Source organism: Variovorax sp. AC194, assembly GCF_979257995.1.
Genome location: NZ_OZ409823.1, coordinates 3,032,419 through 3,086,605 on the forward strand (window position 1 = coordinate 3,032,419; position 54,187 = coordinate 3,086,605).

57 protein-coding genes and 2 pseudogenes (2 of these 59 running past the window's edge) are annotated in these 54,187 nt (G+C 68.2%); 36 read left to right on the top strand and 23 right to left on the bottom strand.

Going from position 1 to position 54,187, the window contains the following annotated elements; genetic code table 11:
- The 14 genes from ACZYRS_RS14560 to ACZYRS_RS14625 form a co-directional block, all read left to right on the top strand.
- On the top strand, positions 1-789 hold the 3' portion of the coding sequence (locus ACZYRS_RS14560; protein ID WP_463419832.1) for a helix-turn-helix domain-containing protein. The gene continues 177 nt to the left of window position 1, outside the view; 789 of the gene's 966 nt are visible here — the last part of the coding sequence; its start codon lies beyond the left edge, outside the window; its stop codon occupies positions 787-789.
- Positions 790-794: 5 nt separating this feature from the next.
- Positions 795-2,096 carry a flavodoxin-dependent (E)-4-hydroxy-3-methylbut-2-enyl-diphosphate synthase gene (gene ispG, locus ACZYRS_RS14565; RefSeq protein WP_198788658.1) on the top strand — a complete coding sequence of 434 codons (1,302 nt, stop codon included), beginning with the start codon at positions 795-797 and terminating at the stop codon, positions 2,094-2,096.
- Positions 2,097-2,112: 16 nt separating this feature from the next.
- On the top strand, positions 2,113-3,423 hold the full coding sequence (gene hisS / locus ACZYRS_RS14570) for a histidine--tRNA ligase (protein ID WP_463419833.1): 1,311 nt from the start codon (positions 2,113-2,115) through the stop codon (positions 3,421-3,423).
- 6 nt (positions 3,424-3,429) lie between these two features.
- The gene (locus ACZYRS_RS14575) at positions 3,430-4,122 is read left to right on the top strand and encodes a YfgM family protein (RefSeq protein ID WP_198788580.1); all 693 of its coding nucleotides are present in this window, start codon (positions 3,430-3,432) and stop codon (positions 4,120-4,122) included.
- Positions 4,123-4,129: 7 nt separating this feature from the next.
- Positions 4,130-5,272, top strand: a complete 1,143-nt coding sequence (bamB, locus tag ACZYRS_RS14580; protein ID WP_198788581.1) for an outer membrane protein assembly factor BamB — start codon at positions 4,130-4,132, stop codon at positions 5,270-5,272.
- 60 nt (positions 5,273-5,332) lie between these two features.
- Positions 5,333-6,676 (top strand): ribosome biogenesis GTPase Der, encoded by a 1,344-nt coding sequence (gene der / locus ACZYRS_RS14585; protein WP_013542109.1) that lies wholly within the window; start codon positions 5,333-5,335, stop codon positions 6,674-6,676.
- 165 nt (positions 6,677-6,841) lie between these two features.
- Positions 6,842-7,087 carry an RNA chaperone Hfq gene (gene hfq / locus ACZYRS_RS14590; RefSeq protein ID WP_012747311.1) on the top strand — a complete coding sequence of 82 codons (246 nt, stop codon included), beginning with the start codon at positions 6,842-6,844 and terminating at the stop codon, positions 7,085-7,087.
- Between the two features lie 56 nt (positions 7,088-7,143).
- Entirely contained in the window at positions 7,144-8,313 is a 1,170-nt protein-coding gene (hflX, locus tag ACZYRS_RS14595) for a GTPase HflX (RefSeq protein ID WP_463419834.1), read from the top strand.
- A 74-nt stretch (positions 8,314-8,387) separates the two neighbouring features.
- On the top strand, positions 8,388-9,773 hold the full coding sequence (hflK, locus tag ACZYRS_RS14600; protein ID WP_463419835.1) for an FtsH protease activity modulator HflK: 1,386 nt from the start codon (positions 8,388-8,390) through the stop codon (positions 9,771-9,773).
- A 17-nt stretch (positions 9,774-9,790) separates the two neighbouring features.
- Positions 9,791-10,690 carry a protease modulator HflC gene (gene hflC / locus ACZYRS_RS14605; RefSeq protein WP_042580877.1) on the top strand — a complete coding sequence of 300 codons (900 nt, stop codon included), beginning with the start codon at positions 9,791-9,793 and terminating at the stop codon, positions 10,688-10,690.
- Positions 10,691-10,706: 16 nt separating this feature from the next.
- Positions 10,707-10,895, top strand: coding sequence for a DUF2065 domain-containing protein (locus ACZYRS_RS14610; protein WP_013542105.1), 189 nt, complete (start codon positions 10,707-10,709; stop codon positions 10,893-10,895).
- Between the two features lie 311 nt (positions 10,896-11,206).
- A complete protein-coding gene (locus tag ACZYRS_RS14615; RefSeq protein WP_463419836.1) occupies positions 11,207-12,367 on the top strand; it encodes an ATP phosphoribosyltransferase regulatory subunit in 1,161 nt (386 codons plus the stop codon).
- Positions 12,368-12,389: 22 nt separating this feature from the next.
- Entirely contained in the window at positions 12,390-13,721 is a 1,332-nt protein-coding gene (locus ACZYRS_RS14620) for an adenylosuccinate synthase (protein WP_198788585.1), read from the top strand.
- Positions 13,722-13,850: 129 nt separating this feature from the next.
- Positions 13,851-14,375: a phosphoribosyltransferase gene (locus ACZYRS_RS14625; RefSeq protein ID WP_013542102.1), complete on the top strand. Its 525-nt coding sequence runs from the start codon at positions 13,851-13,853 to the stop codon at positions 14,373-14,375.
- Between the two features lie 11 nt (positions 14,376-14,386).
- On the opposite strand, the gene ACZYRS_RS14630 is transcribed toward ACZYRS_RS14625, so the two are convergent.
- Together ACZYRS_RS14630 and ACZYRS_RS14635 are read right to left on the bottom strand one after the other, a co-directional pair.
- A complete protein-coding gene (locus ACZYRS_RS14630; RefSeq protein WP_463419837.1) occupies positions 14,387-14,851 on the bottom strand; it encodes a VOC family protein in 465 nt (154 codons plus the stop codon).
- Between the two features lie 214 nt (positions 14,852-15,065).
- Positions 15,066-15,899 (bottom strand): annotated as a pseudogene (locus ACZYRS_RS14635) (DUF6597 domain-containing transcriptional factor); the annotation flags it as partial.
- Here ACZYRS_RS14635 and ACZYRS_RS14640 point away from each other — a divergent pair.
- From ACZYRS_RS14640 to ACZYRS_RS14650, 3 genes are all read left to right on the top strand, one after another.
- The gene (locus ACZYRS_RS14640; RefSeq protein WP_198788588.1) at positions 15,887-17,080 is read left to right on the top strand and encodes a PLP-dependent transferase; all 1,194 of its coding nucleotides are present in this window, start codon (positions 15,887-15,889) and stop codon (positions 17,078-17,080) included. The pseudogene ACZYRS_RS14635 and the gene ACZYRS_RS14640 overlap by 13 nt on opposite strands.
- 15 nt (positions 17,081-17,095) lie before the next feature.
- On the top strand, positions 17,096-18,052 hold the full coding sequence (locus tag ACZYRS_RS14645) for a hypothetical protein (RefSeq protein ID WP_463419838.1): 957 nt from the start codon (positions 17,096-17,098) through the stop codon (positions 18,050-18,052).
- Between the two features lie 69 nt (positions 18,053-18,121).
- Positions 18,122-18,325 (top strand): hypothetical protein, encoded by a 204-nt coding sequence (locus ACZYRS_RS14650; protein ID WP_042580885.1) that lies wholly within the window; start codon positions 18,122-18,124, stop codon positions 18,323-18,325.
- A gap of 76 nt (positions 18,326-18,401) precedes the next feature.
- On the opposite strand, the gene ACZYRS_RS14655 is transcribed toward ACZYRS_RS14650, so the two are convergent.
- Positions 18,402-19,037: an arylesterase gene (locus ACZYRS_RS14655; RefSeq protein ID WP_463419839.1), complete on the bottom strand. Its 636-nt coding sequence runs from the start codon at positions 19,035-19,037 to the stop codon at positions 18,402-18,404.
- Positions 19,038-19,073: 36 nt separating this feature from the next.
- Between ACZYRS_RS14655 and ACZYRS_RS14660 the strand changes: the two genes are divergently transcribed.
- The 4 genes from ACZYRS_RS14660 to rlmB are packed head-to-tail and all read left to right on the top strand — an operon-like array spanning position 19,074 to position 22,114.
- Complete coding sequence (locus ACZYRS_RS14660) at positions 19,074-19,796, top strand: ABC transporter ATP-binding protein (protein ID WP_042580887.1); 723 nt, start codon at positions 19,074-19,076, stop codon at positions 19,794-19,796.
- Positions 19,797-19,835: 39 nt separating this feature from the next.
- Positions 19,836-20,339, top strand: coding sequence for a ribosomal protein L7/L12 (locus ACZYRS_RS14665; protein ID WP_198788591.1), 504 nt, complete (start codon positions 19,836-19,838; stop codon positions 20,337-20,339).
- A gap of 4 nt (positions 20,340-20,343) precedes the next feature.
- Positions 20,344-21,324 carry a hypothetical protein gene (locus ACZYRS_RS14670; protein ID WP_198788592.1) on the top strand — a complete coding sequence of 327 codons (981 nt, stop codon included), beginning with the start codon at positions 20,344-20,346 and terminating at the stop codon, positions 21,322-21,324.
- Between the two features lie 43 nt (positions 21,325-21,367).
- Entirely contained in the window at positions 21,368-22,114 is a 747-nt protein-coding gene (rlmB, locus tag ACZYRS_RS14675; RefSeq protein ID WP_198788593.1) for a 23S rRNA (guanosine(2251)-2'-O)-methyltransferase RlmB, read from the top strand.
- A gap of 7 nt (positions 22,115-22,121) precedes the next feature.
- Here the strand turns inward: rlmB and ACZYRS_RS14680 are convergent, their stop codons facing one another.
- The 3 genes from ACZYRS_RS14680 to ACZYRS_RS14690 all read right to left on the bottom strand — a co-directional run bounded on the left by ACZYRS_RS14680 (position 22,122) and on the right by ACZYRS_RS14690 (position 24,309).
- Complete coding sequence (locus ACZYRS_RS14680) at positions 22,122-23,324, bottom strand: NAD(P)/FAD-dependent oxidoreductase (protein ID WP_463419840.1); 1,203 nt, start codon at positions 23,322-23,324, stop codon at positions 22,122-22,124.
- Between the two features lie 109 nt (positions 23,325-23,433).
- Positions 23,434-23,604, bottom strand: a complete 171-nt coding sequence (locus tag ACZYRS_RS14685) for a hypothetical protein (protein ID WP_198788595.1) — start codon at positions 23,602-23,604, stop codon at positions 23,434-23,436.
- Between the two features lie 102 nt (positions 23,605-23,706).
- On the bottom strand, positions 23,707-24,309 hold the full coding sequence (locus ACZYRS_RS14690) for a helix-turn-helix domain-containing protein (RefSeq protein WP_463419841.1): 603 nt from the start codon (positions 24,307-24,309) through the stop codon (positions 23,707-23,709).
- A gap of 42 nt (positions 24,310-24,351) precedes the next feature.
- Between ACZYRS_RS14690 and ACZYRS_RS14695 the strand changes: the two genes are divergently transcribed.
- Complete coding sequence (locus ACZYRS_RS14695; RefSeq protein WP_463419842.1) at positions 24,352-24,873, top strand: N-acetyltransferase family protein; 522 nt, start codon at positions 24,352-24,354, stop codon at positions 24,871-24,873.
- A gap of 3 nt (positions 24,874-24,876) precedes the next feature.
- On the opposite strand, the gene ACZYRS_RS14700 is transcribed toward ACZYRS_RS14695, so the two are convergent.
- The 4 genes from ACZYRS_RS14700 to ACZYRS_RS14715 are packed head-to-tail and all read right to left on the bottom strand — an operon-like array spanning position 24,877 to position 27,572.
- A complete protein-coding gene (locus tag ACZYRS_RS14700; protein WP_463419843.1) occupies positions 24,877-25,359 on the bottom strand; it encodes a DUF3237 domain-containing protein in 483 nt (160 codons plus the stop codon).
- A gap of 13 nt (positions 25,360-25,372) precedes the next feature.
- Positions 25,373-26,341: an aldo/keto reductase gene (locus ACZYRS_RS14705; protein ID WP_463419844.1), complete on the bottom strand. Its 969-nt coding sequence runs from the start codon at positions 26,339-26,341 to the stop codon at positions 25,373-25,375.
- 38 nt (positions 26,342-26,379) lie between these two features.
- Complete coding sequence (locus ACZYRS_RS14710; protein ID WP_463419845.1) at positions 26,380-26,979, bottom strand: chromate transporter; 600 nt, start codon at positions 26,977-26,979, stop codon at positions 26,380-26,382.
- Positions 26,976-27,572, bottom strand: coding sequence for a chromate transporter (locus ACZYRS_RS14715; protein ID WP_463422489.1), 597 nt, complete (start codon positions 27,570-27,572; stop codon positions 26,976-26,978). Before ACZYRS_RS14715 ends, ACZYRS_RS14710 begins: the two co-directional genes overlap by 4 nt.
- A gap of 81 nt (positions 27,573-27,653) precedes the next feature.
- Here ACZYRS_RS14715 and ACZYRS_RS14720 point away from each other — a divergent pair, with 81 nt between their 5' ends.
- A complete protein-coding gene (locus ACZYRS_RS14720) occupies positions 27,654-28,577 on the top strand; it encodes a YihY/virulence factor BrkB family protein (protein WP_463419846.1) in 924 nt (307 codons plus the stop codon).
- Between the two features lie 99 nt (positions 28,578-28,676).
- Here the strand turns inward: ACZYRS_RS14720 and ACZYRS_RS14725 are convergent.
- Positions 28,677-29,141: pseudogene (locus ACZYRS_RS14725) on the bottom strand (DUF924 family protein); the annotation flags it as partial.
- Between the two features lie 116 nt (positions 29,142-29,257).
- Here ACZYRS_RS14725 and ACZYRS_RS14730 point away from each other — a divergent pair.
- The 4 genes from ACZYRS_RS14730 (at position 29,258) to ACZYRS_RS14745 (ending at position 32,670) form a co-directional block, all read left to right on the top strand.
- The gene (locus ACZYRS_RS14730) at positions 29,258-29,707 is read left to right on the top strand and encodes a CHRD domain-containing protein (RefSeq protein ID WP_093431920.1); all 450 of its coding nucleotides are present in this window, start codon (positions 29,258-29,260) and stop codon (positions 29,705-29,707) included.
- A gap of 76 nt (positions 29,708-29,783) precedes the next feature.
- Entirely contained in the window at positions 29,784-31,001 is a 1,218-nt protein-coding gene (locus ACZYRS_RS14735) for a patatin-like phospholipase family protein (RefSeq protein ID WP_463419847.1), read from the top strand.
- A 78-nt stretch (positions 31,002-31,079) separates the two neighbouring features.
- A complete protein-coding gene (locus ACZYRS_RS14740; RefSeq protein ID WP_463419848.1) occupies positions 31,080-31,829 on the top strand; it encodes an acetoacetate decarboxylase in 750 nt (249 codons plus the stop codon).
- Positions 31,830-31,887: 58 nt separating this feature from the next.
- A complete protein-coding gene (locus ACZYRS_RS14745; protein WP_198788606.1) occupies positions 31,888-32,670 on the top strand; it encodes a 3-hydroxybutyrate dehydrogenase in 783 nt (260 codons plus the stop codon).
- Positions 32,671-32,673: 3 nt separating this feature from the next.
- Here the strand turns inward: ACZYRS_RS14745 and ACZYRS_RS14750 are convergent, their stop codons facing one another.
- On the bottom strand, positions 32,674-33,615 hold the full coding sequence (locus ACZYRS_RS14750; RefSeq protein ID WP_463419849.1) for a bifunctional helix-turn-helix transcriptional regulator/GNAT family N-acetyltransferase: 942 nt from the start codon (positions 33,613-33,615) through the stop codon (positions 32,674-32,676).
- Positions 33,616-33,770: 155 nt separating this feature from the next.
- Between ACZYRS_RS14750 and ACZYRS_RS14755 the strand changes: the two genes are divergently transcribed.
- On the top strand, positions 33,771-36,188 hold the full coding sequence (locus tag ACZYRS_RS14755; protein WP_463419850.1) for a YgiQ family radical SAM protein: 2,418 nt from the start codon (positions 33,771-33,773) through the stop codon (positions 36,186-36,188).
- 21 nt (positions 36,189-36,209) lie between these two features.
- On the opposite strand, the gene ACZYRS_RS14760 is transcribed toward ACZYRS_RS14755, so the two are convergent.
- Together ACZYRS_RS14760 and ACZYRS_RS14765 are read right to left on the bottom strand one after the other, a co-directional pair.
- Complete coding sequence (locus ACZYRS_RS14760; protein WP_463419851.1) at positions 36,210-36,590, bottom strand: tautomerase family protein; 381 nt, start codon at positions 36,588-36,590, stop codon at positions 36,210-36,212.
- Between the two features lie 57 nt (positions 36,591-36,647).
- A complete protein-coding gene (locus tag ACZYRS_RS14765; protein WP_463419852.1) occupies positions 36,648-37,457 on the bottom strand; it encodes a DUF1294 domain-containing protein in 810 nt (269 codons plus the stop codon).
- 175 nt (positions 37,458-37,632) lie between these two features.
- On the opposite strand from ACZYRS_RS14765, the gene ACZYRS_RS14770 reads away from it, so the two are divergent.
- Both ACZYRS_RS14770 and ACZYRS_RS14775 read left to right on the top strand, forming a co-directional pair.
- Positions 37,633-38,559 (top strand): DMT family transporter, encoded by a 927-nt coding sequence (locus ACZYRS_RS14770; protein WP_233102049.1) that lies wholly within the window; start codon positions 37,633-37,635, stop codon positions 38,557-38,559.
- A gap of 37 nt (positions 38,560-38,596) precedes the next feature.
- Positions 38,597-39,502, top strand: coding sequence for a hypothetical protein (locus ACZYRS_RS14775; protein WP_463419853.1), 906 nt, complete (start codon positions 38,597-38,599; stop codon positions 39,500-39,502).
- A gap of 12 nt (positions 39,503-39,514) precedes the next feature.
- Here ACZYRS_RS14775 and ACZYRS_RS14780 read toward each other — a convergent pair whose 3' ends face one another.
- Positions 39,515-40,390, bottom strand: a complete 876-nt coding sequence (locus ACZYRS_RS14780) for a CoA transferase (protein ID WP_463419854.1) — start codon at positions 40,388-40,390, stop codon at positions 39,515-39,517.
- Positions 40,391-40,542: 152 nt separating this feature from the next.
- On the opposite strand from ACZYRS_RS14780, the gene ACZYRS_RS14785 reads away from it, so the two are divergent.
- Complete coding sequence (locus tag ACZYRS_RS14785) at positions 40,543-41,445, top strand: SDR family oxidoreductase (RefSeq protein WP_198788613.1); 903 nt, start codon at positions 40,543-40,545, stop codon at positions 41,443-41,445.
- Between the two features lie 13 nt (positions 41,446-41,458).
- Here the strand turns inward: ACZYRS_RS14785 and ACZYRS_RS14790 are convergent, their stop codons facing one another.
- Complete coding sequence (locus ACZYRS_RS14790; protein WP_463419855.1) at positions 41,459-41,917, bottom strand: Lrp/AsnC family transcriptional regulator; 459 nt, start codon at positions 41,915-41,917, stop codon at positions 41,459-41,461.
- Positions 41,918-42,030: 113 nt separating this feature from the next.
- On the opposite strand from ACZYRS_RS14790, the gene ACZYRS_RS14795 reads away from it, so the two are divergent.
- Positions 42,031-42,639: a glutathione S-transferase gene (locus tag ACZYRS_RS14795; RefSeq protein ID WP_463419856.1), complete on the top strand. Its 609-nt coding sequence runs from the start codon at positions 42,031-42,033 to the stop codon at positions 42,637-42,639.
- 1 nt (position 42,640) lies between these two features.
- Here ACZYRS_RS14795 and ACZYRS_RS14800 read toward each other — a convergent pair whose 3' ends face one another.
- Both ACZYRS_RS14800 and ACZYRS_RS14805 read right to left on the bottom strand, forming a co-directional pair.
- Entirely contained in the window at positions 42,641-43,039 is a 399-nt protein-coding gene (locus ACZYRS_RS14800) for a DUF488 domain-containing protein (protein WP_463419857.1), read from the bottom strand.
- An 18-nt stretch (positions 43,040-43,057) separates the two neighbouring features.
- Positions 43,058-44,932: a PhoX family protein gene (locus tag ACZYRS_RS14805; protein ID WP_463419858.1), complete on the bottom strand. Its 1,875-nt coding sequence runs from the start codon at positions 44,930-44,932 to the stop codon at positions 43,058-43,060.
- An 87-nt stretch (positions 44,933-45,019) separates the two neighbouring features.
- Between ACZYRS_RS14805 and ACZYRS_RS14810 the strand changes: the two genes are divergently transcribed.
- Both ACZYRS_RS14810 and ACZYRS_RS14815 read left to right on the top strand, forming a co-directional pair.
- A complete protein-coding gene (locus tag ACZYRS_RS14810; RefSeq protein WP_463419859.1) occupies positions 45,020-45,847 on the top strand; it encodes a crotonase/enoyl-CoA hydratase family protein in 828 nt (275 codons plus the stop codon).
- 286 nt (positions 45,848-46,133) lie between these two features.
- Positions 46,134-46,448 carry a hypothetical protein gene (locus tag ACZYRS_RS14815; protein WP_042580912.1) on the top strand — a complete coding sequence of 105 codons (315 nt, stop codon included), beginning with the start codon at positions 46,134-46,136 and terminating at the stop codon, positions 46,446-46,448.
- A 45-nt stretch (positions 46,449-46,493) separates the two neighbouring features.
- Here ACZYRS_RS14815 and ACZYRS_RS14820 read toward each other — a convergent pair whose 3' ends face one another.
- From ACZYRS_RS14820 to ACZYRS_RS14830, 3 genes are all read right to left on the bottom strand, one after another.
- On the bottom strand, positions 46,494-47,762 hold the full coding sequence (locus ACZYRS_RS14820; RefSeq protein WP_463419860.1) for an acyl-CoA dehydrogenase family protein: 1,269 nt from the start codon (positions 47,760-47,762) through the stop codon (positions 46,494-46,496).
- A gap of 86 nt (positions 47,763-47,848) precedes the next feature.
- Positions 47,849-48,991: a DSD1 family PLP-dependent enzyme gene (locus tag ACZYRS_RS14825; protein ID WP_463419861.1), complete on the bottom strand. Its 1,143-nt coding sequence runs from the start codon at positions 48,989-48,991 to the stop codon at positions 47,849-47,851.
- A 154-nt stretch (positions 48,992-49,145) separates the two neighbouring features.
- The gene (locus ACZYRS_RS14830) at positions 49,146-49,454 is read right to left on the bottom strand and encodes a hypothetical protein (protein ID WP_233102050.1); all 309 of its coding nucleotides are present in this window, start codon (positions 49,452-49,454) and stop codon (positions 49,146-49,148) included.
- A 204-nt stretch (positions 49,455-49,658) separates the two neighbouring features.
- Between ACZYRS_RS14830 and ACZYRS_RS14835 the strand changes: the two genes are divergently transcribed.
- Both ACZYRS_RS14835 and ACZYRS_RS14840 read left to right on the top strand, forming a co-directional pair.
- On the top strand, positions 49,659-49,937 hold the full coding sequence (locus ACZYRS_RS14835; RefSeq protein ID WP_198788622.1) for a hypothetical protein: 279 nt from the start codon (positions 49,659-49,661) through the stop codon (positions 49,935-49,937).
- A gap of 136 nt (positions 49,938-50,073) precedes the next feature.
- The gene (locus ACZYRS_RS14840) at positions 50,074-51,426 is read left to right on the top strand and encodes an LLM class flavin-dependent oxidoreductase (RefSeq protein WP_463419862.1); all 1,353 of its coding nucleotides are present in this window, start codon (positions 50,074-50,076) and stop codon (positions 51,424-51,426) included.
- Positions 51,427-51,468: 42 nt separating this feature from the next.
- Here the strand turns inward: ACZYRS_RS14840 and ACZYRS_RS14845 are convergent, their stop codons facing one another.
- Together ACZYRS_RS14845 and ACZYRS_RS14850 are read right to left on the bottom strand one after the other, a co-directional pair.
- Positions 51,469-52,638, bottom strand: a complete 1,170-nt coding sequence (locus ACZYRS_RS14845) for an ABC transporter substrate-binding protein (protein ID WP_463419863.1) — start codon at positions 52,636-52,638, stop codon at positions 51,469-51,471.
- A protein-coding gene (locus ACZYRS_RS14850; RefSeq protein ID WP_463419864.1) for a tannase/feruloyl esterase family alpha/beta hydrolase crosses the window boundary here: on the bottom strand, positions 52,635-54,187 show its 3' portion. It continues 151 nt past the right edge of the window; only the last 1,553 of its 1,704 coding nucleotides appear in the window; the start codon falls outside the window, past its right edge; the stop codon is at positions 52,635-52,637. The genes ACZYRS_RS14845 and ACZYRS_RS14850 overlap by 4 nt, the downstream gene beginning before the upstream one ends.

The following is a 54,187-nucleotide window of genomic DNA, read 5'->3' on the forward strand; positions in this document are numbered from 1 at the left end:
GCGGACGACATCGCTTCGCTGCCCGACCCGGTCTTTGCGCGCGCGCTGGCCAGCAGCGTCTGCCGCGCCTTGCGCATCGATCCGGCGCCCGTGCTCGCCAAGTTGCCGAACACCACGCACACGGCGCTGGCCGTGGCCGACCGCACCCTCAAGACCAACATCGTCTCCGGCACACCGCGCTGGAACGGCGGCCGCGCCAGCGTGCTGCCATCGCGGGCGCTGTTGACGGTGGTCGTGCTGCTGTTGATCGGCGCGGGCGCGCTCTTCTGGCTGCCGCAGTCGGTCTTCGACCAGATCGGCGCCTCGGTGTCGCGCCTCACGGCGCGCAGCGAAACCGATGCGGGGGCGGGTGCGGCGGGCGATGCGCCCGGCTCGGCTTCGGGCACGCCGGGCGTTGTTGCCGAGAGCGTTCCCGTGCAGGCCGTCGCGCCGACGGGCCCTGCGGGCGATGCATCCGCCACGGCCGCCACTGCAAATCCGGCAAACGCGGCTGGCCCTGCAACCGTCGCGCCTGGCGCGGCGTCTCCCGTTGCCGCCGCCAACAGCAGCCAGCAACTGGTTTTCGTGGCACGCGAAGAGTGCTGGATCACCGTGACCGAAGCCGGCGGCAAGCAGTTGCTGCGCCGCAGCCTGCAGGCCGGCGAAACCGTCGGGCTGTCGGGCACGCTGCCGCTCTCGGTGGTGGTGGGGCGCGCTTCGGCCGTGGACGTGCAGGTGCGCGGAAAAGCCTACGATCTGAAGCCTGTCACGCGCGGCGGCGGCGTGGCGCGTTTCGAGGTGACATCGTGACCGACTTGACTGACTGCACTCCCCAACCCATCGGATCGGCCGTCGAATCGGCCATCGAATCGGCGGCGCCCAAGGCGCGCCGCTCGCGCCAGGCGAGCGTGGCCTGGGGCCCGCGCATCGTCACGGTGGGCGGCGATGCGCCGGTGCGTGTGCAGTCGATGACCAACACCGACACGGTCGATGCCATCGGCACCGCGATCCAGGTCAAGGAACTGGCCATCGCGGGCTCCGAGATGGTCCGCATCACGGTCAACACGCCCGAGGCGGCAGCCCAGGTGCCCTACATCCGCGAGCAGCTCGACCGCATGGGCATCGACGTGCCGCTGATCGGCGACTTCCACTACAACGGCCACCGCCTGCTCACCGACTATCCGGCCTGCGCCGAGGCGCTGAGCAAGTACCGCATCAACCCCGGCAACGTGGGCAAGGGCGACAAGAAGGACAAGCAGTTCGGCCAGATGATCGACGCCGCCATGCGCTGGAACAAGCCGGTGCGCATCGGCGTGAACTGGGGCAGCCTCGACCAGGAACTGCTCGCCAGCCTGATGGACACCAACAGCCAGCGCGCCCAGCCCTGGGACGCCAAGCAGGTGATGTACGAGGCGCTGATCACCTCGGCCATCGAATCGGCAAAGCTCGCCGAATCGATGGGCATGGCCGGCAACCAGGTCATCCTGTCGTGCAAGGTGAGCGGCGTGCAGGACCTGATCTCGGTGTACCGCGAGCTCGCCAGGCGCTGCGACTATCCGCTGCACCTGGGCCTCACCGAAGCCGGCATGGGCACCAAGGGCACGGTGGCGTCGGCCACGGCGCTGTCGATTCTTCTGCAAGAGGGCATCGGCGACACGATTCGCGTGTCGCTCACGCCGCAGCCGGGCGAGTCGCGCACGCAGGAAGTGCTGATCGCCAACGAAATTCTCCAGGCCCTGGGCCTGCGCGTGTTCGTGCCGAGCGTCACGGCCTGCCCGGGCTGCGGGCGCACCACGAGCACCACCTTCCAGGAACTGGCCAAGCAGATCGACGACTACCTGCGCCTGCAGATGCCGGTCTGGCGCAAGAAATACCCGGGCGTGGAGACGCTGAAGGTGGCGGTCATGGGCTGCATCGTCAACGGCCCCGGCGAGAGCAAGCACGCCGACATCGGCATCAGCCTCCCTGGCACCGGCGAGGCGCCCGCCGCGCCGGTCTTCATCGACGGCGAAAAGGCCCTCACGCTGCGCGGCGACAATATCGCCAACGAGTTCCACCAGCTCGTCGAAACCTACATCGAAAAGCGCTTCGGCGGCGAGCACGCCGTCGCTGCCTGACACCTCCGCGAGACTCATGGCTGAAAAATTGAATGCCGTCAAAGGCATGAACGACATATTGCCGCCCGAATCGGCGCGCTGGGAGTGGCTCGAGGCCACCGTGCGCGACCTGATGGGGCGCTATGCGTACCGCAATGTGCGCACGCCGATCCTGGAGCACACCGCGCTCTTCGTGCGCGGCATCGGCGAGGTCACGGACATCGTCGAAAAAGAGATGTATGCCTTCGAGGACCGTTCCGACAAGCACGGCCAGGCCGAGCACCTCGCGATGCGTCCCGAGAACACCGCCGGTCTCGTGCGTGCCGTGATCGAGCACAACATGCTCTACGACGGCCCCCGGCGCCTCTGGTACACGGGCCCGATGTTCCGCCGCGAGAAGCCGCAGCGCGGGCGCTATCGCCAGTTCCACCAGATCGGTGCCGAGGCACTGGGTTTTGCCGGGCCCGATGTCGATGCGGAGTTGATCCTGCTGGCCAGCGCGCTGTGGAAGGCCATCGGCCTGACCGACGTGCGACTCGAACTCAACAGCCTGGGCCAGCCCGCAGAGCGTGCGCTGCACCGCGCCCAGCTCATCGCCCACTTCGAGCAGCATGCCGACAAGCTCGACGAAGACGGCAAGCGCCGCTTGCACAGCAATCCGCTGCGCATCCTCGATACCAAGAATCCGGCCATGAAGGACGTGGTCGAGTCGGCGCCCAAGCTGAGCGAGTTCCTCGGTGCCGAATCGCTCGCGCACTTCGAGGGGCTGCAGGCCATTCTCCGTGCCAACGACATCGCCTACACGATCAACCCGCGTCTCGTGCGCGGGCTCGACTATTACAACCTCACGGTGTTCGAGTTCGTCACCGACCGCCTTGGCGCGCAAGGCACCGTCTGCGGCGGCGGGCGCTACGACGGCCTGATCGAGCAGATCGGCGGCAAGCCCGCGCCGGCCGTGGGATGGGCCATGGGCGTGGAGCGCATCCTCGACCTGCTGAAAGAGCAGGGCGTGGACATGCCCGCACCGCTGCCCGATGCCTACGCCATCGTGCCCGACGCGTCCTCCATGCCGCTGGTGCTGCGCACGCTGCAGCAACTGCGCGAAGCTGGCGTGCGCGTGCAGATGCACGGTGCGACGGCCGAGGGCCTGGCGAGCTTCAAGTCGCAGATGAAGAAAGCCGACAACAGCGGCGCCACCTACGCCCTGATCTTCGGCGCCGATGAACTTGCGCGCGGCGAAGTGACTCTCAAGGCCCTGCGCGACGGCGTCGGTGCGCAAACCTCGCGGCCGCTCGCCGAAGTGGCCACCTGGGCCACCACCCTACAATCCCCGGCTCCCAACACCTGACAGCGCATGGCAACCCATCTCGATCTCGAAGAACAGGAACAGCTCGACCAGCTCAAGCATTTCTGGAACACCTACGGCACCCTGATCACCTGGGCCGTGCTGCTCGTTGCCGGCGCCTTCGTGGCCTGGAACGGCTGGCAGTATTTCCAGCGCAGCAAGGCAGCCCAGGCCGCGGCCCTCTACGACGAGGTGGAGCGCAGCACGCAGTCCGGCGACGTCGAGCGCATCCAGCGCGTGCTGGGCGACATGAAGGAACGCTTCGCCGGCACCGCCTATGCGCAGCAGGCGGGCCTCCTGGCCGCGAAGACGCTGTACGAAAAGGGCAAGGTCGAGGAATCGCGTGCCGCGCTGGGCTGGGTGGCGCAGAGCGCCATCGATCCGGGCTACCAGGCCATCGCGAAGCTGCGGCTCGCGGCCGAGTTGCTCGATGGCAAGTCGTACGACGAAGCCCTGAAGCAACTGGACGGCAAGGTGCCCAAGGAATTCGAACCGCTGGTGGCCGACCGCAAGGGCGACATCTACATGGCGCAGGGCAAGCGCGACGAGGCGCAGCAGGAATACCGCAAGGCCTGGACGGGCCTGGGCGCGACCTCCGACTACCGCCGCCTGGTCGAGATCAAGCTGAACGCGGTCGGTGTCGACCCGAAGAGCCTGGCGCCGACCATCACTGTCACACCCGCAGCCCCCAAAACTCCCTGACCGCATCATGAATCTCAAGCGTCTCATGCCTGAATCGGCCGCCCTGCGCGCGGGTTCTGCTCTCGTTCTGGTCGCGCTCCTGGCCGCCTGCTCGGGCTCCGGCAAGCCGAAGCCGGCCGAGCTGCCCGCCAACCCTTCGACGCTCGGCGTGCGCCAGGCCTGGAGCGTGAAGATTCCGGAAGTGGGCTTCCCGCTCACCACCGACGTCAGCGGCGACATCGTGACCGTGGCCGGCAGCGACGGCACTGTCGTGGCGATCGACGCCCGTGCCGGCCGCGAAACCTGGCGTGCCAACGCGGGCGCCACGCTGGCGGCAGGCGTCGGCAGCGACGGCTCCATGGCCGCGGTCGTCACCACCAACAACGAGCTCGTCGCCATCGAAGGCGGCAAGGTCCTGTGGAAGCAGAAGCTCTCGGCGCAAGCCTTCACCGCACCGCTGGTCGCTGGCCGCCGCGTGTTCGTGCAGACCGCCGACCGCAGCATCAGCGCCTGGGACGGCCAGAGCGGCCGCCGCCTCTGGCTGCAGCAGCGCCCCGGTGAAAACCTGGTGCTGCGCAAGTCGGGCGTGCTGATCGCCGTGGGCGACACGCTGGTCGCGGGCATCGGCGGCCGGCTGGTCGGCATCAACCCGGCCAATGGCACCTCGCGCTGGGAATCGCCCATTGCGGCGCCGCGCGGCACCAACGACGTGGAGCGCCTGGTCGACCTGACCGGCAGCGTGAGCCGCTTCGGCGACGGCGTCTGCGCGCGGGCCTACTACGCCAGCGTCGGATGCGTCGAGACGCAGCGCGGCGCGCTGGTCTGGAGCAAGCCGGCCTCGGGCGCGGACGGCGTCACCGGCGACGAAGGCTTTGTCTACGGCACCGAATCCGACGGCAGCGTGACGGCCTGGCGCCGCGGCGACGGTGAGCGCGCCTGGCAGTCGACCCGCTTCAAGAACCGTGTGCTGACCTCGCCGCTCGCGGTGGGCCGCTCGCTGATCATCGGCGAGGACACCGGGTCCCTGCATTTCGTTTCGCGCGAAGACGGCGCGCTGCTCAATCGCGTCACGCCCGATGGCTCGGCCATCACCGTTGCGCCGGTCCTGGCCGGCAACACGGTCGTGGTCGTGACCGCCAAGGGCGGCGTGTTTGGCTATCGCCCTGAATAATTTCTTCTTTTCCCACTCTCAAGGCCCGACCATGAAAACCGCGCCATCGAAAGGCCGGCCATGAAGCCGGTCGTGGCCCTGGTCGGCCGTCCCAACGTCGGCAAGTCGACGCTCTTCAACCGCCTGACCCAGACGCGCGACGCCATCGTCGCCGACTACGCCGGCCTCACGCGCGACCGCCACTACGGCAACGGCCGCCTGGGCAAGCACGAGTTCATCGTGATCGACACCGGCGGCTTCGAGCCCGATGCCGGCAGCGGCATCTACAAGGAAATGGCCAAGCAGACGCGGCAGGCCGTGGCCGAGGCCGATGTGGTGATCTTCGTGGTCGATGCGCGCGAAGGCCTCTCGGCGCAGGACCACGACATCGCCAACGAACTGCGCCGGCTGGGCAAGCCCTGCGTGCTGGCGGCCAACAAGGCCGAAGGCATGCACGACGGCACCAAGCTGGTCGATTTCTACGAGCTGGGCTTCGGCGACGTGCACGGCGTGTCCGCGGCGCACGGGCAGGGCATGCGCGACCTGGTCGAGCTGGCGCTCGAACCGCTGAACCTGCCGGACCCGGACGACGAGACCGACGAAGACGACGTCAACAAGCCCATCAAGCTGGCGGTGGCCGGCCGGCCCAACGTCGGCAAGTCCACGCTGATCAACACCTGGCTCGGCGAAGAGCGCCTGGTGGCCTTCGACATGCCGGGCACCACGCGCGACGCCATCTCGGTGCCGTTCGAGCGCAACGGCCAGCGCTTCGAGCTGATCGACACGGCAGGCCTGCGCCGCAAGGGCAAGGTGTTCGAGGCGATCGAGAAGTTCTCGGTGGTCAAGACGCTGCAGGCCATCGAGTCGGCCAACGTCGTGCTGCTGCTGCTGGACGCCACGCAGGGCGTGACCGACCAGGACGCGCACATCGCCGGCTACATCCTGGAGAGCGGCCGCGCGGTGGTGATCGCCATCAACAAGTGGGACGCGGTCGACAGCTACCAGCGCGAGCAGATCCAGCGGCAGATCGAAACCCGGCTGCCGTTCCTGAAGTTCGCTTCGCTGCATTTCATCTCGGCCATCAAGCGCCAGGGGCTCGGCCCGGTGTGGCAGGCCATTGCGCAGGCCCACAAGTCGGCCACTCGCAAGATGTCGACGCCGGTGCTCACGCGCCTCTTGCTGGAGGCGGTGCAATTCCAGGCGCCCCAGCGCGGCGGCATGTTCCGTCCGAAGCTGCGCTATGCGCACCAGGGCGGCATGAATCCGCCGGTGATCATCATCCACGGCAATTCGCTGGAGCACGTGACCGACGCGTACAAGCGATTCCTGGAAGGGCGCTTCCGCAAGGAATTCGACCTGGTGGGCACGCCCTTGCGGATCCAGTTCAAAAGCTCGCAAAATCCCTTTGCGGACAAGGACAGCTAAAGCGGGCTTGGCCACCGATGGCGGCCGATGAGTTGCAGCTGGAACGGAAGTTCCGTCTTTTGAGAACCGTTATTTTCTCAAGGCTTTTGGGCCCGATTGCTGCAGCGCAGAAACCCTGTGTTAAGGTCATCTCTCCAACAACTACTCTTGAACACGGAGAATATCGTGAGCAATAAAGGGCAACTTCTGCAAGACCCGTTTCTGAACACCCTGCGTCGCGAGCATGTGCCGGTTTCCATTTATTTGGTGAACGGCATCAAGCTGCAGGGCCAGATCGAGTCTTTTGACCAATACGTCGTGTTGCTCCGCAACACAGTGACGCAAATGGTCTACAAGCACGCCATTTCCACCATCGTGCCGGGTCGTGCCGTCAACTTCTCGGCTGCCGAGAACGACGACGCCGCAGCCTGATCGCGCGGAGCGCGGCGGAGTCCCCTCCGTCGCGCTTTTTCATTTTCTGATTTCGCTTGTCTGAACTGATCCACCGCCAGGAAGGCGCCGCCGTTCTCGTCGGCGTCGACTTTGGGCTGCCCCATTTCGACAGCGAACTCGAGGAACTCGGCCTGCTCGCGCAGACCGCGGGCCTCACGCCTGTCGCCCGAATCACCTGCAAACGCAAGGCGCCCGATGCGGCGCTGTTCGTGGGCAGCGGCAAGGCCGACGAGATCAAGGAACTCGCCGCCATGCACCAGGCGAGCGAGGTCATCTTCGACCAGTCCCTGAGCCCGGCGCAGCAGCGCAACCTCGAGCGCCAGCTGGACATCGCGGTCTACGACCGCACCTTCCTCATCCTCGAAATCTTCGCCCAGCGCGCGCGTTCGCACGAAGGCAAGCTGCAGGTCGAGCTGGCTCGCCTGCAGTACCTGAGCACGCGGCTGGTCCGCCGCTGGTCCCACCTGGAGCGCCAGACCGGTGGCGCCGGTGTGCGCGGCGGTCCGGGCGAAAAGCAGATCGAGCTCGATCGCCGGATGATCAGCGAGTCGATCAAGCGCACACGCGAGCGCCTGGCCAAGGTGCAGAAGCAGCGCGGCACGCAGCGCCGGCAACGGGAGCGCCGCGAGACCTTCAACATCTCGCTCGTGGGCTACACCAACGCGGGCAAGTCGTCGCTCTTCAATGCGCTGGTCAAGGCGCGCGCCTATGCGGCCGATCAGCTCTTCGCCACGCTCGACACCACCACGCGCAACCTCTACCTGGGCGACGCGAAACGCCAGGTGTCGATCTCCGACACCGTCGGCTTCATCCGCGACCTGCCGCACGGCCTGGTCGACGCGTTCAAGGCCACGCTGCAGGAGGCGGTCGATGCCGACCTGCTGCTGCATGTGATCGACGCCTCCAACCCCCATTACCCCGAGCAGATGGCCGAGGTGCAGACCGTCCTGCGCGAGATCGGCGCGGACGCCGTTCCGCAACTGTTGGTATTCAACAAGCTCGATGCTCTTGAAAGCGCGCAACGTCCGCTGCATCTGCAGGACGAGATGGAAATCGACGGCGTTCAGGTCCCCCGCATCTTCCTCAGCGCCAAAAGCGGCGAGGGCGTGCCGTTGCTGCGCGCCGAGCTGGCCCGGCAATCGGGCTCCGTAGCCGATACGATGACCCCTGCGGACGACACTGAATTGCACGATGCCGCCCTTTGATTGGGCACAATCCCGCCACTGACAAGAGAACGAAGCGAATGAATGCAAAGCCAGCGTGGAGAGGGTTTCTGGGCATGTTCAACCTGAACGATGGCCGATGGGGTCGCGGCGACGAGCCGTCGTCCTCCAACGGCGACCGCCCAGCCGGCAACCGGCCCCCCGATGCCGATCCTCCGGGCGCACCGACGCCCCCGCCTTCGGGCAACAACAATAACAACGGCAACCGCCCGCGTGGCCAGGGTCCCAACCAGGGCCCGCCCGACCTCGATGAACTCTGGCGCGACCTCAATCGCAAGCTCGGCGGTTTCTTCGGCGGCGGCAAGGGCGGTGGCAATCGCCCCAACGGCAGCAATGGCGGCAGCGGTGGCGGTGGCGGCAACGGCTACAGACCCGACATGAAAAACGCAGGATTCGGCCTCGGCCTGGTGGCTGCCGTGGCGATCCTCATCTGGCTCGGCACCGGCTTCTTCATCGTGAACGAAGGCCAGCAGGCCGTGGTCACGCAGTTCGGCCGCTACAAGTCGACGGTGAACGCCGGCTTCAACTGGCGCCTGCCGTACCCCATCCAGCGCCACGAAGTGGTGGTGACCACGCAGATCCGTTCGACGGATGTGGGCCGCGACGCCATCGTGCGTTCCACGGGCCTGCGCGAATCGGCCATGCTGACCGAAGACGAGAACATCGTCGAGATCAAGTTCGCCGTGCAGTACCGCCTGAGCAACGCGCAGGCCTGGCTCTACGAGAGCAAGTCGCCGGCTGAAACCATCGTGCAGGTGGCCGAGAGCTCCGTGCGCGAAGTGGTCGGCAAGATGAAGATGGATGCGGCCCTCGCCGAGGAGCGCGATCAGATCGCCCCGCGCGTGCGGCAATTGATGCAGACCATCCTGGACCGCTACAAGATCGGCGTCGAAGTCGTCGGCATCAATCTGCAGCAGGGTGGCGTGCGTCCTCCCGAGCAGGTGCAGGCAGCGTTCGACGACGTGCTCAAGGCCGGCCAGGAGCGCGAGCGCGCCAAGAACGATGCACAGGCCTACGCCAACAACGTGGTGCCGCTGGCCACCGGTACATCCTCGCGCCTGAAGGAAGAATCCGAAGCCTACAAGGCGCGCATCGTGGCCCAGGCGCAAGGCGATGCCGGCCGCTTCAGCGCGGTGCTGGCCGAATACCAGAAGGCGCCGCAGGTCACCCGCGACCGCATGTACACCGACGCCATGCAGCAGATCTACGCCAGCACCACCAAGGTTCTGGTCGACACCAAGGCGGGCTCCAACCTGCTGTACCTGCCTCTGGACAAGATCATGCAGCTGGGCGGCAACAACGCGGCCGCCACACCCGTCGATGCTGCCAGCCCGAGCGTGGCCGGCACCGCGCCGGCCCAGTCGTCGGTGATCCCGGTGGCGCCGCCCACGGGCGAGACCCGTGCACGCGACGGTCGTTCGCGTGAACGCGACGTGCGCTGAAAAAGGCCAAGAAGAACATGAACAGAATCGGATTCATCGCCTCGTCGATCCTCGTCTTGCTCGTGCTGCTGAGCTCGACCCTCTTCGTGGTCGACCAGCGCCAGTTCGGCGTGGTCTACGCGCTTGGCCAGATCAAGAGCGTCATCACCGAGCCCGGCCTCAATTTCAAGCTGCCGCCGCCGTTCCAGAACGTGTCGTACATCGACAAGCGCCTCCTGACGCTGTCCAGCATCGACACCGAACCCATGCTCACTGCTGAAAAGCAGCGCGTGGTGATCGACTGGTATGTGCGCTGGCGCATCAGCGATCCGCAGGCCTACATCCGCAACGTCGGGCTCGACGAAAACGCGGGTGCCATGCAGCTGAACCGCGTGGTGCGCAACGCGTTCCAGGAAAACATCAACAAGCGCACCGTGCGCGACCTCATCTCGTTGCGCCGCGAGGCCTTGATGGCCGACGTGCAGCGCGAGGTGCTGGCCGTGGTGAAGGGCGCAAAGCCTTGGGGCGTGGATGTGGTCGACGTGCGGATCACCCGCGTGGACTACGTGGAAGCCATCACCGAATCGGTCTATCGCCGCATGGAGGCCGAGCGCAAGCGCGTGGCCAACGAGCTGCGCTCGACCGGTACGGCCGAAGGCGAAAAGATCCGCGCCGATGCCGACCGCCAACGCGAAGTGATCGTGGCGAACGCCTACCGCGACGCCCAGAAGATCAAGGGCGAGGGCGATGCCCAGGCCGCCAGCGCCTACAGCGAGGCCTTCGGTCGCGACCCGCAGTTCGCCCAGTTCTATCGCAGCCTTGAGGCCTACAAGCAGAGCTTCAACAAGAAGAGCGACGTGATGGTGGTCGATCCGTCGTCCGACTTCTTCCGCGCCATGCAGGGCTCCGGCTCGGCGGGCAACGCACCTCGCCGCTGATCCGCTCCGGGGCTTCGTGAGCGCCGAGACCTTCTGGAGCGCGCTGGCGCTCGTCCTGGTGATCGAGGGCATCCTGCCCTTCGTGTCGCCGGGAGGGTGGCGCCGCGGCTTCGGGCAGCTGATGCAGCTGCGCGATGGCCAACTGCGGTTCTTCGGTCTTTGCAGCATCTTGCTGGGTTTGGTCCTCCTTTGGGTTTTGGCTTAGGGTCTGCCGCCAATTGAACGCCTGCGCGAGACCCTGCAGCGCGGCGCAGTGCAAGGCGCCCTGAGTGCCGCGTAGCACAGCTACGCAAGCGAAGGGCAACGCCGCAATGCGCCGCGCAGCAGGGTCTCCCTCCGGGCTGGTCCCGCCATACGGCGCGTGCTTTGTCGGCTGGCTTGCCCATGGGTGGCCATGGGCTGCGCCACCCTTCGCGCACCCACCGCATGGCGGGACCAGCGCGCAGGCGTTCAATTGGCGGCAGACCCTGGGCGCGGTCCCGGTAGAATCCCGGTTTAACCACGCCCCCGATCCCCATGTCCGCCTGGGTCCTCCCGGATCACATTGCCGATGTGCTGCCTTCCGAGGCGCGCCACATCGAAGAACTTCGACGCCAGCTGCTCGATACCGCCCGTGGCTATGGCTACGAGTTGGTGATGCCGCCGCTGCTCGAGCACCTCGAGTCGCTGCTTTCGGGCACCGGCGAGGCGCTCGACCTCCAAACCTTCAAGCTCGTGGACCAGCTCTCCGGCCGCAGCATGGGCCTTCGCGCCGACACCACCCCCCAGGTGGCGCGCATCGATGCTCACCTGCTGAACCGCGACGGCGTGGCGCGCCTGTGCTACTGCGGCCCGGTGCTTCACACCCGGCCCGACCGTCCGCATGCGACGCGCGAGCCGCTGCAGTTCGGCGCCGAGATCTACGGCCACGCCGGCCTCGAAGCCGACACCGAAACGCTGCTGCTGGCACTCGACTGCCTCGACGCTGCGGGCCTGCGCGACGGTGTGATCGTCGACCTGGCCGATGCCCGCATCGTGCGCGCGCTGTTCGCCGGCGTGCCGGTCGATGCCGCCGCGCTCGCCCGCGTGCATGCGGCGCTCGCCGCCAAGGACGCGAGCGAGCTGCACGTGCTCACCAAGGATTTCCCGCCCGCCTCGCGCGATGGGTTGCGCGCGCTGGTCCAGCTCTACGGCGATGCGTCGGTGCTCGACGAAGCGGCCAAGGCCCTGAAGGGCACGCCGGCCGTGGCCGCCGCGCTGGCCGACCTGAAGCAGCTCGCTGCCGGCCTGAACGGCACGGCCGGGCGCGAAATCAGCTTCGACCTGGCCGACCTGCGCGGCTACGCCTACTACAGCGGCATGCGCTTCGGCATCTACGTGCCGGGCGCTGCCGATTCGCTGGTGCGTGGCGGCCGCTACGACGAGGTGGGCGCCGTGTTCGGCCGCAACCGCCCGGCCGTCGGCTTCAGCTTGGACGTGCGCGAACTGGTCGGCGTGCTGCCGGCGTGCCCGCTGCGCGCCGCCATCCGCGCGCCCTGGAGCGATGCGACGGGCCTGCGCCAGGCCATCGCCCAACTGCGCAAGGCCGGTGAAACGGTTGTCTGTGTGCTGCCGGGACACGGCAGCGAAATCGATGAATTCCATTGCGACCGCGAGCTCGTCGAGCAGGCGGGCCAGTGGAATGTCCGAGCGATCTGAATTTTTAAGCAATGGAACGAGCATGAGCGTAACCACCGGAAGAAACGTGGTCGTCGTCGGCACCCAGTGGGGCGATGAAGGCAAGGGCAAGCTGGTCGATTGGCTGACGGAGAGCGCCCAGGGCGTGGTCCGCTTCCAGGGCGGCCACAACGCGGGCCACACGCTGGTCATCAACGGCGTGAAGACCGCGTTGCACCTGATCCCGAGCGGCATCATGCGGCCCGGCGTCAAGTGCTACATCGGCAATGGCGTGGTGCTGTCGGCGGCCAAGCTCTTCGAGGAAATCGAAGGCCTGGAGAAAGCCGGCGTCGAAGTGCGCTCGCGCCTGCGCATCAGCGAGGCCTGCCCGCTGATCCTGCCGTTCCACGCCGCGCTGGACATCGCGCGCGAGGCCTACCGCGAGAAGGGCGGCGTCGAGAAGATCGGCACCACCGGCCGCGGCATCGGCCCGGCCTACGAAGACAAGATCGCCCGCCGCGCGCTGCGCGTGCAGGACCTGAAGCACCCCGAGCGCTTCGCCACCAAGCTGCGCGTGCTGCTCGACCTGCACAACCACGTGCTCACGCAGGTGCTGGGCGCGCCGGCCGTCGATTTCGACACCGTCTTCGACGAAGCCATGCGCCACGCCGTGCTGCTCAAGCCGATGATGGCCGACGTCTCGCGCGAACTGAACGACGCCCACAAGGCCGGCGCCAACCTGCTGTTCGAAGGCGCGCAGGGCACGCTGCTCGACGTCGACCACGGCACCTACCCGTACGTCACCTCCAGCAACTGCGTGGCCGGCAACGCCGCCGCCGGTTCGGGCGTGGGCCCGGGCATGCTGCACTACATCCTGGGCATCACGAAGGCCTACTGCACGCGCGTTGGCGGCGGTCCGTTCCCCACCGAACTGGACTGGGCCACGCCCGGCACCCCCGGCTATCACATGAGCACCGTGGGCGCCGAAAAGGGCGTGACCACCGGCCGCAGCCGCCGTTGCGGCTGGTTCGACGCCGCGCTGCTCAAGCGCTCGGCGCAGGTCAATGGCCTGTCGGGCCTGTGCATCACCAAGCTGGACGTGCTGGACGGCCTCGAGAAGCTCGAGCTGTGCACCGGCTACGAACTCGACGGCGAAACCACCGACATCCTGCCGATGGGCGCCGACGAAATCGAGCGCTGCACGCCGATCTACGAGACCCTGGAAGGCTGGAGCGAAAGCACCGTGGGCGTCACCCAGTACGACAAGCTGCCGGTCAATGCGCGCCTCTATCTGCAGCGCATCGAGCAGATCACCGGCGTGCCGATCCACATGGTTTCCACGAGCCCGGATCGCGACCACACCATCATGATGCGTCACCCCTACCTGGCCGACTGATCAGGTTCACCCCCCAGGCTTGCCCACTTCGTGTGGCCGCCAACCCCCTTCCGGGGGCAACACCAGCGGCCCGGCAAAGCCGGTTCCGCGGTGTTCCACGAATGAGAAAAGACTGAAGGAATCCAGACCATGTTGACCGAAGACGGCAAACATCTCTACGTCAGCTACGACGAGTACCACAACCTGATCGAGAAGCTCGCGATCAAGGTGCACCAGTCGGGCTGGGAGTTCGACACCATCCTGTGTCTCGCGCGCGGCGGCATGCGCCCGGGCGACGTGCTCTCGCGCATCTTCGACAAGCCGCTGGCGATCATGTCGACCAGCTCCTACCGCGCCGACGCCGGCACGGTGCAAGGCCATCTGGACATCGCCCGCTTCATCACCACGCCCAAGGGCGAGATCGCCGGCAAGGTGCTGCTGGTGGACGACCTGGCCGACTCGGGCCACACGCTGCACGCCGTGATGGACATGCTGCGCAACAACTACAAGCCCATCACCGAGCTGCGCAGCGCGGTGATCTGGACCAAGGCGCTGTCGACCTTCACGCCCGACTATTCGGTCGAGTACCTGGCGACCAACCCCTGGATCCACCAGCCCTTCGAGGGCTACGACTCGCTCGGCGCCGAGAAGCTGCTGGAGAAGTGGTCGGTCTGATCAAATCCTGATCAGCTCTGGCACGACCCGTCGCCGGAAGTGAGCATCGCGGTGTAGCGCCGCTGCATCTCTTCCGGCGTCAGTTTTTCGATGCTGTGGCCCACGTTCCAGCGGTGGCCGAAGGGGTCGCGAAAAACCCCCGAGCGCTCGCCGTAGAACTGGTCCTGCGGCGCCATGTCCAGCGTCGCGCCGGCCGCCACGGCCCGCGCCACCACCGCATCCGCATCGTCCACATGCAGGTGCAGCGTCACCGCGCTGCCGCCCAGCGTCTTGGCGCTGCGGATGTTGTATTCGGCGAACTCGTCCGAAATCATCAGGATCGCGCCGTTGTGGAAGTCCAGCTCCGCGTGGCCGATGCGCCCGCTGGGCTCGGTGAGGCGGAAGATTTCCTTCACCTCGAACACCTCGCAATAGAAGTCGATGGCCGCGCCGGCATCGTCGACGCAGAGGTATGGAAAGAGTTCGTGGATCGCCATGAGAGTTGCCTTTCGAGAAGAGGAAAGCAGTTGTCGTGGCGCCGATTCTGGGCCGCCGCGCCGCTAGCGTCTTGAACGAATTTGACCTGCCGTCGCGCCCGCCGGCACATGCCGCGGCGACGCGGCACCGGTCCGCCGCCACGCCTGCGGCGACATGCCCCGCGAGCGCCGCGAACTCCCGGCTCAGGTGCGCCTGGTCGCTGTAGCCGGCGGTGAGCGCGATCTCGGCCCAGCTTTGCGTCGGGTCGGCGGCCAGTGTCAGTGCGCGGTCGAAACGCATCACGCGCGCGTACTCCTTGGGGCTGAGGCCGATGGCGCCGCGAAAGAGCGCGATGAAGCGGCGGTGGCTGTAGCCGCTGCGCGTCACCAGCCCGGCGATCGACGGGTTCTCCTGGGCCAGCGGTCCGAGCGTCGCGGCGATGGCCGGATGCAGGCCGCGCAGGTCATGCGGGCCACGCGGGCCTCCGAGCGCGTCGAGGACACGCTGCGCGAGCAGGGCTTCGAACACCGCCAGCTGCCGTTCGAGGCCGCCCGCCGCATGGACCTGTTCGAGCGCGGCATCGGTCTGCCGTGCACCCCACAGTGCATCGAGCGGCGTGTGCTGGCTGGCCAGCGCGTCTTCGGGCGCGCCGAGCAGCGCGCGTGCGGCGCCGGGCTGCAACTGCGCGCCGACGGATCGCGTGGCCACCGACACATCGCGCATGTAGGCGGCGGCACGCGCGCCGCCGACGATCGCGTAGCCGCAGGTCTGGCCGCGCAGGTCGTCGGGGCCGCCGAACAGCTTCAGCGGCGGGCCCGACAGCCGGAACACCAGGTGCATGCCGCCCGTGGGCAGCACGTGCTCGCGCGCGCCCGGCCGTTCGGCCGGTGCGCCTTCGGGCGACGACGCCCACAGCAGCTTGATGAACGGCTGCAAGTGAGGAGGAGGGGGCCGCGTCAGCTGCATGCTGCGCGATCCGGCTGGAGCAGGCTGTAGCCCATCGGCGCATTGTGCGATGGGGGCGCCCCGCAGGCCAGTCGCGCTAGCATCGGCACATGAGCAAGCCATCGACGACCCTGATCCACCACCCCTACGTCCCACCCGCCAAATTCGCCGCGCCGCAGCCCGGCGTGTTCAAGGCATCGACCGTCTTCTTCGCCGACGTGGCCGCCATGCGCGCGCGCGACTGGAAGACCAAGGCCGGCTACACCTACGGCCTGCACGGCACGCCCACCACCTTCACACTCGAGGAGCGCCTGGCCACGCTCGAAGGCGGCACCGAATGCCTGCTGGTGCCCAGCGGCCTGGCCGCCATCTCGCTGGTCTCGTTCGCGTTTCTGAAGACCGGCGACGAGGTGCTGATTCCCGACAACGCCTACGGCCCCAACAAGGCGCTGGCCACCGGCGAGCTGGCCAACTTCGGCATCACCCACCGCCTGTACGACGCGATGAACCCGGCCGACCTGGAGGCCAAGATCTCGCACCGCACGCGGCTGGTGTGGGTCGAGGCGGCGGGCTCGGTGACGATGGAATTCCCGAACCTGCCCGCGCTCGTGGACGTCTGCCGCGCGCGCGGCGTGGTGACGGCGCTGGACAACACCTGGGGCGCGGGCCTGGCCTTCGCGCCCTTCGACTTCAACGGCACGGGGCAGGGCGTGGACATCTCGGTGCACGCGCTCACCAAGTACCCGAGCGGCGGCGGCGACGTGCTGATGGGCAGCGTGGTCACCAACGACGAGCGGCTGCACCGCGCGCTCAAGTTGGCGCACATGCGCATCGGTTTCGGCATCGGCGTGGGCGATGTGGAAACGCTGCTGCGCTCGCTCCCGAGCATCGGCCTGCGCTACGCCGCGCACGACCGCGCGGCGCGCGAGCTGGCCGGCTGGCTCAACGGCTGCGAGGAGATCGCGCAGGTGCTGCACCCCGCGCTGGAAGACTCGCCCGGCCATGCCAACTGGCGCGCGCTGTGCGGGGCCACCGACCTGGCCGCGGGCCTGTTCTCGGTGGTGTTCGACGAGCGCTACAGCACCGAGCAGGTCGACCGTTTCTGCGACAGCCTGAAGCTCTTTCGCCTCGGCTATTCGTGGGGCGGACCGATCAGCCTGGTGGTGCCCTACGACATCGGCCTGATGCGCGACGCGAGCGTGGCGCGCTGGCCCTACAAGGGCACGCTGGTGCGCTTCTCGGTCGGGCTGGAAGACGTCGACGACCTGCGCGCCGACCTGCAGCAGGCGCTGTTGCGGATGTAGGCGCCACTGCGCGCAGTGGGCAGAAAAAACCGCAAGAGCCAGTACGTCGCGCCGCCTGTTGCGCGCGATGCGATGCCGTCCGCGTCACCGGCCGTCGCGTCGCGTGTGCTGACCGTGCCTGTGCATGTGCTGGAGGCGCTCGCGCAGGCCGGCCCGTTGGAAGGCGTTCCCGATCTGCGCGCCACGCGGCTTTTCATCGGCGGCTTTGTGACGCTTTTCGCATCGGTCGCGGCGGGATTGGCGACGGCCGCAGTGCTGCAGAACGACGGGTCCAACGCGCGCGGCAACGAGGCGGTGCTCACGCTGCTCGGGTTGGCGCTCTTCGCGTTGCTGGGCGGTGGCATCTGGTACCTGCTGCGGCAGCTTCCGCGGGTGGGCGAGGGAATGTTCCGGATCGACGCGCAAGGCATGCGATGGGGCGATCCGGCCTCGCCACGGGTCATGGTATGGCGCGACGTGCGCCGTGCACCCGTGGGCTTGTGCGACGTGAAAACCGAGTTCGCATCCAGCGAGGCCATCGTCAAGCGATTGGTCTTGCAGCAGGCCGCGCGAGGTGGCGAATCCGGTGAGGTGCGGCTGCCCCTGGCGCTGACGGTCGACACGGCGCGCGTCTTTCGCTTTCGCAACCGGGCTGCGTTGCTGCGCGCGCTGCTGCTGCATCTGGCCACGCAGCCCAGGCCGCGCCTGCGCTTCGACGCCGAGGTCTTCATCGATGCCGGCGTCGATCCGCAAACCTGGCAGCCCATGCACGCGCCGAGGCGCTGGATGTGGCTTTCGACCCTCGTCGGGCTGGTGCCGGTGCTGGCCGTGATCGTCCTCTGGCCGGTGGGCGAACACATCGGCTGGATGGTGGCCGCGATGGTCCTGGCCATGGGGGCCGGCGCGGGTGCGATGGGCTGGTTCATGCACCGGCGCTACCCCGGTTTGCAAGGTTTGTTCGAGTTCGAAACGGCACCCGGCGCCGCGCCTTGAGACTGCACCGTTATCGCTTACAGTAGGAGACGCACAGTCACGGTGACTGTCTCGCCTCAAGGAGAAGCAGTGGCAACACCAAATTACGGCTACGAGAAGCGCCAGAAAGAGCTGGCCAAGAAGAAGAAGAAGGAAGACAAGCTCCGCGAGAAGCAATATCGCAAGCTCAGCCCGAGCAGCGACGGACTGGCTCCCGGAGACCCGGAGACCGACGTGGCATCGCTCGAACGCGATCCCCCCACGGTGCCCGAGTTGCCCACCAAGAACGGTTGATCCGCTCCTGGCGTCCCCATCGAAAAGCCGCCGCAGGCCTGCGCCTGCGGCGGCTTTTTCTTGGCCGCGCCGCAGGTTATTTCGGCAGCAGCTTGCGCAGTTCGGGCCAGACGTTGTCGAGCAATTGGGGCTGCGCCACGGCCGTTGGGTGGATGCGGTCGGCCTGGAACAGCGACATCGCATTCGGCGCATCGGCCACGCCCTTGAGCAGGAAGGGCACGAGCGCCGATTTCGTCGCGCCCGCCACCTTGGAGAACACCGCCTCGAAGCGCCGCGTGTAGTCGCCGCCGTAGTTCGGCGGCACCTGGATGCCGACGATCAGCACCTTCGCGCCCGCGGCCTGCGCGGCCCTGGCGATCTGCAGCAGGTTGCTCTCGGTGTCCGGGAGCGGCAGGCCGCGCAGCGCGTCGTTGGCGCCCAGCTCCACCACCACGTGGCTGGGCTTGTGCTGAGCGAGCAGGGCGGGAAAGCGGGCGCGTCCGCCGGAGCTGGTGTCGCCGCTGATGCTGGCGTTGACCACGGTGGCCGCGATCTTCTGCTGGGCAAGCCTTTTTTCCAGCAAGGGTACCCAGCCTTCGCCGCGCTTCAAGCCGTACTCTGCGCTCAGCGAATCGCCCAGCACCAGGATGACCGGCTTGCCGGCCGCGTTGGTGGCCTGGGCCTGCGCCACGGCCGTCCATGCCCCCGCGCTGCCGAGCGCGGCGGTGGTCAAGATAAAGTCACGTCGATTCAAAACCAAAGCCTTTCCATGTCCCAACCCCCGTCTGATGCCATTGTCGCCGTCGAGCATGTCTTCAAGTCCGTCACCGATTCGACCGGCACGCTGGACATTCTGCAGGACATCGATTTCACCCTCGGCGCGCGGGAAACCGCCGCCATCGTCGGCGCCTCGGGCTCCGGCAAGAGCACCTTGCTGTCGATCATCGCGGGGCTCGATACGCCCACGCGCGGCACGGTCAAGCTCGCGGGCGACGACATCTTCGCCATCGACGAGGACGAGCGCGCGGCTCTCCGCGCGCAGCGCGTGGGCTTCGTGTTCCAGAGCTTCCAGCTGCTGGGCAACCTGAGCGCGCTGGAGAACGTGATGCTCCCGCTGGAGCTGGCCAACCGCAAGGACGCGCGCAAGGCCGCCACCGAGATGCTCGGCCGCGTCGGCCTCGGGCAGCGCCTGGGCCACTACCCCAAGGTGCTTTCGGGCGGCGAGCAGCAGCGCGTGGCGCTCGCGCGGGCCTTCGTGGTCCAGCCGGCCTTGCTCTTGGCCGACGAGCCCACCGGCAGCCTCGATTTCGCGACCGGCGAGCAGGTGATGAAGCTCATGTTCGACCTCAACCGCGAACTGGGCACGACCCTGGTGCTGGTCACCCACGACCGCGGCATCGCGTCGCGCTGCGAGCGCCGCATCACCATCGAGGCGGGGCGCGTGTCGCTCAACGAGAAGACGCCCGTCTCGACGGTCGAGCAGGCCGCCTGAGCCACCCCCCAAACAACAACGACACCCGAGGAGAGGTCCATGGACAAGCTTCCACCCGAAGCCGTCGCGGCATTGCAGCGCGGCAGCCTGATCGAGGCGATCAAGATCGTGCGCGACAAGACCGGCCTGGACCTCAAGTCGGCCAAGGAAGCCGTCGAGCGCTACGCCAACGGCGAAGGCGGGGCGGCGGACTGGCAGGAGGGCGACTGGGGCCGCAGCGAACCCGAGGGCGCGGGCATGCAGGGCAACGGGCCCGCGGCGGTGCCGCCGGCCGCGCTCGCGGCCCTGGCCAAGGGCAACAAGCTCGAGGCCGTCCGCCTCACGCGCGAGGCTACGGGCCTGGGCCTGGCCGAAGCCAAGCAACTGGTCGAGAACCACCAGAACCCGGCGGCCGGCGATTTCGGGCACTTGCCATCGAGCATGCCGACGCACCCGATGGCCGAGCCGGGACGGGTGCCGCAAGGGGGCTTCAGGTGGCTGCCTATCGTCATCGTCCTCCTGGTCGCGGCGCTGGCCTGGCTGTATTTCGTCAAGGGCGCCTGAAGCGATGATCGTTCCCCAGTTCTGGGCCGAGGGCCGCATCCAGGAGCGCGTTGCAGGCAAGCAGATCACGGTGCGGCGCTACGGCTGGTCCGACGACAGCCCGCTGGCCGCGCAGGCGCATGCCGACCAGCGCACCCGCGAGGCCTTCGACCGTATCGTGAGCGGCGAACAACTGGAGCGCCGCGAACGCAAGCTGGCCTACAACGGCGCCGACGGCGTGCCGATCCGCGAGGAAATCGTCGAGCGGCAGGGCGAGAGCGTCATCACCCGCAACGGCTACGGCGCGCGCTGCCTGAACACGCCCGACGTGATGTTCGTCGACATCGATTTCGACGAACCCCTGCGCACCAGCGTGTTCGGCTTTGCGCTGGTGCCGGCGCTCATCGCTGGCATCGTCGGCGGCTGGACGGCCAAGACCTGGGTGGGCGGGCTGATCGCCGCCGTCGTGGTCTTCGTCGTCGCCTACCGCATCGGCCTGGCCAAGAAGCGCGGGGAGGCCAGCACCAACCCCGCGCCCGAGAAGCGGGCGATCGAGCGCATCGGGCGCTTCGTGCACCAGCATCCCGACTGGCACCTGCGCGTGTACCGCACGCCCGCGGGCTTCCGGCTGCTGGCGATGCACGATGTGTTCAGCCCGGCGGACATGGCCGTGGCCGACTGCTTCCAGGCGCTGGGCGTGGACAAGGTCTACGCGCGCATGTGCCGCAACCAGAACTGCTTTCGCGCCCGCCTGAGCGCCAAGCCCTGGCGCATCGGCATCGGCGAGCACATGCGGCCGCAGCCGGGCGTGTGGCCCGTCTCGCCCGAGAAGCTGCCCGCGCGCGACGCCTGGATCGCGCAGTACGAAAAGGCCGCCGAAGGCCGCGCCGCCTGCCAGTACCTGGAGAGCGTCGGCAACACCGAGCGGGTGCATCCGAACGCCCAAGCGGTGCAGGAACTGCACGACGAGCGCACGCGCGCGCTCAGCGGTCTTCCTATCGCCTGAGGCGGCCTGAAGGGCGATCCCCGGGGGTAGGGATAATCAGGGGATGTCTTCCCCCAAAGTGATCTTCGGCTTCCATGCCGTGGGCGTGCGAATCAAGACCGCGCCGAAATCGGTGCTCGAGGTTCTGTTCGACGCCAGCCGGCGCGATGCGCGCATGAAACAGTTCATCGCGCGTGCGCAGGAAGCCGGCGTGCGGCTGGTCGAGGCCGACAGCCTGCGCATCGCCAAGCTCGCCGGCAGCCACGGCCACCAGGGCGTGGCGGCGCGGGTCGAGCCCACGGCGCAAATCCATTCGCTCGACGAACTGCTCGAAGGCCTCGAAGAGGCCGGCACCGTGCCCCTCCTGCTGGTGCTGGACGGCGTGACCGATCCGCACAACCTGGGCGCGTGCCTGCGCGTGGCCGACGGCGCCGGCGCCCATGCGGTGATCGCCCCCAAGGACCATGCGGCCGGCATCAACGCCACCGTGGCCAAGGTGGCCAGCGGCGCGGCCGAGACGGTGCCGTATTTCATGGTGACCAATCTCGCGCGCACGCTCAACGAGCTCAAGGAACGCAGCATCTGGTGCGTGGGCACGAGCGACGACGCACCGGGCACGATCTACCAAAGCGACCTGAAGCGCCCGCTGGCGCTGGTGCTGGGCGCCGAGGGCGAAGGCATGCGCCAGCTGACCCGCAAGACCTGCGACGAGCTCGTGAGCATCCCGATGGCCGGCGCCGTCGAGAGCCTGAACGTCTCGGTGGCCAGCGGCGTGTGCCTCTACGAAGCGATGCGCCAGCGCAGCGTTTGATCGCGCGCTAGTCCTTCTTCGGCAGCGGTCCGCCTTTGCGGTGGAAGTACACGAGTTCGGCCATGCGCCGCATCTGCGGCGTGCCGAGCAGGTGATTGAACATCCAGTCGCTCTGGAAGTGGTCGAAGGCCCAGCGCAGCGACCGCTTGAGCACGAAGCGCGGATAGCTGCGCACGAACCACGTCGCCGGATCGCCGACCTCGCCGCGCACGAAGCGCGCCACCGCCTCGCCCGCGCGCTCGCCGTGCTGCAGTGCGGTGTGGATGCCGCCGGCCGTGACCGGCGACACCATGCCGGCCGCATCGCCCACCAGCAGCGCACGATCGCGCGCCACGACCGGGAGCACGCCGCCGCAGGGGATCATCCCGGCGCGCACGGCCACCGGGGGCGCGTCGCCCGGCGACACCACCGATTCGATCTTCTTCAGGAAAGGCGCGAGCCGCAGCGCGTTCGCGTCGTTCTGGCCCATGCGGCGCGCCAGGCCGATCTGGCTCACGCCCACGCCGTCGAGTGCCCAGCCGATGTAGCCGGGCGCGAGCTTGCGGTCGATGAAGCAGTGCAGGAGGTCGGGCGCCATGCGGGCGCCCTGGTATTCGTGCTCGACGCCGTAGAGAAAGCGCGTGTTGCGGGAGAGCCCCAGCACCTTGGCCACGCGTGAATGCGGGCCGTCGGCCCCGACGAGGTAGGTGGCGGTGATGCAGGGGCCGTGCAACACGGGGACTTCCCACCGGTCGTTCATCCACAGCGCCTGCTCGAACAGCGTGCCCAGGCGCACATCGACGCCGCAGGCCCGGGTGGAAGCCACCATCCAGTCGAGCAGCGCGGGCGCATCGGTGGCCCAGAACCAGTAGCCGGGGGCATGCAGGTCGACGTGCCGCATGTTCGGTGCGTAGAGCCGCACGCCTTCGATGCGCCGGACCAATGCGGGGGGAACCTCGGCCAGCCAGGGGACGCTGTCGACCGCGTCCTTCACGATGATGCCGGTGGTGTGGAGCTTGGCGCCGGCGCTGGTTTTCTTCTCCAGCACCATCACGCTCAATCCGGCGAGCGCCGCGGCGCGGGCGCAGGCGAGGCCCGCGAAGCTCGCGCCGACGACGAGCAGGTCCACCTTGATGTTGGCAAGGCCGCTGCTCGCGGTGGGTGACGCGGGACAGGGCGCCGTGGATGAAGTGGAGAGCGGGGAAAAAAGACTGGAAGAGGAGGAGTGCATGGGCAGCTGACTGAAGCAACGCGCACCACGGTGTGTGGTGCGCGTGCGAAGTTAGCTACGCCATGTGCGCTCGGCGTGAAGGCTGCGTGAACCCTGTCGGCTCAGCGTGTCAGGACGGGTCCTTGCTGCGCGTGCGGCCCACCGCGCTGAAGATGCCGATGCCCAGGAGGATCAACGTGCCGATGCCGATATAGAGCGTGGGAACGCCCGCGACGGAAGCACCCCAGGCGACGCCGCCCAGGAAGATCAGGAAGCCGATCATGTAAAGCGCAAAAGACATCATGTCCTCCGGTAGCTGAGATGCCTTGGTGTATCCCGGCCGCCCTCCCGGCCCGAACCGGCCTGGACCGCCTCTGCGTGTGGGAGCGTGCCTACCGTTCGGCTAGTCCGGACACGCCACCAGCAGGTACCGGCAGGCCGTGCGCCCCAGCGCCTTGAAGACCAGCGGCCGGTCCACGCCGAAGTCCAGGCAATCCCCGGGCGCCAGCTCGAAGCGCTCGTCGCCGTAGTCCACCCGCAGCGCGCCTTCGATCATCCACAGGCATTGGCGATAGGGCTTGCCGCTCCAGCGCGGATAGCCGACCTGCGCGGAGCGAGGCAGCTCGACCTCGACCAGTTCCACCCCGTTGCCCGCGCCGCGCTCGGCGACCTGGCGGCGCAGATAGCCCGCCTCGGGATCGCGCCAGACTTCCTGCATGGCCTTCGTGCGCAGCCGCTGGGGGCTTACGTTTTCCTCGGTGAGCAGCTGCGCCAGCGACACACCCAGGCCCGCGGCCAGCCGGCCCAGCAGCACGGCGGTGGGGCTGCTCTGCGCGCGCTCCACCTTCGAGATCATGGCCTTGCTCACGCCCGACAGCTCGGCCAGCTCGGCCAGGCTGAGCCCCTTGGCCTGCCGCAGCGCCAGCAACCGGGTGGCGATGAGGGCGTCGATGTGGCCGGGAGTGTCGCCAGGGGTGTTGCCGGAAGGGGGTGATTCGTTTCTCATATGAGATTATTATTCTCCTATATTGAACGACAGAGAAGCACCATGCGCCTCATTGCCTGCACCGAAGAAGCTCACGCCGGCGCCATCCTCGCCATCCTCAACGACGCCATCGTCACCTCCACCGCGCTGTACGACTACAAGCCGCGCACGCCCGAGAACATGGTCGCGTGGTTCGCCACCAAGCGCGCCAACGGCTTCCCGGTGATCGGCGCGGTGGACGAGAACGGCAAGCTGCTGGGCTTTGCGAGCTACGGCACCTTCCGCGCCTTTCCCGCCTACAAGTACACGGTCGAGCACTCGGTGTACGTCGAGGCCGGCCACCGCGGTGCGGGGCTCGGGCGCACGCTCATGGAGGCGATCATCGCGGAGGCGATCGCGCGCGACGTGCATGTGATGGTCGGCGCCATCGATGCCGCGAATGCGGGCAGCATCGGCCTGCACGAGCGCCTGGGCTTCGCGCATTCGGGCACGGTGCGGCAGGCCGGCTTCAAGTTCGGCCGCTGGCTCGACGTGGCGTTCTACCAGCGGATTCTTGCGACGCCGCTGAATCCGGTCGACGGCTGAAGGCTAGTTCAGCACGAAGAAGCGCATCACGACCTCGGCCGGGTGCCTAACACCGGCGCCGACGAACATGCGCTCGTTGATCCACCGCAGCGCGGGCGAGGCCGTCTCGAAGCGCGGGTTGCAGCGGAAATAGACCTGCGCCGGATCGACCGCTTCGCCGCGCATGAGCTTGGCCATCACCTCCGGCGCGGCCGAGCGCACCGCATGGTTCTGCACGTAGACGAGGTCGCCCGCGTCGGTCTCGAGACCGTAGCGCGCGTCGAGCTCGGAGAGCGTGTCGCTCACGATCAACTGGAAGTCGCCGCCGCCCGGCACCACCCGTGCGCGCCAGCCGTGGCCCGACGCCTCGCCGCCCGTGATGGGCACCACGCGGCGCAGGCCCCGCGCGCTCTGGCCCAGCACCTGCGGCACGCCCACTTCCACGCGCAGGTCGGCAAAGTGGTCGAGCGCCGGTGCGGCGATCGAATCGAAGAGGTTGCTGCTCATCGCACGAAGCGGTTCAGGCGGCTGTCGTTTCCGCGCTGGCGCGGTCGAGCATCTCGATGGTGCCCGCGTCGAGCTTCAGCTGCGTGGCCACAACCAGTTCTTCGAGCTGCGCGATCGAGGTGGCGCTGGCGATGGGTGCCGTCACGCCCGGCCGTGCGATCTGCCATGCAATGGCGACCTGGCCCGGCTTGGCGTTGTACTGCTGCGCCACCTTGTCGAGCGCATCGAGGATGCGCAGGCCGCGCTCGTTGAGGTACTTCTTCGTCGTGTTGGCGCCGCGCGCGCTCTTGGACGCATCGGCCTCGGTGCGGTACTTGCCGGTGAGGAAGCCGGCCGCGAGCGCGTAGAAGTTGATCACGCCCACTTCGCGCTTCACGCACAGGGGCTCCAGTTCGTCCTCGAACACCGCGCGGTCGTACAGGTTGTAGAGCGGCTGCAGGCTCTCGTAGCGCGCCAGCCCCAAGCGCTCCGACACGTCCAGCGCCTCGGCCAGCCGCGGCGCCGTGTAGTTGGAGGCGCCGATGGCGCGCACCTTGCCCTCCTTGATGAGCGCATCGAAGGCGCCGAGCGAATCCTCCAGCGGCGTGCTGGCGTCGTCGTCGTGCGACTGGTAGAGGTCGATGTGGTCCGTCTGCAGGCGCTTGAGCGAGGCCTCGACCGCCTCGCGGATGTACTTGGGAGAAAGGCCTACCTTGCCTTCGCCCATCGGCTTGCCGACCTTGGTGGCCAGCACCACGCGGTTGCGCTTGCCGCTCTGCTTGAGCCACTTGCCGATGATGGTCTCCGACTCGCCGCCCGTGTGGCCCGGCACCCAGGCCGAGTAGACGTCGGCGGTGTCCACGAAGTTGAAGCCCGCGTCCAGCCAGGCGTCGAGCAGCTTGAACGAGGCCGCCTCGTCGACCGTCCAGCCGAACACGTTGCCACCGAAGGCGAGCGGCGAAACCAGGAGGCCGGAGCGGCCGAGCGGGCGAAGTTGCGACATGACGAAGTTTCCTGAAGAAGAAAGAACGGAGGGAAGGATCAGACGAAGCCCACGGCGCCGAGCAGCGCACCCGCGCCCAGCAGCCAGAGCAGGTGGATGCGCGTGCGCCAGACGATAAGCGCGGCCACGCCGGTCAGGAGCCACAGGTGCCAGGCAGGCGCATCGCCGGCATGGTTACCGGTGGCCAGCACCCAGCCGGTGGCGATCAGCAGGCCCACCACCACCGGCGCCATGCCCTGCTTGAAGGCGCGCACCTCGCGGCGGGTGCGGTTGCGGTGGCCCCAGCGGGTGGCGAAATAGGTGAGGGTGGTGCTTGGCACCATGATGCCGACCATGGTCACCATGAGGCCGAAGAAGCCGAGCAGCCAGGCCATCGGCCCGGCGCCGATGCCGCCGCCCGCGTTGAGTCCGACGTTCCAGCCCATCAGCGCGACGAACAGCACATTGGGCCCGGGCGCCGCCTGCGCGATGGCGACCGACGAGCTGAACTGCGCATCGGTGAGCCAGCCGTGCTGGGTGACGAGGTAGCGGTGCATGTCGGGCACCGTGGTGATGGCGCCGCTGATCGACAGAAGGGACAACAGCAAGTACTGCCCGAACAGCGCCAGCCAGTCGTGCCATTGCATCGCAATCGTCATGGCGCGATCCTCTTCCAGGTCCAGACGCAGGCCACGCCGCCGACCACCAGCAGCACCCAGCCGAGCGGCACCTTGAACACCGTGATCGCCGCGAACACCAGTGCCATGAACGCAAGGCAGACCGGAAAGCCCAGCGGGTGCTTGCGCAGTTGCGGAATCAGCTTGATGCCCGTGGCGGCGATGAGCCCGCCCGAGACCGCGCCCATGCCCCGCAGCGCCGCCGCCACCTGCGGGTTGCCCGCGTAGTGCGCATAGAGCACGGCCAGCGCGAGGATCACGACCAGGGGAATGGTCAGCATGCCCGCCACGGCGGCCAGCGCACCGCGCAGGCCGAAGTAGCGGTCGCCGATCATCAGGCCCAGGTTGATCACGTTGGGTCCGGGCATCACCTGGGCCACGGCCCAGTCCTCGAGGAACTGCTCGGGGGTGAGCCACTTCTTCTTCTCGACCATTTCGCGCTGGACGATGGCCAGGACGCCGCCGAAGCCCTGCAGCGCGAGCCAGGTGAATGAAACAAAAAGGTCGCCTGGCGACCGGGGCTGTGGCTGCGAGGGGGCTGGCGGCGTTGCCGCGTCGGAGAGGGGCGGGTGCATGGGGATGCGATTATCGTAGGCAGGCCTGCAAGATGCCGGGCACCGGGCCGACATGCCCGAGCGATTCAACAGGGACACTCCATGCTCATGCAAATCCGCGCGCTCTTCGATCTCTGCAAACGGGCCTTCGCGTCGTGGTCCAACGACTACGCACCCAGCATGGGCGCGGCGCTCGCTTACTACACGGTGTTTTCCATCGCGCCGCTGCTCCTGATCGTGATCGCGGTGGCGGGACTCGTGTTCGGCCAGGAGGCCGCGCGCGGCGAAATCTTCGCGCAGCTCTCGGGCCTCATGGGCGCACAGGGCGCGGCTGCGGTGCAGGGCATGCTGCAGGCGGTCAACAAGCCGGCCGAGGGCATCGTGGCCACGGTGATCGGCATCGGCCTCCTGGTGGTCGGCGCGACCACCGTGTTCGGCGAACTGCAGGATGCGCTCGACCGCATCTGGCGCGCACCGGCCCGCGCCAAGAGCTCGGGCATCTTCAACCTGCTGCGGGTGCGGCTGCTGTCGTTCAGCATGATCATGGGCATCGGCTTTCTGCTCATGGTGTCGCTGGTGGCCAGCGCGGCGCTCGCGGCGCTGGGCAAGTGGTGGTCGCCGGTGTTCGGCGCGTGGGAGAGCCTGGCGCAAGTGGTGAACTTCGTCTTCAGCTTCGCGATGGTGACGGTGATCTTCGCGATGATCTACAAGATCATGCCGCGCGCGAAGGTGCAGTGGCGCGACGTGTGGGTGGGCGCGGCCGTGACGGCGCTGCTGTTCACCGTCGGCAAGCACCTGATCGGCCTGTACATCGGCAAGAGCAGCGTCGCCTCGGGCTACGGCGCCGCGGGCTCGCTGGTGGTGGTGCTGGTGTGGGTGTACTACTCGGCGCAGATCTTCTTGTTGGGCGCCGAGTTCACCTGGGTCTATGCGCGCACCTACGGCTCGATGAAGGACAAGGCGGGCCTGCCCGATGCGAACCCGTCGCCCACGCGCGATGTACCCCTGCCGCGCAACGACGCCTGAGGGCAGGCGTCGATCAACCTGAGAAGCCGCCTTCGTCGAAAACTTCTGCTCGTCCGCGCTGGTGCTGCGCCCCAGCATCCGGTTGCGGTGCGGAAAGCGGCCGAAGCGCGCGACGATGTCCCGGTGCAGCACGGCGAATCGCTGCGTGTTGGCGTCGAGCGCCGCGTTGAGTTCGACCGAGCGCTCCTGCTCGGCGAGCGCCTCGGAGTGCATGAAGGGCAGGTAGAAGAACGCGCGCAGCGCAGTTTCGAACTGCCGGTCGAAGCCCGCATCGATCGCCTTCTTCGCCACGGCCAGCGCGAGACCGTCGGTGGCGAGCATGTGCGGGTTGTTGCGCCAGGCGTTGCGCGGCAGTTGGTCGAGCAGCACGAGAAGCGCCAGCGCGCCGTGGGCATCGCCAATCCAGTGATCGAGTTCGCCGCGGGCGGCGGCCTGGTGCGCGGCCAAGAAGCGCGTGAGGAATTCGGCATCGAATGCATCGCTCTTGGCGAACCAGCGCGAGGGGCCGGCTTCGCGCCAGAAATCGACCACTTCGCGGGCGGCAGGGAGTGCTTGGGAGGTCATCGTTGCATTCTCTTTCACTCTGTGGCGGGCCCGCAAAGTCGGGGTGGTGGCCGACACGGCGGGGCGCGCGTGCTGCCTATGCTGTGGAGGCTTTCATAACCCAGGAGATAAAGCTCATGACCAAATACGGCACCCTTTTGCGCGCAGCCCTCATCACCGGCGTGGCCAGTGCTGCCCTGGTCGGCTGCGGGATGATGTCCAAGTCGAACACCGCCAGCTTCAGCGGCGCGATGAACGCGGCCAGCGAAGTGCCGCCCAACATGACGCGCGGCAGCGGCATGGCCGAAGCCTGGCTCAACCGGGACACCAACGTCCTCAAGTACAAGATCACCTACACGGGCCTGAGCGGCCCGGCCACCGCGGCGCATTTCCACGGCCCTGCCGCCGCCGGCGCGAATGCCGGCGTGGTGCTGCCGTTCGCCAACGCGGCCAGCCCGATCGAAGGCCAGGCCACGCTCACGCCGGCGCAGGCCGCGGACTTGGTCGCGGGCAAGTGGTATGCGAACGTCCACACCGCGGCCAACCCGGGCGGCGAGATCCGCGGGCAGATGCTGCCGAAGATGTGATCTTCTTGCGGGAGAGGGACCGGGGGCTTCGGGTTCCGGTCAGGTTACTGTCGCGGGGGTGGTGTCAAATGAATGCATGACGACGACCCCGAAGAAGAAGCCCCGCGCGGCATCCCCCTCCCACCCCCCAGCCCTCAATCCTTTCGCGTCTCGCCGCGAGGACATGCGCCAGGCCCGCAAGGCCCTGGTGCTCCAGGGTGGGGGCGCGCTCGGCGCCTACCAGGCGGGCGTGTATGCCGCGCTCAGCGAGACCGAACTGCAGCCGCACTGGATCGCCGGCGTCTCCATCGGCGCCATCAACGCGGCGCTGATCGCGGGCAACGCGCCCGAGCACCGGGTCGACAGGCTGCGCGAGTTCTGGCATCTCGTGTCCTCCGGGCCTTCGCAGCGCCTGCCTTTGTGGCTCGGCGATCGCGCCACGCAGAACCAGTACAGCGCAGCCATGGCGTCGCTGGTCGGCATTCCGGGATTTTTCGAGCCACGCTATTCGCCGGCCTTGCTCATGGGCGGCGCGGCGCCGCTCTTGAGCTACTACGACACCTCGCCGCTCCGGAGCACGCTGGAGCGCCTCATCGATTTCGACCGCATCAACGCCTGCGAGGCGCGCTTCAGCGTGGGCGCGGTCAACGTGCGCACCGGCAACTCGGTGTACTTCGACAACACGCGCCAGCGCATCGGGCCCGAGCACATCATGGCCAGCGGCGCGCTGCCGCCGGGCTTTGCGCCGGTGCACATCGACGGCGACGACTACTGGGACGGCGGCATCGTCTCGAACACGCCGCTGCAGTACGTGCTGGACCTGCATCCGCGGAGCGACCCGCTGGTGGTGCTGCAAGTGGACCTCTTCAATGCGCGCGGCGAGATGCCCCGCACCATGGCGGGCGTGATGGAGCGGCAGAAGGACATCACCTATTCGAGCCGCACCCGCATGAACACCGACGCGCTGGCCGCCAACATGAACCTGCAGCAGGCCATTGCCGACCTGATCACCAAGCTGCCGGCCAACCTGCGCAAGGATGCGAGCGTGCTCGCGGTGCAGTCGCAGCTCACGCACGAGCCCATCGACATCTTTCACTTGATCTACCGCGACAAGCCCTACGAACTCGAGTCGAAAGACTACGAGTTCTCGCGCGCCGCGGTCGAGGAGCACTGGGAGTCGGGCGCGCGCGACATGCGCGTGACGCTCGCGCACCCGGAGACCCTGCGCGCCGACGCCACCGTCAATGGCGTGACGACGTTCGACCTGGGCGACCACGGCTCGGGCCGGGTCAAGCGGCCGGGCCTCTCGCGCTGAGCACCAGGGCAAGCGATCAGGTTCGACTAAGAAACCAGCGCGAGACTGGATCGGTCACTTCACCAGGAGGAAATGTTCATGAACATTGAAGATGTACGGCGCCAGGCTTTCGCCATGCCGCTCACCAGCCCCGCCTTCCCGCCCGGACCGTACCGGTTCGTGCGCCGCGAATTTCTCATCGTCACCTACCGCACCGACATGGAGGCCCTGCGCGCCGTGGTGCCCGAGCCGCTCGAAGTGGTCGAGCCGCTCGTGAAGTACGAATTCATCCGCATGCCCGACTCCACGGGCTTCGGCGACTACACCGAATCGGGCCAGGTCATTCCGGTGCAACTGCGCACCGCCAAGGGCGTGGAGCAGGGCGCGTACGTGCACGCGATGTACCTGAACGACCATCCGCCGATCGCCGGCGGCCGCGAGCTCTGGGGCTTTCCGAAGAAGCTCGCCTCGCCGGTGCTCGACTACGAGATCGACGTGATCGTCGGCACGCTCGACTACGGCAAGGTGCGCGTGGCCAAGGCCACGATGGGCTTCAAGCACCGCGCGCTCGACCCCGCGCCGATTCTTGCGGGCATCGCGCAGCCGAACTTCCTGCTCAAGATCATCCCGCACGTCGACGGCACGGCGCGCATCTGCGAGCTGGTGCGCTATCACATGGTCGATGTCACGCTGCACGGCGCGTGGACCGCGCCGGCCTCGCTCGAACTGCATCCGCATGCGCTCGCGCCGGTGGCCGACCTGCCGGTGCGCAAGGTCGAATCGGCGGTGCACTACATCGCCGACATGACGCTCGCGCTGGGCACCGTCGAGCACGACTACCTCGCCTGACGACCGCGCCCGATTTTTGCTGTCTTCTTTTCATCCCAACCCCGAAGGAACATTCACCATGCAACTCAAGGACAAGGTCGCCTACATCACCGGCTCGGCCAGCGGCATCGGCAAGGAAATCGCGATCCTCTTCGCACAGGAAGGCGCCAAGATCATCATTGCCGACCTCAACAAGGAAGCGGCCGACGCGACGGCCGCCGAGCTCAAGGCCACGGGCGCACAAGCCATCGGCGTGGCCGTGGACGTGACCAACGAAGACCAGGTCAACGCCTCGGTCGAAGAGGGCGCGAAGGCCTTCGGCGGCATCGACATCCTGATCAGCAACGCCGGCATCCAGATCGTGCATCCGGTCGAGGAATTCAGCTTTGCCGACTGGAAGAAGATGCTCGCGATTCACCTGGATGGCGCGTTCCTCACCACCAAGGCGTGCCTGAAGCACATGTACGCGCAGGGCCGCGGCGGCAGCGTGATCTACATGGGCTCGGTGCACTCGAAGGAGGCGTCGCTGCTGAAGGCGCCCTACGTCACGGCCAAGCACGGGCTCATCGGCCTCGCCAAGACGGTCGCGAAGGAAGGCGCCAAGCACGGCGTGCGCGCCAACGTGATCTGCCCCGGCTTCGTGCGCACCCCGCTGGTCGAGAAGCAGATTCCAGAGCAGGCCAAGACGCTGGGCATCAGCGAAGACGAAGTCATCAAGAACGTGATGCTCAAGGAAACGGTGGATGGCGAATTCACCACGACCGAGGACGTGGCGCGCGTGGCGCTGCTGTTCGCGGGCTTCCCGACCAATGCGCTCACCGGCCAGTCGCTGGTGGTGAGCCACGGCTGGTTCATGCAGTAGGCGCTACAGCTTCAGCTCCCAGGTCTCGCCCACGAGCTGCTTTCCATAGCTCTCGTGCGGCTCCGACTTGGTGAGCTGGAAGCCGCGCTTGGCATAAATGGCGCGCGCGGCCGTGAGGTCGCTGTTGGTCCACAGCACCATCTTTCGGTAGCCCTTGCGGCGTGCGAAGGCGATGCATTCATCGACCAGCTTGCCGCCCAGGCCCAGCCCACGCGCGGCCGGTGACAGGATCAGGAGGCGCAACTGCGCCACGCCGGCCGACTTGCGCACCACGAAGATCGAGCCCATGCGCTCGCCGTTGAGCTCGGCGATCCAGCAGCGCTCCCAGTCGGGCTGGAACTTGAGCAGGAACTCCCCCGCGATCTGCGCCACCAGCGCCTCGAAGCTGCTGTCCCAGCCGTATTCGCGCGCATAGATCTCGCCGTGCTGCTGCACGACCCAGCCGATGTCGCCGGGCGCCGGGTCGCGCAGGACGGCGGCCTGGGTCTTCGCGGGCGCGGCCCCAGGGTCGAGCAGCGATTGCATCGTGCCCATGGCCTGCACCAGTTGGTTTCGCTGGGCCGGGGCGAGCGGCGAGAGCAGGGCGGCCGCTTCGTCGCGCGATTTCTGTTGCAGCGGCGCGAATGCGGCATGGCCGGCTTCGGTCAGGCGCAGCACGCTTTGCCGGGCATCCCGCGCATGGGGCGCGCGCGCGAGCCAGCCCGCGGATTCGAAGCGGCGCAGGATGCGGCTCATGTAGCCCGCATCGAGCCCGAGGTCGCGGCCGATCTCGCTGGCGACCGCCGTTTCGCGGTGCGCCAGCTCGTACAGCACCCGCACGTCGGTCAGCGACATGTCGCTGCCCAGGTACGGATCGAGGGCGCCGATCTGGCGCGTGTAGAAGCGGTTGAACTGCCGGATGGCCTTGACGGCGGCGGCGTCGACGGTGGGTGAGGGCGTGGACATGCTTGCCATTGTCATTCGATTGGTTGACTTTGGCAATCAATTGATGCCCGCGCCAAGACCCGGTCACTGGATGTTTGTCGCGACAGGCATGCTCGAAAACCCTAAAATCGAGGGTTGCCCACCACAGCGCCGCCACGGCCCTGTCCACTCCCACGATGAACGCTCCCGTCGACGTCTCCTTTTTTGCGCGCGCCGCCAAGCCGCTGACCAGCTACCGCAAGTACTGGGCGGCCCGTTTCGGCACGGCCAAGTTCCTGCCGACCACACGCAAGGAAATGGACGCGCTCGGCTGGGACAGCTGCGACATCATCGTGGTGACGGGCGACGCCTACGTCGATCACCCCAGTTTCGGCATGTCGGTGATCGGCCGCATGCTCGAGGGGCAGGGCTTCCGCGTGGGCATCATCGCCCAGCCAGACTGGCAGAGCGCCGAGCCCTTCAAGGCGCTGGGCAAGCCGAACCTGTTCTTCGGCGTGACCGCCGGCAACATGGATTCGATGATCAACCGCTACACCGCGGACCGAAAGATCCGCAGCGACGACGCCTACACCCCCGGCGACATCGGCGGCTCGCGCCCCGACCGCGCGGCCATCGTGTATTCGCAGCGCTGCAAGGAAGCCTGGAACGACGTGCCGATCATCCTGGGCGGCATCGAAGGGTCGCTGCGCCGCATCGCGCACTACGACTACTGGTCGGACAAGGTGCGCCGCTCCATCGTCGTCGACGCCAAGTGCGACCTGCTCCTGTACGGCAACGCCGAGCGCGCCATCGTGGAGATCGCGCACCGCCTGGCCGCCAAGGAGCCCGTGCAGCAGATCACCGACGTGCGCGGCACCGCCTACGTGCGACGCGAAACGCCCGAGGGCTGGTTCGAGATCAACTCCACCAGCGTGGACGAGCCGGGCCGCGTCGAGGCACACGTCAACCCATACCTGATGGTGTCGGACCAGGCCAAGGCCAACGGCGCCACCTGCGCGAAGGAAGACGAGGCGAAAGACGTGGCCAAGGCCGCGGAAGCTGCCGGCTCGCCGGCGCTTCAGTCGATGCAGTCGGTGCAGTCATTGCAGTCGGTGGTGAATCCCGCCATCAAGCCGCTGACCTTCATGCCCAACCCCGCGCTGCAAAGCCGCGGCAAGATCACCGTCCCGCCGCGCGACCGCTCGGTGATCCGCCTGCCGTCGTACGAGCAGGTGCGCAGCGACCCGGTGCTCTACGCGCACGCCAACCGCGTGCTGCACCTGGAGACCAACCCCGGCAACGCCCGCGCGCTCGTGCAGGCGCACGGCGAGGGCACCACGGCGCGCGACGTGTGGATCAACCCGCCGCCCATTCCGCTCACAACGGCGGAAATGGACTACGTGTTCGACCTGCCGTACGCCCGCAGCCCGCACCCGCGCTACGCCGACGAGAACGGCAGCCACGACGGCGGGACGAAGATCCCCGCGTGGGAAATGATCCGCTTCAGCGTGAACATCATGCGCGGCTGCTTCGGCGGCTGCACCTTCTGCTCGATCACCGAGCACGAGGGCCGCATCATCCAGAGCCGCTCCGAAGAATCGATCATCAAGGAGGTCGAGGCCATTCGCGATTCCGTGAGCGGCTTCACCGGCACCATCTCCGACCTGGGCGGCCCGACGGCCAACATGTATCGCCTGGGCTGCAAGAGCCCCGAAATCGAATCGGCGTGCCGCAAGCCCAGCTGCGTGTACCCCGGCATCTGCCCGAACCTGGGCACGAACCACGATCCGCTCATCAAGATCTACCGCCGCGCGCGGGCGTTGCGCGGCATCAAGAAGATCCTGATCGGCTCGGGCCTGCGCTACGACCTGGCCGTGCAGTCGCCTGAATACGTGAAGGAGCTCGTGCAGCACCATGTGGGCGGTTATCTCAAGATCGCGCCCGAGCACACCGAGCAGGGCCCGCTCACCAAGATGATGAAGCCCGGCATCGGCAGCTACGACAAGTTCAAGCAGATGTTCGAGAAGTTCTCGGCCGAGGCGGGCAAGAAGCAGTACCTCATTCCGTACTTCATCGCCGCGCACCCGGGCACCAGCGACGAGGACATGATGAACCTGGCGATCTGGCTCAAGAAGAACGGTTTCCGCGCCGACCAGGTGCAAACGTTCTATCCGAGTCCGATGGCCACGGCCACGACGATGTACCACACCAACAAGAACCCGCTGCGCAAGATCACGCGCGAGAGCGAGACGGTGGACATCGTGCGCGGCGACAAGCGCCGCCGCCTGCACAAGGCGTTCCTGCGCTACCACGACGCCAACAACTGGCCGCTGCTGCGCGAAGCCTTGAAGAGCATGGGCCGCGCCGACCTCATCGGCAACGGCAAGCACCACCTCATCCCGACGTGGCAGCCGCTGACCGACGGCGGCTACACAAGCGCGCGCCGCAAGAACTCGACCTCCGCGCCGGTGGCCGCCAAGGCCGCGGCGCCGGTGAGGCTCGCGCCGGTGAAGCCCTCCAAGGGCCGCATCCTCACGCAGCACACCGGTCTGCCGCCTCGCGACAACGGCAGCGGCAAGCCGGTCAACAAGCCTTCATCGCGCAAGGTGCGTTGATCGGACGGTAGCGGGCGACCGCTACGCGTACTGCATCTCGCCGTTCCCGAACGACCAGTTCTCCTTCATCACCTCCACGAGGTTGATGAACACGTCCTCGCGCCGGATGCCCAGCTTCTCGTGCAGGTCGTTCGCCACGCGCTGGTAGAAGGCCTTTTTCATCTCGACCGTGCGCCCCTGGTTCAGCGTGATCTGGATCAGCACGAAGCCCGCCGAATACGTGACGCCCAGGTAGTTCGCCGGATGTACCAGGCCCTGCGCGGCATGCCGCGTGATGACCTGGAACTTGTCGTCCTTGGGCACGTTGATGGTTTCCGTCATCGCCTGGTAGACCAGGTCGCCGATGGCGTGCCCCAGCGTGTCGGGCGAGGCGTCGGACAGTTCGATTCGTACGAGTGGCATGGGAGGTTTCTCCTGGATGGGGGTGAAGCCCAGTCTAGAGACGGCGTGCGCGGCAGGTCAGGTCGCGGGCGAAATACCACGCAGCCAGAAGACCCAGGCCAGTAGCGCCGCGCAGTGAAGGACGACGGTGGCGCGGTACACGCGCAGAAAACCCTGCTTGCTCGACTTGTGGCGCAGCAGCCTTTGCCCGGCCCAGGCGCCCGGCCAGCCGCCCGCCAGCGCGAGCAGGTGCAGCGTGCTTTCCTTCGTGCGCCAGCGGCCGGTCTGTGCGGCGTTCTTGTCGAGGGCGTAGGCGAAGAAGGCCAGCAGGCTCAGCCCCGGGACCACGCCGAAAACCAGCAGGGGCAAGCGGCCGGACCAGACGGCCGCGCCGATCAGTACACCGTACGCCAGGAGGAAAAGCAGGCCCCACGAGGCCGAGGGCCCGGAAGCGCTCGCGCGGCGCGGATTCGCCCGCTTGGTGGGAGCCGGAGCAGGAGCGCGTTCACGGCGGCTGACGGGCGTGTGTTTCGGCGGGGGCCGCGAAGCCTCGGCCGATGCCGATACCGCCTGCACGGCCACGGCGCGCGGTCCCTTGCCGCCGACATGGATCTCTTCGAAGCTCAATGCCATGCCGACCTGCGGCAACACCCGCCGGTCGCTGAAGTCGCGCAGATGCACGAACACGTCGGCAGACACGTCGGGGCTGCGGATGAAACCGAAGCCGCGTTCGGCTTCCCATCGGACGAGTCGGCCTTGGCGTTTCATGTTTCGTGGCGAGTGGGAGGAGGGCACATGGCCGCGATTCTCCTCGTGCTTTTCCTTGTGCTTTCCCTTGCCCCTCGTGGACGAGGCTCCTATCATCGGCCGCTCATGCACCTGCACCATTCTCCCCCTCCGTCGACCCGCAGCTGACGCGCGCCTCGCGCCGCGCTCAGACCCGCAAGTGGTCGCCGTCGTCCGCCTTCTTTCGCAAGGCGGACTGACGGCCCGATGGTCATGCCCGCCTTCGACAAGAACGAGCGGCGGGCGTCATGGAGAAATTTCAACAATGAACGCAAGAATGTCTGCCGCCCTGGCCTGGGGCGGCGTGTTGCTGGCCGGCGCGCTCTGGGGCGGCGGTGCCCTGGTGGCGCAATTCCTCATCGATGGCGGCATCGCGCCGCAGAGCCTGTCGCTCGCGCGCTTCGCGCTCGGGGTGCCGCTGTTGTGGTGGCTGCATTGGAGGGCGCAGCGCACGGCGCGGTCCTCCGACGCGCGCTGGCGCGACCTCACCCGGCGCGAGCAGTTCCAGGTCGTCGGCACCGGCGCCGCGATGGCGCTCAACGTGAGCTGCTGGTTCGCGGGCATCGCGCACCTGGGCGCCGCGCTGCCGACGGTGATCTCGATCTGCTGCGCACCGGTGATCGTCGCGCTCGTCTCTGTGCTGCGTGGCTACGAGCCCTTCGGCCTGCGCCTGCTCGGCGGCCTCGTGATGGCGCTCGGGGGCGTGGCGCTGCTGGTGATGCCGGCCGGGGGATGGGGCCCGCTGCCCGCGGGTCATGCCGCGGGGCTGGCCTGGTCGTTCGGATCGGCCTTCTGCTATGCGCTGGTGGTGCTCGGCAACGCGCGCATGCCCGTGCGAGTGCCGGCCGTCACGGCATCGGCGTGGGGCATGAGCGTGGCGGCGCTGTGTATGCTCGCGGTGGCGTGGCCGTCGGGCATCACGTGGCCGGGCGGCACGAGCCAATGGCTGGGTGCGGCCTACACCGGCGTGGTCACGACTTCGGTGGCCTACCTGGCCTTCGCCTGGGGCGCGCGGCGCCTGTCGCCGACGGCGGCGGTGGTCGGCACGCTGATCGAGCCGCTGGTGGCGGCGTTGCTGGCGGCGCTGCTGCTTGCCGAGCCGATGGCGCCCCGCCAGTGGCTGGGCGCCGTGCTGCTCGCGGTGGCCATGCTGCTGCTCATGCGGCGCGGTGCGAAGACGGCATCCGAAACAGAAGCCGACTGAAGCCAAAAGTGGTCGCTCCGTTGTATGGTGTGGCCCCATGAGCAGTTCGCCCCACCTGCCGGCATCGTGGACCCGCACCCTGTGCGGCGCCGTCCTGTTCGCGGCCTCGCTGCAGCTGTGTGCCGCGGCACCCGCCGAGTCCGCAGCGCCCGCTCAGGCGCTGCGCGACACCCACCAGCGCCTGAGCGACAAGCTCGACCGCAGCAGCTTCGGCCGCCCCGTGCAGCTCGACTCGAGCGAGACGCCCGGCGGCCTGGAGGGCGACATCTATGCGGTGATCGACCACCCGCTGTCGGAGGTCACGGCGGCGTTCAAGGGGTCGGCCCACTGGTGCGAGTTGCTCACGCTGCACATCAACAACCGGCGCTGCAAGATCGGCACGGCGCAGGGGCACGAGACGTTGACGCTCTATGTGGTGCGGCGCTACGACAAGCCGGTCGACCAGGCCTTCGAGCTGCCCTTCGTCTATCGCGTGGTGAGCGCGACGCCCGAGAACCTGTCCGTGGAGCTTTCGGCCGCCAGTGGTCCGTTCGGCACGAGCAATTACCGCGTCACGCTCGAGGCCGTGGCGCTCGATGAGCGCAAGAGCTTCGTGCACTTCAGCTACAGCTACGACCACAGCATGATGGTGCGAATGGCGACCCAGGCCTACCTGGCGACCTTCGGCCGCGACAAGGTGGGGTTCACCGTGGTGGGCAAGGCGTCCGATGGCAAGCCCGAATACATCCGCGGCCCGCGCGGGCTGGTGGAGCGCAATGCGATGCGCTACTTCCTCACGCTGGACGCCTATCTCTCGACCGATGAGAAGGACGCCGCCGAGCGCCGCCAGCGCCACTGGTTCGCCGCGGCCGAGCAGTACCCGCGGCAGCTGCACGAGGTGGACCTGGACACCTACCTCGCGCTCAAGCGCGAAGACCGGCAGCGCGACGGCACCGGCCGCTGAAAACCCAACCCCTCAACCGGCCAGCGTGAGCAGTGGCACGTCGCGCTCGCGGCTCATGGCATCGAGCTCGGCGCGCGTGCGCGTCGCCAGCCACGCCGCCAGCGCCTCGTGCGTGGCCGCGGCCATCATGTCGGGCGGCGTCACGCCGGCAGCTTCGCAAAGGCGCTGCGCGAAATGCGGCTCCAGCGCCGCCACCGCCACGCGGCCATCGGCGCACGGGTAGACGCGGTAGCCCGCATGCGCGCCGCCCACCGCGCCGGTGGGCTGCGTGAGGCCCCAGGTGCGCGGCAGCGCCAGCCAGTCGGCCGAGGCGTTCAGCGCCACTTCGAGATAGATCCCTTCGGGCTTTTCACTGCCGCGGGCGCGCCGCAGCATGGCCGTCAGCACCGCCTCGCTCGCGAGCAGGGCGCCGCCCATGTCGGCGTAGAGCGTTGGCGGCAGCTCGGTGCCGGTGACGAGGCCGCTTTCGGCGACGTAGGTGAGGTCGTGGCCCGGCTCCTCGGCGCGCTCGCCCGGCGCGCCGACGATGGCCACCTGCGAGAGCGACGGATGGCGCGCCTGCAGCGCGGGCCAGTCCAGGCCCAGCTTGCGCAGCGCGGAGGGGCGGAACGAGGTGAGCAGCACGTCGGTCTTTGCCAGGGCGGCGTGCAGATGCTGCTGTCCCGTTTCGGTCTTGAGGTCCGCGGCCTCGATGGCGATGCCTTCGTGCAGCGCGGCATACGCCGGCCGGTTGTAGAGCGCCATCGGGTCGCCGGCCGGCGGTTCGAGCTTCAGGCAGCTGGCGCCCATCTGGCGGCAACGCAGCAGCGCGGCCGGGCCGGGCAGGTTGAGCGCAAGGCTCAGGACGCGCACGCCTTCGAGTGGCAGGAAGGAGGTGGGGCTGGACATGGGTGTCGTCGATCCGCAAAACAGGTCAACGGTCATTCTCACCCGAGCGGTGGGGGAGCCAGATTCCGCAAGCCGCCGCGCGGGCGGCGCGCGTAGCATGCGCCATGGCAGCGCTCGTCCTTGCCGCTGCCGCAGACCCAAGGAGACTCACCATGTTTCAACCTTCCCTGATGAGCGGCCAGCGCATCCTCGTGACCGGCGGCGGCACGGGCCTCGGCCGCGCGATGGCCGAGCGCTTTCTCGGCCTGGGCGCCGACATCGCCATCTGCGGCCGGCGCCAGTCGGTCTGCGAGGAAACGGCGGCCGAGTGGCGCCAGCAGTTCCCGGGGCGCCGCATCGACACCTTCGGCGTGGACATCCGCATCGCGCAGAGCGTGGACGAGATGGTCGAGAGCCTGTTCCAGAGCGGCGGGCTCACCGGCCTCATCAACAACGCGGCGGGCAATTTCGTCGCGCCGACCGAGAGCCTCTCGCCGCGCGCTTTCGACGCGATCGCGAACATCGTCTTCCACGGCAGCTTCTACGTGACGCAGGCGGTGGGCAAGCGCTGGGTGGCCGAGGCCAAGTCGGGCAAGTGGAAGCAGGGCGACCCTTTCCGCAGCGTGATGAGCATCATCGTCACCTGGGTGGACAACGGCAGCCCCTACGTCGTGCCCTCGGCCATGAGCAAGGCGGGCATCGAGGTGATGACCAAGTCGCTCGCGGTGGAGTGGGCGCGGCATGGCATCCGCCTGAACGCCGTGGGCCCCGGCGAGATTCCCACCGAGGGCATGAGCAAGCGCCTGAACCCCGGCGAGGAGCCCGGCGCGCGCACCAAGGAGATGAGCCCGATGGGGCGCACCGGCCGCATGAGCGAGCTGCAGAACATCGCCGCCTTCCTGATGGCGCCGGGCCAGTGCGACTGGCTCACGGGCCAGAGCATCATGATGGACGGCGCCAACGCGCTGGCCAACGGCGGCAGCTTCTACGAGCTGCGCCAGTGGAGCGACACCGACTGGAAGGACGCGCGCGACCGCATCGAGGCGCAGAACCAGAAGGACAAGGCGCAGCGCTGAGCGCGTCGTCCCTTTATTTCTTCGGCGGCTTCGCCGCGTGCACGGTGACGTGCTTGTGCACGGGGCTGGACAGCACCAGCGAGGTGGTCACCGCGCCGTCCACCGCCAGCGCATCCACCACGCGCTGCAGGTCGGCCGGCTCGGCGATCGCGCAGCGCACGATGAAGCAGTCTTCGCCGGTCACGCGGTCGGCGCTCAGCACCTCGGGCATGTCGTTAAAGAGCTGCTGGTACCTGGCGATGCCCGCATGCGAGGTCTGCACGCGAATGATGGCCTGCAGCCCCACGCCCAGCGCCCGCAGGTTGACGCGGGCGCCATAGCCTTCGATCACCCCGGCGTCTTCCAGCTTGCGCACGCGCTCGCTCATCGCAGGCTGCGAGAGGCCGATGCGCTTGCCCAGCGCGGCCAGGCTCTGGCGCGCATCGGTCTGCAGCGCTTCGAGGATCAGGCGGTCCTTCTTGTCGATGTTCATGGTGTGTTTCACGACCGATGGTCGATCGGTTTGCGGGCCTGATTTTCGATGGATTGCCATTCGGCGCGGGCGGTGCGGCCGCTATCGTGGCATGCACCTTTTCAGGAGAAACCATGCAACTCGTCGGCATGCTCGATTCACCCTATGTGCGCCGCGTCGCCATCTCGCTGCGGCTGCTCGGCCTGCCGTTCGCGCATCGCCCGGTCTCGGTCTTCAGCGGCTTCGAGGCGTTTCGCGCGATCAATCCGGTGGTCAAGGCGCCCACGCTGGTGTGCGGCGACGGCACGGTGCTGATGGATTCCACCTTGATCATCGACCACGCGGAAGCCCTCGCCGGACGCAGCCTGATGCCCGCCGATGCGGCCGGCCGGCTGCACGCCCTGCGGACGGTGGGCCTGGCGCTCGCGGCGTGCGAGAAGACCGTGCAGATCGTCTACGAACACAACCTGCGCCCGGCCGAGAAGCTGCACCAGCCGTGGCTGGATCGCGTTCAGGGGCAGCTCGTCGCGGCGTACTCTGCGCTCGAGCAGGAGGCCGCCGCAATGCCGCCGCCTGCCGATGAATCGACGATGACGCAGGCCGGCATTTCGTCGGCCGTCGCCTGGGCCTTCACGCAGCTGATGCTGCCCGAGGTCATCGTGCCGGGCCGTTTTCCGACACTGGCGGCTTACTCTGTGCGCGCGGAAAACCTGCCGGCATTCCTGGCATCGCCCCAGGTGTAGTTCAGTCCGCGATGTCCGCGCCGCGCTCGGTCAGGAGACCGCGTAGCAGCGAGCGGTGGCAGCGCGATTCGTCCTCGCAATAGCAGCCGACCGCCAGCGCGGTGCCGTGCGAAAGCGCAGCCAGCAGGTCGAGGCTGCGGCTCGCGTCGGCCTCGGCCATCTCGGACTTGTACTTGCGCGCAAAGGCATTCCATTGCGCGGGCTCTTGCGTCGCTTGCGCCTCCTGTCCGAGCTTCATCGTCTCGGCGGACGGCGCGAGGTTCGGGTACCACACGTCGTACCAGTTTTGCGAGGCGAATTCGGTCTTCGGAACGCCGCGCGGCGGGCGGCGCACGGTGCCGACGCGCAGGCCCTCGCCGGGTGCGCGCGGTGTGCCCAGGCGAACGATGCGGATGCTCATGGTGGTCCTCCGTTTTTTTCAGGTGCCGACGATGCCGCCGTCGCGGCGCTGGATCGCAAGCGTCGCCGAGCGCGGCCGCGCGCTGCCCGGCGTGGTGCCGTCGGGCCAGGCGCTGACGGGCATGGCGTTGCCATCGTCGCGCGCCTCGCCCGGATGCTGGATGTTCACGAACAGCGTGCGGCGGTCCGGCGTGACCACGCAGCCGGTGATCTCGCTGCCGTTCGGTCCGGTCAGGAAGCGCTTGATGCGGCCGGTGGCCGGGTCGGCGCACAGCATCTGGTTGTTGCCGAGCGACGCGTAGGCGGGCTTGCCGATCACCTGGCCGCTCATGTCGGTCTGGATCCAGAGCAGGCCGCCGCTGTCGAAATGCAGGCCGTCGGGGCTGCCGAACATGTCGGCCTCGGCCGAGGGGTAGCGCGCGCCGCTGCCCGCCTGCGCGGGGTCGCCGGCGAGCGCGAAGTGGTCCCAGGCGAAGCCCGTGCTCGCCGCATCGGCGCCGTCCTCGCGCCAGCGCAGGATTCCGCCGAAGAGGTTGTTCGCGCGCGGATTGGCCGCATCGGGTGCGGGCTTGCCGGCGTCGCCGCGCTGGCTGTTGTTCGTGAGCGTGACGTACACCTCGCCGCTCGCCGGATGCACGGCGATCCATTCGGGGCGGTCCATCTTCGTGCCGCCGACGATGTCGCCCGCCAGGCGCGCGTGGACCAGCACTTCGGCCGGGCCGGCAAAGCCGTTGGCCGCATCGAGGCCGTTGCGGCCGTGCGTGAGTTCGAGCCAACGGCCGCGCCCGCCCGCGTCGTAGCGCGCGACGTAGAGCGTGCCCTCGTCCAGCAGGTGGCGGTTGGCGGCGCGCGCGGCCGCGTCGGTGCCGGGGCGCACCTTCTCGCGGCTCACGAACTTGTAGATGTATTCGAAGCGCGCGTCGTCGCCCATGTAGACCACCACGCGGCCGTCTTTTGCGAGCGTGCAGGTGGCGCTCTCCTGGCGCTTGCGGCCGAGGGCCGTGCGCTTGACGGGCGTGGACGCCGGGTCGAACGGATCGATCTCCACCACCCAGCCGAAGCGGTGCGGCTCGTTGGGATGGCGGGCGAGGTCGAAGCGCTCGTCGAAGCGCCAGTACTCGACCCACTGCGAACCGGGCACCGTGCCGTAGCGGCGCTGCGCATCCGTCATGTCCTTGGCCGCTTCCTTCGGTCCGCCGAAGTAGCCGTGAAAGTTTTCTTCGCAGGTGAGGTACGTGCCCCAGGGCGTGACGCCCATGGCGCAGTTGGCGAAGGTGCCGAACACCTGGTCGCCGGCCGGGTTGGCGGCGGTGCGCATCAACGGCGTGCCCGCGGCCGGGCCTGCGATGCGCATGGGCGTGTTGCCGTGGATGCGGCGCGCGAACGGCGAGGGCTGCACCTGCTGCCAGCCGCCGGCGGTGCGGCGCACCTCGATCACCGAGACGCCCATCGCGTGGAGCGACTTGCGCACCTTGTCGGCGGTCCACACCTTGACGCCGTCGGTGTGCAGCAGTTGCTCGTCGGTGTATTCGTGGTTCATCACGAGCAGGCCGCGCTCGCCACGCTTGCCGGCCTCGTCGAGTGCGAAGAAGTGCATGCCGTCGTGGTGCATGCCGGCTTGCACCGCCTGGTCGGCGGCGCTGTTGGCGCCGTCCGGGGCGAAGGCCGGCATCTGCCCGGCGATGCCGGTGGGCGTGCCCCACGGATAGAGCAGCTGCCACTCGTATTCGGGCGGCACGACGACGGTGTCGCGCAAGGACACGGGCACGCCTGTGAATCCGAGTGCGTTGCCGCCGCGCGCCGACGAGGGAAACGCGCAGCCCTGCCCGAACAGCGCCACCACGGCGGCGGCCGAGCCCGATTGAAGGAGAAAGTGACGGCGGTCCAGCGGCATGGCAGGGGTGTTGGGTGGGCGACAGCCGCCATCATCGCCCAGGCGCCGCGCCGGGCGATACTGATCGGAACCCACAAGGAGACACGCATGAGCGATCGCATCGAATGGACCCGCCACCCCGCCGGCGTGGTGGAGCTGCAGCTGGCACGCGCCGACAAGATGAACGCGCTCGACCCCGCGATGTTCGATGCGCTCATCGAAGCCGGCGAAGCCCTGTGCCGCGACGCGGCGGTGCGCGCTGTCGTGATCTCCGGCCGCGGCAAGGCGTTCTGCGCGGGGCTCGACATGGCGTCGTTCGAGCGCATGCAGCAGGGCGCGGGCGAGGGCGTGCTGGGGGAGGGCGCGGCAGGGGCCGATCTGGTCAAGCGCACCCACGGCATCTCCAACGCCGCGCAACACGTCGCGATGGTCTGGCGCGACGTGCCGGTGCCGGTCATCGCCGCGGTGCACGGCGTGGCCTTCGGCGGCGGCCTTCAGGTGGCGCTGGGCGCGGACATCCGCATCGTCGCGCCCGACACGAAGCTCTCGGTCATGGAGATCAAGTGGGGCCTGGTGCCCGACATGGCCGGCATGGTGCTGATGCGCGAGCTGGCGCGCAGTGACGTGGTGCGCGAGCTCACGTTCACCGGGCGCATCTTCTCGGGCGAGGAGGCGCTCCAGATCGGCTTTGCCACGCGGCTCTCGGCCGATCCGCTGGCCGAGGCGCTGCGGATGGCGCACGAGATCGCCGGCAAGAGTCCCGATGCGGTCCGGGCCGGCAAGCGCCTGCTCAACGCGGCCATGTCGCAGGGCGCCGCCGAGCTGCTGATGGCCGAATCGGTCGAGCAGAAAGCGCTGATCGGCAGCGCGAACCAGGCCGAGGCGGTGAAAGCCAACATCGAGCGCCGCCCGCCGCGCTTTTCTCCGCCTGCTTGACCGGCACACCCCGCTGCGTTGCATGCCCCGCGCTTCGAAAAGAGCGTGGGCGGCTCCCTTTTTGGGGTCTTTACGTGTTTTGGCCGCCGAAAAAGTCAGCACTTAGCACACATCGGGTATCGGTGTGTAAGAATTAAGTAGTTGTTTTATGGCAAGGATGGGCGGAAATGGAATCACTTTGTGTGCAGAAGGTCACGGCTTTCCGGGGAGTAGTCCCTTGGAAGGATGGCTCCTGAACGCGCCCTCCTTAACAATTGAACGCTTTGCCTAGCGACGGCGATCCTGCATGTCGACGACCACGTTTTTTTGTAACCTCAGCGTGCCCATCCTGGTGGGCGAGGACCGCTACAAGTACGTCCCCATCGTTGGGGTTTTCCGCAGCATTCCATTCGATCAAGTCGACGAGTGGGTGATGCATCCCGACGGCGGACCGCGCAGCGATCGCGAACTCGCGGCCGAAGTGCTTGTGGAGATCAGGAAGCCCCTCGGCGCGAGCGGCCGCACGGCGCCGCACGCCTTCGATGTGGCCGACATCCTGCAACTGGACCGCGCCGCTGCGATCGTCGTCTCCACTTTCCTGGCCGCATTGCCTCGCGTCTGAGGCTCGCGCCTGTCCTGCGCCTGTCTTGCGCCTTTGGCCTCGGATTCAGGCCGCAATCGCCCCCACCGCCCAGTAGAACGTCGGCCTTGCTCCGTTGAGCAGGTGATCGCCGACCACACGCCCCTTGTAGATCGTCGGGTTGTGCGACGCGAGCGTGCGCGCGTTGCGCCAGTGGCGGTCCAGCCGCCGGTCTTCCTGCAGCGCCGAGGCGCCGCCGATGTCGAAGAGCCGCGTGCCGGCCTGCAGCACCGCATCGACGATGCCGGCCTGCGCCTTGGCGGTGTTGAGTTCCACCTCGAACAACAGGCTCTCCGGAACGCTTTCGCCGCGCTGGCGGAAGCGGTCGATCTCGCCGAGCCCGCGCGCCACCGCTTGCACGGTCGAGGCCGCGATGAACGCGGTGCTCGCGAGCTGGCCGATGACCTGCTGCACCAGCGGATCCTCGCGCGGCGTGTCGCCGCTGCCGTGGCTGTAGACGCGCTTGCGCGGCTGCACGAAGGCGACCGCGTCGCGCACGATGGCACGCGCGATGCCCGCGAGCGTGGCCAGGTGCGTGAGCTGGAAATGGGCGGTGAGCGGCGTCGGCTGGTCGCGCACGTAGAGCAGCACGTGCTCGGGCTTCACCCGCACGTTGCGAAAGCGCGTGGTGCCCGAGGCGCTCAGCCGCTGGCCGAAACCGCGCCAGTCGTCCACGCGCTCCACGCCCGCGGCCTCCGAGGGCACGAGCGCGATCACGCGGTCGCTGCTGCCGTCGGCATTCAGGCGCTGGGCCGAGACCGAGATCCAGTCGGCGTAGAGCGTGCCGGTGCTGTAGTACTTGTCGCCGTCGAGCCGCCACGCATCGCCATCGCCGTCCTCGCGCGACAGCGTGGTCTGCAATGCGCCGAGCGCGCCTTCGCCCAGTTCGGTGGTGGCGTTGCCGAAGACCACGCCTTCCGCGGCGAGCCGCATCCACGGGCCGTGCAGCGACGGGTCGATCTCCGCGAACAGCCGCTCGATGAAGCCGAAGTGCGCGCGCAGGATCTGCGGCAGATTCGAGTCGGCTTCGCCCAGCTCGATGAGCAGGTCGTACAGCTGCTCGACCGAGGCGCCCAGGCCGCCGTATTCGAGGGGCACGCGCAGGGCGCCGAAGCGCTCGGCGTTGAGCCAGGCGACCGGTTCGTAGGCGAGCTCTCGCTCGTTTTCGCGCTGCGCCGCGTGCACCGCGATGCGATCGAAGATGGGGCGAAAGCGCGCGAAGAGCTGTTGCGAGGAGGGCGCGGCGGGTGCCGCGGGGGCGCGCACCGGGCGCGGCGTGTCTTGAGTGATGGCCATGAGAGCCGGACTGTGCCCGGCCGCATGCGGCTTGGGAAATGCGCTTTCCGAGTTTCGTTATGAGGCGTCCGCAGCCGCCTTATCGGCTATCGCTTCCCGCGCGCATCCACCGGCCAGATCGCCACCAGCGCGCCGCCCTCGACCACGTGATAGACGTCGTGCAGGTTCACCGTCGGATCGCAGTGCGGCGTCACGAACTCGATGCGCGTGCCCAGCGCGGGTCTCGGCCCTGCCGGCATCAGCTTGCCGTGCTCGTCGCCGAAGAAGGCGTAGCGGCTGGCGGCATCGGTGCCGCGCGCGACCAGCGGCACGCCGCCGTCGGTGGCGAAGCACTTGGTGCCGCCGTCGACGGTGACCCAGTCGGGCGCATTGGTGCTGACCACGGCCGTCTGCACGAAGAGGGCCACCTCGAAGGGCGAGGGCTCGGTGCCGGCGGCCAGCACCTGGGTGTATTCCGCGTCCATGAAGACATAGGAGCCGGCCTGCAGTTCGGTGAAGGCGTTCTGCTCCGTGTCGAGGTCGTGCGTGCCGGTGCCGGCGCCGGTGACGATCTCGAAATTGAACCCCTTGCGCCGGGCCGCCGCGACGATGCCCGCCACGGTTTCGCGCAGGCCCGCAGCCGCCGCGCTGCGCTCGTCGCGTGCCACGATGTGCTGCAGGTTGCCCGCATAGGCCTGCAGGCCGCGCAGCCTGAGGCGCGGCTCGCCGGCGATGGCGGCGGCCAGCGCGAGCACCTGCGCCTCGTTCGCGGCGCCGGTGCGGTTGTAGCCGGCGCCGTAGTCCACCAGCACGGGCAGCGGGTGCAAGAGGCCGCTCGCGGCCCGGGCCAGGTCGGCCACGTTGGCCAGGTTGTCGGCCACCACCATCACGCCGCCGGGCGCCGCGCGCTCGGCCAGCTTGACCAGGCGCGCGATCTTGCTCGGCGTGACCGCCGGCGAAGTGATCAGCACGCTGCGGATGCCGCCGTCGACCATGACTTCCGCTTCGCCCAGCGTGACGCAGCTCACGCCGATGGCGCCCGCGGCCACCTGGCGCCGCGCGATCTCGATCGACTTGTGCGTCTTCACGTGCGGCCTGAGGCCGATGCCGCGCGCCTTGGCGAAGGCGGCCATGCGTTCGATGTTGCGGGTCATCGCGGGCAGCTCGATCAGCAGGGCGGGTGTATCGAGCAGGTGGCGGCCGCCGGGAACGCCGATCAGCGGGGCATTGGGATGCAGGGGGCGGGGCATTCTTTTGTCTTCCTTTGTTCTTGGATGGGGATGTGCGATGCGTGGTGCGTGGTGCACGAGGGCGAAATGATCGCATCCAAATATTCGCACGATCCGCGGAGGTGCAAACGGCTGCCGTTGCGCAACGGCAGCGCGGCGTCGAAGCAGTGCAGGCCTATCGGGTCCGCTTCGCGGCGCTGCTCGGCACGTCGCTTGGGAATTCCGCATCCCGCGGCCGCAGGGCCAGCCACCAGAGCAGCGCCGCATTGACCGCCCAACCGCCCGCCAGCAATAGCAGCGCGGTGCTCGCCACGCCGGGCGAGAGATCGAGCGTCAACAGGCCCAGCGACCACGGCAGGCCGCCCGCGATGGCGGCCAGCATGCCCACGTCGCTCTCAGGCACGACCGCGCTGCCCAGCACGCAGACCACGCCGGCGACCGTGTAGACCGACGCCGCGATGCGCCAGCCGGGGCGAAAAGACAATCGTGAACGCGCCGTGGACATGACCCGAGCATCGCCGATTGCGGTGTCCGCCGTGAAGGCTGGATACGCGAAGAAACGTAGTGTTTTGGCGACGGTTCGCGCGCAGGGTTGCCAAGCATTTCACGATCGCCGCGCTCCGGTGCGGCAGCAGAACCTTCACAGCCGTTTCGCGCGACTGTCACCTGAGGGCGCCACCATCGGCGCATGGCTGGCCAACTCATCTCCATCTCCCTGACCGTCGACCAACACGATGCCGGGGACTATTTCTGGGTGCTCCTCGAATCCTTCGACAACTCGATGGAGTTCGAGCCGCTGATGGAGGCGGCCACCGGCTTCGCCACCTACGGCGATGCACTGCAGGCGGGCTACGTGGTGCTCAAGGGGCTGTCGGAGGACCTGAACGTCGGGCCGCGGGAAGAGGGCGACGATCCGGATATCGTCGTGATGGACGAAATGGAAGAAGCCGACCGACAAGGTCGCTGACTTCCCGGGTCTTCAGGGGTGCAGGCCGGGGATGGTGCCTACGCGGGGCGTGCCGCATATCGAAGCGCGAAATTCTTCTTTGGCGGCATTGCCATGGCGGACTAAGGTCGCGCGTCACCCGCTGCAACCAATCCTCATGAGTCAACGCAAGCTACGCCTGGGCGCCTTCATCATGGCCACGGGCCACCACGTGGCCGCATGGCGCCATCCGGGCTCGCAGGCCGATTCGGGCGTCAACATCGATCACTACATCGAAGTCGCGAAGACCGCCGAGCGCGGCCTGTTCGACCAGGTGTTCGTGGCCGACAGCCCGGGCGTCGCCTTCCACGGCGACGACGAGGCCTTCAGCCGCCAGGGGCGAGTGTCTTACTTCGAACCGGTGACCTTGTGGGCCGCATTGTCGGCGGTGACAAAGCACATCGGCTTCGTGGCGACCGCGTCCACCACCTACGAAGATCCGTTCCTGCTCGCACGCAAGTTCGCATCGCTGGACCACCTGAGCAAAGGCCGCGCGGCCTGGAACGTGGTGACCACCAGCGCGGACAACGTCCACGGCAACTTCGGCCTGGACAAGCACCCCGACCCGGCCTCCCGCTACGAGCAGGCGCACGAGTTCATCGACGTGGCCAAGGGCCTGTGGGACAGCTTCGAGGACGACGCCTTTCAGCGCGACCCCGTCTCCGGCAAGTACTTCGACCCGGCCAAGCTGCACGCGCTGAACCATTCGGGCAAGTACTTCAAGGTCGCCGGCCCGCTCAACCTGGAGCGCCCGCCCCAGGGCTATCCGGTGATCGTGCAGGCCGGCTCGTCCGAGCCCGGACGCGAGCTGGCGGCCGCGTCCGCCGAAGCGATCTTCACCGCGTGGACCAGCCTGGCCGAGGCGCAGGCGTTCTACCGCGACGTGAAAGGGCGACTTGCCAAGTACGGCCGCCGCCCCGAGCAACTGCTGGTGCTGCCCGGCATCTCGCCGGTGATCGGCCGCACCCAGGAAGAGGCCGAGGCCAAATGGGCCGCGCTGCAGAAGCTGATCCACCCGTCCGTCGGGCTGAACACGTTGCACACCTTCTGGCCCGGCGAAGACCTGTCGAAATGGGACCTGGATGCGCCGCCGCCCTACATTCCGGACGCGCCGCCCGGGCGAAACAGCCGCGCCCACGTGGTGCTGGAGCTGGCCCGGCGCGACAGGCTCACCGTGCGGCAGCTCTACGAATACCTGGCCGGCGCGCGCGGCCACTGGGTGGTGGTCGGCACGCCGCAGACCATCGCAGACCGGATGCAGGAGTGGTTCGAAGGCGGTGCGGCCGACGGCTTCAACGTCATGCCGCCGGTGCTGCCCGAATCGCTCGACGAGTTCGTGGACCTGGTGATTCCGGAACTCCAGCGCCGCGGCCTCTTTCGCACGGCCTACGAAGGGCGCACCCTGCGCGAGAACCTGGGGCTGGAGCGGCCGGTGAATCAGTTCTCCGTCAAGGGGCGCAAGGTCGCGTAGGAAATCGAGAGAGCCGATGCGGCATCGCGCACCGGCTGCCGATCAGCGCAAGACCCGCTTCGACGCACCGACGATCGTCAGCTCGACGTGGTTCGAGCCGTTGTGGTTGCGGTCGGAAAAGCGCACCACGTAGCCGCCGAGGTCGAGTTCACGAAGCCCTTCGAGCCCGCGCACGAAGCTCTCGCGCGTGGGCGACGGGCCGGCCTGTTGCAGCCCTTCGACCAGCACCCTGGCGGACACGAAACCTTCCATGTGGTTGTAGCCGGCCTCCACGCCCTTGCGGCTTGCCAGGTCGGAGAGTTCGCGCGCAAGCCGCGTGGCGCTGCCCCACGGATAGGGCATCACCTGCGCGATCGCGACGCCCTTGCTGCGATCGCCCAGCGCCTGGATCAGCTGCTGGGAGCTGACCACCGACAAGGCATAGAACTGCGCGCTGGCCCCGGCCGATGCATAGGCCGCGATGAAGTCGCTCGTGACCTTGCCCGCCGTGACCAGGACGACCACCGGCGGCCTGGCGCGCGCGAGGTCCTGCGCCGCCGCTTGCAGCCCGCTGCCGTCGACGGCCAGCGGCGTTGCCGCCGCAAGCGCCACGCCGCGCCGGGCGGCCGCGCTCTTGAGGGCGTCCAGCCCGCCCGTGCCGAACGCGTTGTCCAGATAGGCCACGCCCACGCGGTCGATGCCCAGCACGGCCAGGTGCTGCACGATCTTCTCGATCTCGTCCGCATAGCCGGCGCGCACGTTGAAGACGTAGCGGTCGAAGCCGCTGCGCAGCGCATCGGTTCCGGTGAAGGGCGCGACCAGCGGCACCTTGCGCTCCCGCACCACCGGGAGCGCGGCCAGGGTGGTCGGCGTGCCCGCGAGGTTGAAGAGCGCGAAGACGCCGTGCTTGTCGATCAGCTGCCGCGCGTTGTCCGCGGTGCGCTGCGGGTCGTAGGCGTCGTCCAGCGCGACCACCTTCAGCTGCCGCCCGTGCACGCCGCCCCTGGCGTTGACCTGCTCGAAGCACCAGGCCGCGCCTTCCTGGAGCTCGCGCGTCAGCGGGGCGAGCGGGCCGCTCAGCTGGCACGACTGGCCGATCAGGATCTCCGCGTCGGCCTCGGTGCGCGGCGCCGAAGACGCCCATCGGGCCCACGGCGCCGCGACCAGCGCCGCCGCGCCCGCGCCCATGACTCGCAGCGCGCGCCGCCGCGTCGCCGTCGCTCGATCCCTCACGGCGTGCAGGTGAAGCTGGCCGCGGCGTTGACGTCGCCCGTCCCGTTGTAGCGCGGGTACTTCGGCGACTCGCAGACCGGCATCGTGCGGGCCGTGGCGCCGGCCATGAAGTTGTAGGTCAGCTGGTCCGGCGCCTTGCTGTTCTCCACCCAGTCGACGACGGCGCCGAGCCAGTCGACCTCGTTCAGGTTGCCGCCCGCCCCGTGGGTCGAAGCGGGCACGATGAACATGCGGGCGTTGGCGCGCGGGTCGGCCAGGCCGAAGGCCTTCGCGGCGGCGGACATGGTGGTGAAGTTGCGAACGTGGTCGTTGACCGACATCAACGGATCCCCCGCGTCGTGCCAGGAGAGCAACTTGCCGCCCGACGCCACGTAGGCCGCGATGGCGTTCCTGTCGTGGTCGGCGCCCAGGCGCTGCAGGCCGCTGCTGAAGACGTAGTAATCGCGGTTGACGTCGAAGCTCGCCAGGTTGGGCGCCGGCGCCGTGCCCGGAGGCGGCGCGCCGAACCACAACGGATCGTTGGTCGCCAGGAACGCGAAGCCGCCACCCAGGCCGCCATAGCTCGTCACGCCCAGCGCCGGCACGCCGGGAATGGGGGACGCTGGCGCGAAGTTGGTCCAGTTGTACCGGCTGTACGCGGTGGCGCCGGAGGCCAGTGTCAGGTCGTTGAGCAAGCCCGCGAGCGTGGGCACCTGCGCCGCCGACAGGCAGAGCGCGGGGTCGGCATTCGCGCCGGGCTGGCCGCATTGCAGCGACGCGGCGGGCAGGGCGCACGCGCCAGGGTTGGCGAGGTAGCCGTCGGTCGCGCCGTCGCTGGCGTCGCAGGCTGCCACCGCGGCCGCATAGGCGGCGGCGTACTGGGGCGGGCTGATCTCGGCCGGCGTGGCCGCCTTGGCGGCCGTGTTCATGAGGCCGGTGACGGCACCGCCCATGTCCATGGTCTCGCAGCCGGCGACGATGCCGTCGAACTCCTGTGGCCAGCGTTGCGCGGCGATGTAGGCGTTGCGCCCGCCGTTGGAGCAGCCGCTGAAGTAGCTGTGGCTCGGCGCCTTGCCGAAGAAGGCCTTGGCGACGGCCTTGCCGAAGCGCAGCGTGGTGCCTCCGGCGGCGTACGCGTAGTCGATGGCCGATTGCTGGGCGTCGGGCGTGCCGCTCACCCACACCCCCGGCGCGGCCTGTGCAGGCACGCTGGCCCGGTTGCCGCCGTTGGACGCTGCGTACACCGCGCCCTTCACCGCGAGCACGGGGCTGACCGCGACCACCGCGCCGCCCGAGTCGGTCGTCACCACCGAGGCGATGCGCCCGTCGAAGCCGCCACCGCCCTGCTGCCAGTAGCGGCCGGTCCAGTTGTCGGGCACGTCGATCTCGATGTCCAGGAACGGCGCGCGCGTGCCCAGCACCTGGCAGAAGCCCGATGGATAGAGCGGCGCCTTCGCCTCGAAGCGCACGGTGCCGGTGACGGTCACGCCTTCGATGACCTGTCCCTTGAGCGTGGTGCAGGTGCTCTTGAGCTGCTCGGCGGTGGGGCCCGTGGGCGGCGGCGGTGCAG

Bases quoted from the DNA above. Each gene is read 5' to 3' on its own strand.
- ACZYRS_RS14730 (WP_093431920.1), top strand. From the start codon at position 29,258: ATGACCAAATACGGCACCCTTTTGCGCGCAGCCCTCATCACCGGCGTG.
- ACZYRS_RS14700 (WP_463419843.1), bottom strand. From the start codon at position 25,359: ATGAGCAGCAACCTCTTCGATTCGATCGCCGCACCGGCGCTCGACCAC.
- ACZYRS_RS14785 (WP_198788613.1), top strand. From the start codon at position 40,543: ATGTTTCAACCTTCCCTGATGAGCGGCCAGCGCATCCTCGTGACCGGC.
- ACZYRS_RS14615 (WP_463419836.1), top strand. From the start codon at position 11,207: ATGTCCGCCTGGGTCCTCCCGGATCACATTGCCGATGTGCTGCCTTCC.
- ACZYRS_RS14750 (WP_463419849.1), bottom strand. From the start codon at position 33,615: ATGTCCACGCCCTCACCCACCGTCGACGCCGCCGCCGTCAAGGCCATC.
- ACZYRS_RS14805 (WP_463419858.1), bottom strand. From the start codon at position 44,932: ATGCCGCTGGACCGCCGTCACTTTCTCCTTCAATCGGGCTCGGCCGCC.
- ACZYRS_RS14680 (WP_463419840.1), bottom strand. From the start codon at position 23,324: ATGCACTCCTCCTCTTCCAGTCTTTTTTCCCCGCTCTCCACTTCATCC.
- ACZYRS_RS14640 (WP_198788588.1), top strand. From the start codon at position 15,887: ATGAGCAAGCCATCGACGACCCTGATCCACCACCCCTACGTCCCACCC.
- ACZYRS_RS14825 (WP_463419861.1), bottom strand. From the start codon at position 48,991: ATGCCCCGCCCCCTGCATCCCAATGCCCCGCTGATCGGCGTTCCCGGC.
- ACZYRS_RS14630 (WP_463419837.1), bottom strand. From the start codon at position 14,851: ATGGCGATCCACGAACTCTTTCCATACCTCTGCGTCGACGATGCCGGC.
- ACZYRS_RS14810 (WP_463419859.1), top strand. From the start codon at position 45,020: ATGAGCGATCGCATCGAATGGACCCGCCACCCCGCCGGCGTGGTGGAG.
- ACZYRS_RS14800 (WP_463419857.1), bottom strand. From the start codon at position 43,039: ATGAGCATCCGCATCGTTCGCCTGGGCACACCGCGCGCACCCGGCGAG.
- ACZYRS_RS14745 (WP_198788606.1), top strand. From the start codon at position 31,888: ATGCAACTCAAGGACAAGGTCGCCTACATCACCGGCTCGGCCAGCGGC.
- ACZYRS_RS14685 (WP_198788595.1), bottom strand. From the start codon at position 23,604: ATGTCTTTTGCGCTTTACATGATCGGCTTCCTGATCTTCCTGGGCGGC.
- ACZYRS_RS14755 (WP_463419850.1), top strand. From the start codon at position 33,771: ATGAACGCTCCCGTCGACGTCTCCTTTTTTGCGCGCGCCGCCAAGCCG.
- ACZYRS_RS14835 (WP_198788622.1), top strand. From the start codon at position 49,659: ATGGCTGGCCAACTCATCTCCATCTCCCTGACCGTCGACCAACACGAT.
- ACZYRS_RS14620 (WP_198788585.1), top strand. From the start codon at position 12,390: ATGAGCGTAACCACCGGAAGAAACGTGGTCGTCGTCGGCACCCAGTGG.
- hflC (WP_042580877.1), top strand. From the start codon at position 9,791: ATGAACAGAATCGGATTCATCGCCTCGTCGATCCTCGTCTTGCTCGTG.
- ACZYRS_RS14660 (WP_042580887.1), top strand. From the start codon at position 19,074: ATGTCCCAACCCCCGTCTGATGCCATTGTCGCCGTCGAGCATGTCTTC.
- ACZYRS_RS14670 (WP_198788592.1), top strand. From the start codon at position 20,344: ATGATCGTTCCCCAGTTCTGGGCCGAGGGCCGCATCCAGGAGCGCGTT.
- ACZYRS_RS14760 (WP_463419851.1), bottom strand. From the start codon at position 36,590: ATGCCACTCGTACGAATCGAACTGTCCGACGCCTCGCCCGACACGCTG.
- ACZYRS_RS14720 (WP_463419846.1), top strand. From the start codon at position 27,654: ATGCTCATGCAAATCCGCGCGCTCTTCGATCTCTGCAAACGGGCCTTC.
- ACZYRS_RS14740 (WP_463419848.1), top strand. From the start codon at position 31,080: ATGAACATTGAAGATGTACGGCGCCAGGCTTTCGCCATGCCGCTCACC.
- hflK (WP_463419835.1), top strand. From the start codon at position 8,388: ATGTTCAACCTGAACGATGGCCGATGGGGTCGCGGCGACGAGCCGTCG.
- ACZYRS_RS14820 (WP_463419860.1), bottom strand. From the start codon at position 47,762: ATGGCCATCACTCAAGACACGCCGCGCCCGGTGCGCGCCCCCGCGGCA.
- ACZYRS_RS14695 (WP_463419842.1), top strand. From the start codon at position 24,352: ATGCGCCTCATTGCCTGCACCGAAGAAGCTCACGCCGGCGCCATCCTC.
- ACZYRS_RS14795 (WP_463419856.1), top strand. From the start codon at position 42,031: ATGCAACTCGTCGGCATGCTCGATTCACCCTATGTGCGCCGCGTCGCC.
- ACZYRS_RS14815 (WP_042580912.1), top strand. From the start codon at position 46,134: ATGTCGACGACCACGTTTTTTTGTAACCTCAGCGTGCCCATCCTGGTG.
- ACZYRS_RS14735 (WP_463419847.1), top strand. From the start codon at position 29,784: ATGACGACGACCCCGAAGAAGAAGCCCCGCGCGGCATCCCCCTCCCAC.
- ACZYRS_RS14715 (WP_463422489.1), bottom strand. From the start codon at position 27,572: ATGCACCCGCCCCTCTCCGACGCGGCAACGCCGCCAGCCCCCTCGCAG.
- ACZYRS_RS14765 (WP_463419852.1), bottom strand. From the start codon at position 37,457: ATGGTGCAGGTGCATGAGCGGCCGATGATAGGAGCCTCGTCCACGAGG.
- bamB (WP_198788581.1), top strand. From the start codon at position 4,130: ATGAATCTCAAGCGTCTCATGCCTGAATCGGCCGCCCTGCGCGCGGGT.
- hisS (WP_463419833.1), top strand. From the start codon at position 2,113: ATGGCTGAAAAATTGAATGCCGTCAAAGGCATGAACGACATATTGCCG.
- ACZYRS_RS14690 (WP_463419841.1), bottom strand. From the start codon at position 24,309: ATGAGAAACGAATCACCCCCTTCCGGCAACACCCCTGGCGACACTCCC.
- ACZYRS_RS14575 (WP_198788580.1), top strand. From the start codon at position 3,430: ATGGCAACCCATCTCGATCTCGAAGAACAGGAACAGCTCGACCAGCTC.
- ACZYRS_RS14710 (WP_463419845.1), bottom strand. From the start codon at position 26,979: ATGACGATTGCGATGCAATGGCACGACTGGCTGGCGCTGTTCGGGCAG.
- ACZYRS_RS14775 (WP_463419853.1), top strand. From the start codon at position 38,597: ATGAGCAGTTCGCCCCACCTGCCGGCATCGTGGACCCGCACCCTGTGC.
- der (WP_013542109.1), top strand. From the start codon at position 5,333: ATGAAGCCGGTCGTGGCCCTGGTCGGCCGTCCCAACGTCGGCAAGTCG.
- ACZYRS_RS14780 (WP_463419854.1), bottom strand. From the start codon at position 40,390: ATGTCCAGCCCCACCTCCTTCCTGCCACTCGAAGGCGTGCGCGTCCTG.
- ACZYRS_RS14625 (WP_013542102.1), top strand. From the start codon at position 13,851: ATGTTGACCGAAGACGGCAAACATCTCTACGTCAGCTACGACGAGTAC.
- ACZYRS_RS14790 (WP_463419855.1), bottom strand. From the start codon at position 41,917: ATGAACATCGACAAGAAGGACCGCCTGATCCTCGAAGCGCTGCAGACC.
- ACZYRS_RS14665 (WP_198788591.1), top strand. From the start codon at position 19,836: ATGGACAAGCTTCCACCCGAAGCCGTCGCGGCATTGCAGCGCGGCAGC.
- ACZYRS_RS14770 (WP_233102049.1), top strand. From the start codon at position 37,633: ATGTCTGCCGCCCTGGCCTGGGGCGGCGTGTTGCTGGCCGGCGCGCTC.
- ACZYRS_RS14840 (WP_463419862.1), top strand. From the start codon at position 50,074: ATGAGTCAACGCAAGCTACGCCTGGGCGCCTTCATCATGGCCACGGGC.
- rlmB (WP_198788593.1), top strand. From the start codon at position 21,368: ATGTCTTCCCCCAAAGTGATCTTCGGCTTCCATGCCGTGGGCGTGCGA.
- ACZYRS_RS14705 (WP_463419844.1), bottom strand. From the start codon at position 26,341: ATGTCGCAACTTCGCCCGCTCGGCCGCTCCGGCCTCCTGGTTTCGCCG.